Below are 55,589 nucleotides of genomic sequence, written 5' to 3' on the forward strand. Positions count from 1 at the left end.
CTCGTCGATGCAGGCCAGTACGAGCTCACGGGCCTGCAGATACGGCGCCCGGTCTACATGCTCGCGTTCGGCTATATGGTGGCGCGCTGGGGCGGACGGCAAATTCTCTTCGCACGGCGTCTCATGCTGCTGCGCGACGTGAACGCTTCGAGCGGACGGACGTCCGCGCGCGACCTGATCGAGCTCAACGTGCGGCGCATCCGCGAATTCCACGCGGCGCAGCGCTGCGTGCTCGTCCTGCGCAACGACGCGCAGCAGTCCTACGTCATCTACGCGTCGCTGAAGGATGCACAGCACGCGAGCGCGGCGCGCGAGATGAGCCGCGAGAGCGGGGAGAGGCTCCTGTGCTTCGGCGAGAACGCGAGCGTGCTCTATCGACAACAGCGCTTTCCGGCCTCCGGCCCGCGCTGCGTGTGCATCACGCCCGATGGGAAAGGCGAACGGATTTCGCCGTGTCCGCCTGCCGCGTGCGAGTTCGTCGCCGAGCTGCTGGAGGCGCGCTACTTCGCGGCCGTGCCCTACAGTCAGAGCGACGGGACCACCGGCCGACTTGTCCTGACGTCGCGGCACCGCCGCTATACCCCGGACGACGTCGGATTCCTGCGGCAGTTCAGCACTGCGGTCGCGAAGGTGGTCGAAAACCTGCAACTGGTGGACGAGCTCGTCTCGAGCGCTGCGGAGCACGAGCGCGTGCTGATTTCGCGTGACATTCACGACGCGGCCGTGCAGCCCTACATCGGTCTGCGCCTTGCGCTCGAAGCGCTGCAGCGCGAGCCCGACACCGGTGTGCGCGAGCGCAGGATTCAGGACCTCGTCGACATGGCGAATGCGACAGTCCGGGACCTGCGCGGGTATACGCGCGGTCTGCTGGCCGGAGAGATCCCGGGCGGCTCGTTGCGCGAGGGCATCCTCATGCAGGCCGACCGTCACCGCCGCTTCTACGGCCTCGAAATCTCTACCGACGTCGACGCACGAGCGGGCGATTTGAGCGGCCGTTTCGCGTCGCACGTGTTCTATATCGTCGTCGAAGCGCTCGCGAACGTCGTGAAGCACACGGCGTCGCGTCGCGCGTTCATCGAAGTGTGGTCCGCGGAAGGCGGGCTGAACGTGCGGGTCGGCAACGAGCGCGCGCCCGGGGACGAGGCGCCCACCTCGTTCGTGCCGAAGTCCATCAAATCGCGCGTGGAGGCGCTCGGCGGATCGCTGGAGCTCCAGCACACCGAATACCATACGGTCGTACATGCGACGGTGCCCGCACAATGATTCGATCGCCTGAAACGCCGGACGCGGTACGGCCGATCCGCATCTTCATCATCGACGATCATCCGACCGTCGCGTGGGGCATCGAGCGGCTCATCGAAAGCGAGGCGCCCCGCATGCTCGTTGTCGGCAAGGCGAGCCGCTGCGCCGAGGCGCTGACTCCGATCGTGGAAGCCCGGCCGGACGTCGTGCTGCTCGATCTCGATCTCGGCGACGAAAGCGGCCTCGACGTCATACCGGCGGTGCTTGCCGTGTCGTCCGCGCGCATACTCGTACTGACCGGCGTCAGGGATCCCGAGGCGCACGAAGCCGCGATACGCGCCGGCGCGCTCGGCGTCGTCGGCAAGGACATACCGACGCCGCAGCTGCTCGACGCCATCTGCAAAGTACACCGCGGGGAGCTCACGGTGGACCGGCGGGTGACCGAACGCCTGCTCGCGGCCATCGCGCCGGCGAGGCAACGCTGCGCCGAAGACGAAAAGTTCGCGAGCCTCACGGGCCGCGAGCGCGACATCGTGCGGGCGCTGGGCGCCCAGCCCGAGCTCGGGCTCAAGGCGCTTGCGGCACGCCTCGGAATCTCGGAGCGCACGCTGCGCAACCACCTGAGCTCGATATACGAAAAGCTCGACGTGTCCGGCCGACTGGAGCTTTACGTCGTCAGCAGCAAGTGGCCCGGCGTGCGCAGCTGAACGCCTGCGTCCGCCCGCGCCTGAGTCAATAGTCCCATGCCGTCAGGACACTCGTCCTATGGCTGCCGCGCATGCACGGTATCCATAATGCCGCCACTGTATCGCGCGCCTTCGAAATGTTTACGGCTGCTGCCATCGCTCCGTGCACTTCCTGCAGCACTGCTGCGGCCGACCTGCCGGGCAACCTTCCGCTGCACGTCGTGCATCCCGAAACCGCAGAGCCGCACACCTGCAACGCCTGGGGTTTGGCGGTCTGCCCGACCTGCGGCGGCGGCTGGTATCGCGGCCACGGCGGCCGCTGCACGTTGCTCGGCGTGGCGGGGCCGGCTGCGGCGGCTCGCGACGAATAGCGCAGCAGCGCGTCTCTTCAGCGCTCGCGGTTGAACGTCCAGCGCGCCGCTGCGCGCGCCAGCGTGACGCCGCGATTCACCGCCTTGCGCCGCCAGTCCGGCGCGGCCGGGCAAAGCATCTCGCGCAGCTTTTCCTTGGTCGGGTGCGCTACGCTGCCATCGCCGTAGAAATGCCAGCGGTTCTCTTCGCGCAGCGCGTGCAGTACCGCGAGGGGCGGATAGGTGCCGATCTCCTGGAGCACGAAGTCGATGCGCGAGCGCGCCAGCACGTTGGGGAGTGCTGCGCCGAGGCTGCCGCGCACGGTGTACGCGACCGACGGCTTGCGGGGATCGACGAGGGCGCGCCCGAGCGCCGAACCGAGCGCGGCCGGCGCGGTCGCGGCGACTCCGGCTTGCGCGATGACGGTGTCGGTACCGCGGCGTCCGAGCCCGGTGTGCAGGTCGAGCGCGAAGACGTACTCGGCGCAGGCGACGTGCTCGCGCAGCCACTCGCAGTAGAGCCGCGGTCCTTCCTGCAGCTCGGGGCCGCCGTAGAAGAGCCCGCGCGGAAAGTCGTACTGACCTTCCGCGATCGCCTGCTTGACCTTGTTGAACCCGTGGCCGAGGGCGAACGCCGGCGCGCGCACGCGAAAGCCGTCTCTGGCGGGGGGCGACCTTGGATTGAGCAGCGGGTCGAGGCGCCGGTAGATTTCGGGCGCACCTTCGAAGCGTCTGCCGTCGACGATGAAGTTGCGGTTCAGATCGACGTTGTTCTCGTTCGTGCGGCGCAGCCGCGCCATGCCGAACGGATTGAGGACGTGCACGAACACCGCGGCCTCCTCGGGTCCGAGCACCGGCGGCTGTTCCAGCAGGGCAAGCTGTACCGCAGAGCCCGCAAACGCTTCGACGCCGTGCATGCCGCTGCTATGCAGGAAGACGCGACGGGGACGGGCCGCGCCCAGCCACGCGATGTCGACGGCGAGCGGTTCGTCGCGCGGTCCTTTGGCGGACAGTGCGATGGCGTGGAGCGCCGCTCCCGCGGCGACCGCGGCGTCGCGAAAGCGCGAGCGCGCGGTGGTGTAGTCGGGCGAGAAGTAGCTTGCGGGATCCAGGATTTCTCGTATGAAGCGCAGGGTGCGTTAGCGATAGCGTAACGCACCGCGGGACTCTTGCGGTGCGCCTGCTCGCATCCTACGGATCACAAGAGGACCCGTTCTATTCCGCCCTGATTCGCCTTCTGCACGTACTCGGCCATCCAGTTCTCGCCGAGCAGCTTCCTCGCCATCTCGACGACGATGTAATCGGCCTGCGTGTCCGAGTCGTTGTTGTAGCGCGACAGGCCCTGGAGGCACGACGGGCACGAGGTCAGCACCTTCACTTCGCCCTGGAAGCCGTCGGCGCGCAGCGCATCGGCGCCGAGCTTCATCTGGAACTCCTTGCGGAAGCGCACCTGCGTCGCGATGTCGGGACGCGCCACGGCGAAGGTGCCGGACTCGCCGCAGCAGCGATCGTTCAGCGGCACGTTCTGGTTCATGAGCTCGTTGACGACCTTGAGCGGCTGGTACTGCTTCATCGGCGTGTGGCACGGGTCGTGATACATGTAGCGCACGCCGTTCACGCCGTCGAGCTTCACCCCTTTCTCCATCAGGTACTCGTGGATGTCGATGAGGCGGCAGCCGGGGAAGATCTTGTCGAACTCGTAGTCCTCGAGCTGGTCGAGGCACGTGCCGCACGAGACGATCACGTTCTTGATGTCGAGATACTTCAGCGTGTGCGCGACGCGATGGAAGAGCACGCGGTTGCTGGTGACGATCTCCTTGCCCTTGTGCTCCTCGCCCGCGGCGGTCTGCGGATAGCCGCAGCACAGATAGCCGGGCGGCAGCACCGTCTGCACGCCGATGTCGTAGAGCATCGCCTGGGTGGCGAGGCCGACCTGCCCGAACAGCCGCTCCGAGCCGCAGCCGGGGAAATAGAACACCGCATCGGATTCGTCCGAGACCTTCTGCGGGTTGCGGATGATCGGCACGATGCGCGGGTCTTCGATGTCGAGCAGCGCGCGCGAGCTCTTCTTCGGCAGGCCGCCGGGCATCGGCTTGTTGACGAAGTGGATCACCTGCGTGCGCACCGACGGCTTGCCCGTCGTCGACGGCGGCAGCTTGGTCTGCTTCTGCGCGATGCCGACCGCCTTCGCCGCGCGATGAGCGAGACGCTGCGCCGTGAAGCCCATGCGGATCATGCCCATGCGCATCGCGTTGATCGTCGTCGGATCGGTCGCGGTGAGGAACATCATCGACGCGGCGACGCCGATCTTCGGACGGCGCTTCTTGGTGCGGCGCAGGTAATTGCGCATGACGACCGAGACGTCGCCGAAGTCGATGTCGACCGGACACGGTTTCACGCACTTGTGGCACACCGTGCAGTGATCGGCGACGTCGCCGTATTCCTCGAAGTGCCTGAGCGAGATGCCGCGGCGCGTCTGCTCTTCGTACAGGAACGCTTCGGTCAACAGGCTCGTCGCGAGGATCTTGTTCCGCGGGCTGTAGAGCAGGTTGGCGCGCGGCACGTGGGTCGCGCACACCGGCTTGCACTTGCCGCAGCGCAGGCAGTCCTTGACCATGTCGGCGACCTTGCCGATGTCCGACTGCTCGAGCACGAGGCTCTCCGCGCCGATGAGCGAGAAGCTCGGCGTGTACGCGTTCTTCAGATCCGCGCCCGGCAGCAGCTTGCCCTTGTTGAAGCGGCCTTCGGGATCGACGCGATTCTTGTAGTCGATGAAATCCCGGATCTGTTTCGGCTCGAGATAGTCGAGCTTGGTGAGGCCGATGCCGTGCTCGCCGGACACCACGCCGTCGAGCGAGATCGCGAGCTTCATGATGCGGTCGACCGCTTCGCCCGCCTCCTGCAGCATCTCGTAATCGTCCGAGTTCACCGGTATGTTGGTGTGCACGTTGCCGTCGCCCGCGTGCATGTGCAGCGCCACGAACACGCGGCTCCTCAGCACGCGCTGGTGCGTCGCGTTGATCCCGTCGATGACCTTCTGGAACGGCCGGCCGTCGAAGGTGTCGCAGAGCGCGCCGCGCAGCTCCGCCTTCCACGATACCCGCAGCGTGTAGTCCTGGAGCAGGTGGAAGAGATTGCCTTTGCGGCCGCCGTGCACGGCATCGACGATGAGCTGCGCGTACCGCGCGGGCGCCGACGCTTCGAGACTCGCGAGCGGCGCGTCGATGTTGTCCAGCAGCCAGCGCCAGCGCGCTCTCACGTCGGAGATCATCGCGATCGCCTCCTCGACGCGGCCGCGGACGAGGTCGGGCGCGATGCCGCTCGTCTCGTCGCGATCGGAGAGCGCGAGGTCGCCGCGCAGCAGCGCTTCCAGCGCGTCGGCGAGCTTGAGCTTGTTGCGGATCGACAGCTCGATGTTGATGTGCTCGATGCCGTCGGAGTAGCCGCCGAGCCCCTCCAGCGGGATCACCACGTCCTCGTTGATCTTGAACGCGTTGGTGTGCTTGGAGATCGCCGCGGTGCGCGCGCGGTCGAGCCAGAACTTGCGCCGCGCGTCGGCGGTGACCGCGATGAAGCCTTCGGCGTGGCGGGCGTTGGCGAGTCTCACCACGTGCGAGGCCGCCGCGGCCACCGCGTCCTCCTGTTCGCCGACGATGTCGCCGATGAGGATCATCTTGGGACGTCCCGAGCGCCGCGCCTTGGTCGCGTAGCCGACCGCTTTCACGTAGCGCTCGTCGAGGTGCTCGAGGCCGGCGAGCTGCGCGCCGCCGGGCTTGGCGTCGAGGTAGCGGCGGATCTCCACGATCGAGGGCACCGCTTCGTGCACCGAGCCGAAGAACTCGAGGCAGAAGGTGCGCACCGCGGGCGGCATCCGGTGCAGGATGAAAGTCGCCGAGGTGATGATGCCGTCGCAGCCTTCCTTCTGGACGCCGGGCAGGCCGTGCAGCGCTTTGTCGGTGACATCCTTGCCCAGCCCGCGCTTGCGGAACGCGGAGCCGGGGATCTCCAGTATCTCGGGCTCGCCGTAACGCTTCCTGCCGTCGATCTCGTAGCGCGTCAGGCGGAAGCGCGCGGTCGGCTGGTCGTGGATCTTGCCGAGGTTGTGGTCGAGACGCTCGACGACCAGCCAGCGTGCGTCGGGCGTCACCATCTTCCACGACGCGAGGTTGTCCAGCGCGGTGCCCCACAGCACCGCTTTCTTGCCGCCCGCGTTCATCGCGACGTTGCCGCCGATGCACGAGGCGTCGGCCGAGGTGGGGTCGCAGGCGAAGACGAGACCCGCGCTTTCCGCCACTTCCATCACCCGGCGGGTGACGACCCCCGCGCCGCAGCGCACGACGGGCACTTCCCTATCGAGCTCCGGCAGCGCGACGCGCTCGATGGTCGAGAGCGCTTCGAGCTTTTCGGTATTGATCACCGCCGAGAGCCGCGTCAGCGGGATCGCGCCGCCGGTATAACCGGTGCCGCCGCCGCGCGGAATGATCGTGAGGCCGAGGTCGACGCACGCCTGCACGATCGGCGCCACCTCGTCTTCGGTGTCCGGGCAGATGACGACGAACGGATATTCGACGCGCCAGTCGGTCGCGTCGGTCACGTGCGAGACGCGCGCGAGCCCGTCGAACCAGACGTTGTCCTTGCGGGTCACGCCGGCGAGGCGGCCCATCACCCGCTTGCGCAGGTCGTAGGTGTCGCGGAACTGCTTTTCGAACGCGTCGACCGCGCGGCGCGCCGCTTCGAGCAGCAGCGTCACGCGCTCGTCGCTGCCGGTCTTGCGCCGTGCGTCGATCGCGGCGAGCCGCTCGCGCATCTCGTCGAGCAGTCCTTCGCGGCGCTTCTTGTCGCCGATCAGCTCGTCTTCGATGTACGGATTGCGCGAGATCACCCAGATGTCGCCGAGGATCTCGTAGAGCATCTTCGCCGAGCGGCCGGTGCGGCGCTCGCCGCGCAGCGCTTCGAGCGCCTGCCACGCTTCCTCGCCGAGCAGGCGCAGCACGATCTCGCGATCGGAGAACGACGTGTAGTTGTACGGAATCTCGCGGAGGCGGGCGTTCATGAGGGGCGGGCGGGAACGCCGGTCCGGCTGCGGCAGCGTTTCAAGACGTTATGGTAGCGTCGCAGCGTTGCGGCGTAAACCGCGAAGAACAAAAGGTTTTTACGCTTCATTCCGATAGGGGCCTTCAAAGAGGCAAGCGCGATGCCGGGCTAGACCGCGATCGCTGCCACTGCGATGTAGCGCGCGAATTTCCCAGCCGCGATGAAGGCCGTCGCCGCGACGGCGTTGATGCGCAGCCATCCCGCCGCCACGCACAGCGGGTCGCCGATGAAAGGCAGCCACGACAGGAGCAGCGCCGGCGCGCCGTAACGCTGAAGAAGAGTCAGGCCTTTCAGCGGCTTCGATCGCGGGATGAGGCGCCCTATCGCATAAGAAGTGAGCGCACCCAGCGTGTTGCCGAGCGTCGCCACACCGATCGCCGCCCACTTCGTCTCGGGATGCAGCTGGAGCACGCCGTACAGCGCGAGCTCCGAGCCTCCCGGCAGGAGCGTCGCGGCGAGGAAGCTGCTCGCGAAGACGGCCCAGAGGCCCGCGGCCGCGCTCATCCCGCGTCGCCGGGCCGGTGATAAACTCGCGCCACGTTTAGGAATTTCACTCGTGAGCCCCGCCGCACTGATCACCGAAGAGTACCGCAGGCTGCAGACCGAGCTGCACCGCAACCCGGATTACGGCGTTGCGTCGGTCGAGTACGCCCCGATCGTCGGCCAGCTGATGCAGGCGATGGGCACCCGCGAGCTGCTCGATTACGGCGCGGGCAAGGGCCGCCTCGCGCACAAGCTCGAAGAGATGTACGACGAGCCTTTCGTCATCCATCACTACGAGCCCGCCATGCCGGCGTGGTCCGCGCCGCCGGAGCCGTGCGAGCTCGTCGCGTGCATCGACGTGCTCGAGCACATCGAGCCCGACCTCATCGACAACGTGCTCGACGACCTGAAGCGCGTCACCCGGCGTGTCGGCATCTTCACGATCGATACGATGCCCGCGGGCAAGACCCTCGCCGACGGCCGCAACGCGCACCTCATCCAGCAGCCTGCTTCGTGGTGGCTGCCCAAGCTGCTCGAGCGCTTCGAGCTCAATCACTTCACCCGCGTGCCGCGCGGCTTCTGGGTGGTCGTGGAGAAGAAGAAAGCGGAATAGAAGCGCTCGCGGCGACGTTTTCGCAACCTGAGCCCGCCTCGCGCGGGCCGCTGCAATCGAGAAGGAGCAACATGAGTTACGCCATCGAATTTCCGGGCCCGGTCACGCTGCCGGTCGCCGAGAGCAACCAGGCGTTCCCGGTCGGCCGCATCTACTGTGTCGGCCGCAACTACGCCGAGCACGCGCGGGAAATGGGCCACGATCCCGACCGCGAGCCGCCGTTCTTCTTCATGAAGCCCGCCGACGCGATCGTCATGAGCGGGGCGACGATCGCCTATCCGCAGATCACCAAGGACCTGCACCACGAGATCGAGATGATCGTCGCGATCGGCAAGGGCGGCGCGGACATCCCGGTGGAGAAAGCGCTCGACCACGTCTTCGGCTACGGCGTCGGCCTCGACATGACCCGCCGCGACATCCAGGGCGAAGCCAAGAAGATGGGCCGTCCGTGGGAGATGGGCAAGGCGTTCGACAATTCGGCGCCGTGCACCCCGCTCAAGACCGTCGCCATGGTCGGTCACCCGGACAAAGGCGCGATCTGGCTGAAGGTCAACGGCAAGGTCACGCAGAAAGGCGATCTCGCCGAGATGATCTGGAACGTCCCCGAGACCATCGCGTATCTCTCCAAGCTGATCACGCTCAGGGCCGGCGACATCATCATGTCGGGCACCCCGGCGGGCGTCGGACCGGTCAAGGCGGGCGACAAGCTCGAAGGCCACGTCGACGGCGTCGGCGATCTCACGATCGGCTACAAGTAGGATCACGAACCGACGGGAGCCAGCCGACCGTGCCTGAGACGCGAACCGCAGCCGGGCCGGACGCGGAATTCCAGGCTCTCGTTCGCGCCAAGTACGCCGGCGACCCCGGAGCGATGACCGCGCTCGGGGCTCGTCTCGTCGTCGGCAACGAAGCGCCGTTCTCGCCGGTCGACGGCGCCGCGCTGATCGCCGAGGCCGCGAGCCAGGGCGACGCCGGCGCATGGAGCTACGTCGCGGTGCTCGCCGCCGCGGGCGTGGGACGCGCGCAAAGCTGGCCGGACGCATATGTCGCGCTTCAGCGCGCGGGCGAGCTGCGCGATGCGCAGGCGGTGAAGCAGCTCGGCCTGCTCGGCGAGATCGGCATCGGCAGCGCACCGGACGCGCAGCGCTGGATCGCGGGCGCCGGGCGCGAAGCGCTGCGCGACAGCCCGCGCCTGCAGGCGTGCCGGGGTTTTCTGACCTCGGCGCTGTGCACCTACGTCATCGAGCGCGCGCGGCCCAAGCTGCAACAGGCGAAAGTGTTCGACGCGAACAGCGGCACGCTCAGGGTGGACGCGATGCGCAGCAACACCGGAGCGGTGTTCTCGCTGATCGAGACCGATTTCATCATCCAGCTCGTGCGCGCCCGCATCGCGCATGCGGCGAGCGTCGCCGCGGATGCGCTCGAGCCCGCCGAGGTGCTGCACTACTCCATCGGCGAGGCCTACCGGCCCCACGTCGACTTCTTCCATCCGCAGCTGCCCAACTTTGCGGAGCAGATGCGCGTGAAAGGCCAGCGCATCAAGACCTGCCTCGTCTATCTCAACGACGATTTCGACGCCGGCGAGACCGAGTTTCCCAAGCTCGCGTTCAAGTTCCGCGGCGCGGCCGGCGACGCTCTGATCTTCGAGAACGTCAAGGCGAACGGCGCGGGCGATCTTTCGACCCTGCACGCCGGCCTGCCGCCCACGCGCGGCGAGAAGTGGCTGTTCTCGCAATGGATCAGAAGCAAAGCGCAGCCGGTGGCTTGAAAAGCAAATGAACCGCAAAGGACGCAAAGGACGCAAAGGAAGGCAGAAATGACAGAAAGCGTTCCTTGGCGTCCTTGGCGGTTAAAAAGCTCTTGAAGTTTCTCGGGAGGAAGAGTGGACAAACGAAAGCTCGGTAAGAACGGACCCGACGTGCCCGCGCTCGGGCTCGGGTGCATGGGCATGTCGATCAGCTACGGCGAGCCGAACGACGAGGAGTCGATCGCGACGATGCGGCGCGCGCTCGACCTCGGCGCGAACCTGCTCGTCACGTCGGACGCGTACGGCAACGGCGTCAACGAGGAGCTCGTCGGCAAGGCGATCAAGGGACGGCGCTCGAGCTTTCTCGTCGCCACCAAGTTCGGCAATCTCGCCCTCGCGGGACGCGGCGACGCCGGCGGCGCGCCCCCGCTCTCGGGCGGCCATCCCGACTGGGTGCCGCAGGCGTGCGAGAAGAGCCTGAAGCGCCTCGGCGTCGACTGCATCGACATCTACGGTCTGCACCGCGTCGATGCGACGGTGCCGATCGAGGACACCGTCGGCGCGATGTCGCGCCTCGTCGAGCAGGGCAAGGTGCGCTACCTCGCGCTGTCGGAAGCCGGGCCGCAGACCATAGAGCGCGCACACAAGGTGCATCCGATCACGGCGGTCGAGACCGAGTATTCGCTGTGGAGCCGCGATGTCGAGGGCGGCGTGCTGCCGAAGTGCCGCGAGCTCGGCATCGGTTTCATGGCCTACGCGCCGCTCGGCCGCGGTTTCCTGACCGCGACGATCAAGACGCTCGACGCGCTGCTGCCTAAGGACCGCCGGCGCGATCACCCGCGCTTCGATGCGTCGAACATCGGGAAGAACGCCGATCTGCTGCGGCCGCTCGAAGAGATCGCCGCCGCGAAGAAAGCGACGCCGGCGCAAGTCGCGCTCGCATGGCTGCTCGCGCAAGGGCCGGACGTCGTGCCCATCCCCGGCACCAAGCGGCGCAAGTACCTCGAAGACAACGTCGCGGCGGGGAATCTCGCGCTGACCCATGCCGAGATCGAGCGCCTCACCCAGGCTTTTCCACCGAACGTCACTGCGGGAACGCGCTACCCGGAGAAGCAGCTCAAGGCGTTGGGAATCTGAGCCGGGATCGGGCTATTCGAGGTTGAGTCCCTGCCCGTAGAGCAGCGTCACGTTGACGCGCCGGTTCTCGTAGCCGGGTTTGAACACCATGCGGTCGGTGACGTGGATGAGGCTCGAATCGAAGATGACGCAGCGGTTCGCGCGGTGCGCGACGGTGAGCGGCTGCGCCCCGTGCAGCTTGACGTAGGTGGCGAGCCGCGACGGATCGCTGTTGTAATCCGCGAACGACCAGCTCTTCGGTACCGGCAGGTCGTAGACCACCATCCCGCCGCTCGACGGATCGAGACACGCATCGTCCGGCGTCAGCCAGAAGTTCACGTTCACCTTGGCGAAGTCGGCGTGCATGTTGATGCCCGAGAGGCGCTGGTCGTACTTGTAGCCCCACGCCTGCAGCAGCGGCGCGTCGCCGATCACCCGCGGCATGGCGCGCTTCAGCTCGTCCGCGATCGCGAGCAGCACGCGCGGCGAGAAGCCGAGCGCCACGAGCGAGCCGACGTAGCCGTGGCGGTTGTAGCTCTTCCAGACCGTCGCTTCTTCGCAGTATTCGCGCAGCGCCGCCAATGCCTCCGGGGAAAGAAAGCCGTCGATCACCGCCAGCCGCTTCGAGAGATATGTGTCCTCGATCGCGGTGTAGTCGTTCGCGCCGAGCGCCTTGCCGGAGAAGGCTGGCTGCGGCACGTAGTGGTGAGCGCCGAGCGCGCGCCTCAGCGCCACGCCTTCGCCGCCGGCGGGCGCGAAAGTCGCGCTCGTATCGGCGGTCTGCCGGCCGTAGCGCTTCAGCACGCGCAGCGCATCCTGACCGGCGACGTCGAGCTTGCCGCGCCGCGCGAGCAGATCGAGCTGTTCGTAATCGTGGCGCAGTCTCGGCTCGGGTACGGGCCACGGCACCGCGTCGAGCGCGTCGCCGCGCCGGTCCGAAACGACGTAGCCTTCGCGCAGGTCGCGCTCGGCGCCGTCGACGTCGCCGCGGCTCAGGCGCGCGAGCCCTCGCCAATACAGCGATTCGGGGTCGCCGCCGAAGGTCTGCGGAAAGCGCGTCGCCAGCGCTTCGAGCTCGGCCGTGTCGCCCGCCATCGCATGGATCGCCGCGAGACTGCGAACCGCTGCAGTCAGATTCGGATCGATCGCGAGCGCCGCGTGGTGGGCCGCGATCGCCTGCTTCGTATCGTGCAGGCCGGTGTAAGCCTTCCCGAGCTCGACGTGAAACTCCGGCTGGACGTCCGCGCCCGCGAGCTTGTCGAATGCGGCGATCGCGGCGTAGTGGTCGCCGAGCTTGTTCTGGCAGCGCATGATCTGAAGGATCGCCGGCGCGGCCTCGGGGTTCAGCGACTGCGCGCGCCGCGCCTTGCCGAGCGCCTCGTGGATGTTGCCGTCCTCGAAGCTCGCGACGCTCGCCGCGATGAGCGCGCGATAGTCGTCGGGATCGAGCGCGAGCACACCGCAGGCGTAGCGATAGCTCTGGCGCCACTCCTGCTGCGCGGCCGCGATCTCGGCCATCAGCGTCAGGAGGAAGGTCTCGCCGATGGGCGGATCCTGCCAGCGCCGGTCGAGGTAACGCTGCGCTTCCTCGATCTGTCCGGTCTTCTGCAGCAGCAGCAGATAGATCGCCGCCACGTCCGGCGAATCGGGACGCACTTCGGCGGCGGTGCGCGCGAGCGTGAGGCCGCGCAGGGCGTCGCCGCCGGCGATCGCCGCCGCGAATGCCGCCGAGATCGGCCGGCCCCAGTCGGTCGTCCACCCGTAGGTCTGGGAGACGTGGATCGCGTTATCGGGCTGGCCGCAGACGAGCAGGCAGATCGCGGCTTCGAGGGCGTCCTCGTCGCCGCGCGGCGGCGCTTTGACGAGCGCGGCGATCGCGTCCTCGCAGCGGCCGATGGAACGCAGGCGCTTGATTTCGATGTAGGGGGTGGAGAGCATGATGCAGCCGGTCGATGAAGGTCCGGATTGTACGCGCTCGCGCGCACGTCACTTCACCACGGACGCCGGCCGCTCGCGGCGAGCGCCGCCATCTCCTGCTGGAACTCGGGCGGCCCGAACGCCTGGAACGCCTGCTGGTTCGTGTAGCGGCCTTTGTCGTCGACGACCTGCTCGGAGTAGAGCAGCGCGCGTTGATAGGTCTGGGCGTATTCCATCAACCACTTGAGCGATCGCGGCGGAATGCGGCGTCCGACCGGTACCGCGACGTCGACCGGCATGCCGCGCCAGCGCGTCTGGTCGAAGAGCACGACCACCTTGGCGGTGTTCGGCTTCATCCAGTCGGGCAGGGGGCTGCCGTCCATGCGCCAGCCGCAGATGAAGTGCACGCACGGGTCGACCGGCCGGTTCGCGTAGTCGTTGCAACCCTTGCCGGTGCTGTGCGGACACGGCCGGCCCGGGAAGACCGGCGTGCCGTTCACGTTGATCTGCAGCCAGCCGTCGCAGCACGCGGTGCACGGCTGACAGCTGCGGGGTGATTTGGTCTCGGCCAAGCGAAAGTCTCGGTGGATCGGCGCCGCGCGGGTGGCGCGGACGATAGCAGATTAGACGACGTCAGAGCGCGGGAATCGCGCGCGGTTCCCCCCGAGGTCGCTTTCGAGCGCGCTAAACGCCGGGCCCCAGTCGCCCTGCAGCGTCTGGCGATAGATCGAAAAGCCCGGAAACCACGGCGACGACGCGCGGTTGCGCATCCATCGCCATTCCGCGGGGGCCGGAACCAGCACGCGCGCGGTGCGGCCGGCGCACGCGGCGAGGTGCATGTTGGTGTTGCTCACGCCGATGTACTCGTCCGTGACGGCGAGGAGCGCGAGCATGTCTTCGAGGTCATCGTTCAGCGCCGACAGGTCGTGCACCGCTCGGCCGGCGGCACGCGACAGCGTCTCCATCTCGCCGGCGCGCGGGCCGCGCTGCAGCGAGAGCAGCGTGCCGTCGACGCCCGAAAGCGCCGCGCCCAGGCGTTCGATCGGGATCGACTTGAAGAGCACCCAGTTCGTCGAGCGCTGCTCTTCGGGCAGCGTGCCGGCGCGCCAGGTGACGCCGATGTAGGGCGGCGGTCCGAGCGCCGCGAGGCGTTCGCGAACGGCTGTGAGCTTCTCCGCCAACGGCTCGATGCGCAGGCTCTCGGGCACCGGCGGCAGGTGGATCGCGATGCGGCGTGCGTGCTCGCGCAGCGCGGCTCGGGCGAGCGCCGGATGGCGCAGCGGGCTCGCCGGATAGTCGTCACCGACGTGAGGAAGATCCGCCGCGAGCACGTACGCATCGGCACTCGGCAGTGGGGCGGTGTCGGGAATGACCTCCGACAGCACGCCGCTGCGCGCGAGCAGGTTTACCAGCTTCGCTCCGGCGCGATAGGTGAGGCGGGCGCCGCGGGCGGCGATCGCCGGCGCGTAACGCAGGAAGAAGATCTCGTCGCCGAGACCCTGCTCGCCGATGACGCAGATGTGCTTGCCTGCCACGTCGCCGAGCGCCGTCCGGGAGATCGGCACGTCCGGATTCCTTTCGCGGAACACGCGCGCTTCATGGCGATGCCGGTACTCGCGCCAGCCTTCGTGTATCGCGCCGTCGGCGAGCAGCGTCGCGGCGAGCAGCGGGCGCGTCGTCGGCGCATCGGGCGCAAGCGCGAGCGCCCGCGCGAACCAGCGCAGCGCTTCCTGGGTGCGCCCCACCTCCGCGAGACTGGTCGCCATCGATTCGACGGCCTTGGGCGAATCGGGATCGAGCGCGGCCGCGTGCGCGTAACACGCATGCGCCTCGAGGTGGCGGCCCTGGAAGCCGAGCGAGGCGCCGACCAGCCGCTGCGCGTCGGCCGATTGCGGCATGCGCGCGGCGAATTCGCGGGCGGCGCGCTCGCTCTCCGCGAACCGGCCCAGGTCCATCAGCACCGAGGCGAGATTGAAGTGCGCGAGCAGATGGTCGGGCTCGAGGCGTATGCACTCGCGGTACTGGGTTTCGGCTTCGGCGAAGCGCAGCTTGGCGTGCAGCGCGCTGCCGAGCGCGTTGCGCGCATCGGCCATCGCGGGATCGAGCGCTACCGCTTTCTCATAGCAGTCGATCGCTTCCTGCCGCCGCGCGCGGTCGCGCATGACGGTGCCGAGGTTGAACCAGACCGCGGCCGATTTCGGCGCGCGCTTGGCGAGCCGCTGCAGGATCGTTTCTGCGTCGACGAGCTTGCCGGCCAGCGCGAGCGCGCTCGCCGCCCCGATCTGGAAATGGATCTCGGCGGGCATGAGGCGTCCGGCTTTGCGGAAAGCGTCGTACGCCGCCTCGTAGCGGCCGAGCGCGATCCGGCATTGGGCGAGGTTCGCCAGCACGTGCGGGTTGTCGCGGACCGCCGCGGCCGCTCTCTCCAGGTGGATCACCGCCGCGTCGGCCGCGCCGGCCTGAAGCAGCGCGGTGCCGAGAAGGTTGTGGGCGTCGGGATGGTCGGGGACGAGCGCGAGGACCTGTCTATACAGGGCTTCGGCGCGCCCAAGGTCGCCCGCGCGGTGCGCCTGGAGCCCGGCCTCCAGCCGATTACGCACGTCCGGCGCCGCCGACGAGGGTCTGTAAGTCATTGAAGCGTGGAGTATTGTCCTGGGTTCAAGGAGTGTGTTGCGCGGATACAACAGGATAGCAGAAAAGCCCCGCCGAGCCGGACGGCAAATATCGCCGTTCCACTCGTACGGAGGGCCTCATGACGCCCGGTCGGGCTTTGTTGCAGGTACGCAACAAACAGGCGCGAAAGCGGGCCGAAAAATCACAAACTTGTTGAGGGCTCTTAAAGCCGCTTGGCATACTGCGCTCAACTTCCGCGTTCAGGGGGAGTAAACGCGTCGGAGCTCTCGCCGCCGCGTCGGTTGTCGAAAAACACATCACAGGAGATTGTTATGCAGAAGAAATTGCTGGCGGTAGCGCTGGCGGGCGCGTTCGGCGCACCCGCGGTCGCCCTGGCCCAGTCGAGCACGGTTCAGGTGTTCGGCACGCTGTACGTCGAATACACCGTGCGTGCCGATCAGGGCAACTCGAGCGCTGCGGGTAACCCCTCGCGTTCGAACGCGGACTTCATCCAGACCCCCGGCAGCGAGATCGGCTTCAAGGGCGAGGAAAAGCTCGGCGGCGGTCTGTCGGCGTGGTTCCAGTGCGCGAGCACGGCCGATCCCCGCGGCCAGAGCCAGAACGGCTGGTGCGGCCGTAACAGCGCGCTCGGCTTCAAGGGCGGCTTCGGTAACGTGTTCATCGGTAACTGGGACACGCCGTTCAAGCGCACGATCAGCCCGACCGTCGTCGGCGGCAACGACACCGGCATCTTCGGTACCGCGTTCCTGCTGACCGCGGATTCGACGACCGACGCCGTCGGCGCGAACCGCCTGAACTTCAAGAAGCGCCAGAACAACCTGATCACCTACGACAGCCCGACGTTCGCCGGCTTCCAGGTGATGGCGGCCTTCACGTCGTCGGGCCCGTCGACCGGCACGCTCGAAGCGGCGACGAACAACAAGCCGCGCGTCCTGTCGATCGGCGGCCAGTACTCGGCCGGCCCGCTGTACGTCTCGGCCGGTTTCGAGCAGCATCGCGACTACGCAGGCGCGGGCGGCCCGGACAGCAGCAAGGACAACGGCTGGCACGTCGGTGCGGCGTACACCTGGGGTCCGGTGCGCTTCGGCGGTCAGTACACCGAGCAGCGCTTCGACACCGTCGCGGGTGACGTCAAGGCGAAAGCCTGGCACGTCGGCGTGGACTGGAACATCGTCGGACCGCACGGTCTGCGTGCCGCGTTCACGCAAGCGCGTGACATGAGCGGTCCCGCGGGCTTCGCCGGCGTCAACGGTTCGTTCGTCGGCGGCGCGGCTTCGGGCGCGGGCTATCGTCCCGCTCCGGGCAACGACACCGGCGCGGACATGTTCCAGATCCGCTACGTGTACACGTTCAGCAAGCGCACCGAGTTCACCGCCGGTTACGTTCGCCTGAACAACGACAACAACGCCGGCTACCGCCTCGGCGGCCTCGGCGCGTCGATCCAGAACGGTCAGAACGAGGACGCCTTCGCGTTCGCGGTTCGCCACACGTTCTAATCGCTGTAGTCGGGTTGAAAACGGGCGCTTCGGCGCCCGTTTTTTTTTGCCCGCACACCAGAGCCGCTTGCGGCTCTTGTTCGTTTCTACGCCAGGATTTTCAGATACAGCGCTTCGAGCGCGCGCGTGAAGGCGGGCGAGTCGAAGAGCGGCGCCGAGTCGCGCGCTGCGGTGAGTCTCGCGCGCGTCGCCCGCATGAGATCCGCATCGCGCGCGAGGCGCAGCGCGAGCGCTTCGTACTCTTCGAGCGTGTCCGCGACGAGATCGTCGAGACCGCAGCTTTGCAGGAGGCTCGCCGACACGCGCGCGGCGAAGGTCGCCCCGCGCAACGCGACCAGCGGGCAACCTTCCCACAGCGCGTCGCTGCCCGTGGTGTGCGAGGTGTACGGAAACGTGTCGAGCGCGAGGTCGGCCGCTCGATAACGAGCGAGATGCTCGATCACCGGCACGCGCGGCGCGATGATCACGCGCTCGCGTGAGACGCCGCGGCTTTCCGCGTATGCGATCAGGTTCGCGCTCGCCCAGCGATTGTCGTCGAGCAGCCACAGCACGCTGCCGGGCAGCGCGCGCAGCAGCGACAGCCAGCGCTCGTAAATCGGCGGAGTGATCTTCACCGATTGGTTGAAGCAGCAGAGCACGAACGCGTCGTCCGGCAGTCCGTATTCCGCCCGCGTGCGCGGCTCGGGTGCGGCGCGCTTACGGTCGTTCGCCTGATAGCAATGCGGCATGCGCAGGACGCGCTCGGCGTAAAAGCGCTCGTCCGATGCCGGGACGATATTCCCGTCCGCGATCACGTAGTCGATGAACGGCGCACCCATCGGCCCGGGATAGCCGAGCCATTCGACCTGTATCGCACACGGGCGTTTCGCCATCACCGCGAGGCGATCGCCCGCGGTATAACCCTTGATGTCGATCAGGATGTCGAGATCGTCTTCGCGGATGCGCTTCTCGACCGCGTCGTTCGGATCCCAGGCGACGTCGACGAAATGCTCGAAGGCGCCGGCGAGGCGCGCGCGCATCGCGCTGCCGTCGTCCGGTCCGTAGGAGTATGCGAAGACTTCGAACCGCTCGCGATCGTGAAGCTCGAAGGTCTCGACCGCGAGGCACGGCACCGGATGCTGATGGAAATCACCAGAGAAGTAGCCGATGCGCACGCGCTCGTCCGGTGCACGGCGGCGCCGCGCCGGTCCGGCGACCGTCGGCGGATAGCTCGTCGCGACCCAGCGCTGCGTGTAATCGAGCTGCTCCGCGGGCGTGGTGTCCTCCGGAAGCAGCCACAGCGGACTGCCCAGGCGCGAGGACGTCGGCAACCGCGCTTTCATCTGTGCCCACAGCGGCGACCATTTCTCGAAGTCGCACTGACGGTGCGCGACGTGCACGAGCGTGGCGAGCGCGAGGTCGTCGCCGGTGCTCGCGTAGCCGGCTTCGAGCGAGGCGGCCGCGAGATCGAGATCGCCGCGCACGTGATGGATCTGGGCGCTGAGGATATAGGGCCCGGCGCGCTTTGCGTCGAGGGCGAGCGCGCGGCGCGCGAGATCGAGCGCGCGGTCCGTGTCGCCTTTCTGGAAGACAGCCTCGGCGAGCGCTTCGGTCGCGTCCGCGTTGGCGGGCTGAGATTCGACGACGCGCTCGAGCTCGGCCGCGGCCTGCGGGTAGCGTCCGAGCGCGAGGTACGCCGCGGCGAGCCGCTCGCGCGCTTCCATGTGTGCCGGCGCGCGCGACAGCGCGCGTTCGAACCACGCGCACGCCAGCGCAGCTTCGCCGCGCGACATGTCGACGACGCCGAGGTTGTACAGCGTGTCGGGATCTTCGGGCAGACGCCGCAGGACCGCTTCGAACGCCTGCCGCGCTTCGGCCCAGTTGCCCAGCGTGCCTTGCGCGTGGCCGAGGCGCATCAGCACCGAGGGTGGCGCGCCCGGTATCGCCGCCGCGGACGTGAGCGCCCGCACCGCCGCAGCGTGATCGCCGCGCATGAAGTGTGCGACGCCGAGCTGCTCGAGCGCCGCGCCGTGCGCCGGCGCCGCGGCGACCGCGCGCTCGAGCAGCGAAGCGGCTTCGTTGGCATCGCCCGCCATCAGGCGTGCCGCACCGAGCATCCACAGCGCATCCGGATTGCGCGGCGCGCGGCTCAGCACCTCTTCGCACAAGCGCGCCGCGGCCGGCGCGTCGCCGTTCGCGAGATGCTGATGGGCCTGACTTAACTTGCGCTGTGCGGAGGCTGACATTCGGTGAGAGGCTCGCGGCCTCGAAGGGACGCTCCTATATACGCGAAGAACCCTCGCACTTACAATACCGGGCCTTCACGGCTTTTCATAAACCCGCACCCGGGTATCGAAGGCGGTCGCGGGAAGTCGCTTCCAATGGAACAGCGGGACACTATCCATCTGCGGGAGCAGCTGCTGCAGCAGGTCACCGAGATGCTGCGCAGGCACAGGGAAGACGAGGAGCTCGCGCAGCGCGATCACCGGCCGCCGCGCGAGCGCGTCGAGAACCTCGTGCACGCGCGCGACTTGGAAACCCTGCAGCGCGAGCTCGAGCGGCTCCACCCCGCCGACGTCGCGTACATCCTCGAAGCGCTGCCGCTCGACGAACGCCTGATCGTCTGGGACCTCGTCAAGGCCGAGCGCGACGGCGAGATCCTGCTCGAAGTGTCCGACGCGGTGCGCGAGACGCTCATCGAGAGCATGGACGAGGAAGAGCTCGTCGCCGCGACCGGGCAGCTCGACACCGACGAGATCGCGGACCTCGCACCCGATCTTCCGCGCGAAGTCATACAGGACGTCTTCAAGTCGCTCGACGTCGAAGAGCGCGAGCAGCTGCGCGCCGCCATGTCGTACGCGGAGGATTCGGTGGGCGCGCTGATGGACTTCGACATGATCGAAGTGCGCCAGGACGTGACGCTCGAAGTCGTCCTGCGCTATCTGCGCCGGCTCGACGAGATGCCCGATCACACCGACCAGCTCTTCGTCGTCGACCGCGAAGGGACGCTCAAGGGGCTGCTGCCGGTCAATCGCATCCTCGTCACTCCGCCCGAGACGCTGGTCTCGGACGTGATGCTGCACGAGTTCGTCGAGTTCAACGCCGCCGAGAACGCGGAGGAGGCGGCCAAGGCGTTCGAACGATACGACCTGGTTTCGGCTCCGGTGGTCGACGACGACAGGCGCCTCGTCGGCCGCATGACGGTGAACGCGATCGTCGACTTCATCCGGGAAGCGCAGGACATCGAAAAGCTGTCGGCCGGCGGCCTGCGCGAGGACGAGGACCTCTTCGCCTCGGTCTGGAAGAGCGTGAAGAACCGCTGGACGTGGCTCGCGGTGAACCTCGTCACGGCTTTCATCGCCTCGCGCGTGATCGGCGTGTTCGAGCAGTCGATCGCGCACCTCGTCGCGCTCGCCGCGCTGATGCCCATCATCGCGGGCATCGGCGGAAACTCGGGCAACCAGACGATCACGATGATCGTGCGCGCGCTCGCGATCGGACAAATCACCCGGGACAACGCCCGCAAGCTCTTCATGAAGGAGATCGGGGTGTCGGTGCTGAACGGCCTGATCTGGGGCAGCGTCGTGGGCCTCTTCGCGTTCCTGATCTACCACAACTGGCAGCTCGGCCTGGTGATGACGGCGGCGATGCTCCTCAACCTGCTGCTCGCGGCAGTCATGGGCGTGGCCATTCCCCTGCTCATGGAAAAGCTGGGGCGCGACCCCGCGCTGGGGTCGAGCGTCATGATCACGGCCATCACCGACAGCGGCGGATTCTTCATCTTCCTGGGGCTTGCCACGATATTCCTCGTGCGTTGAGGAACTACGCTATTCCGGACTGGAATAAAGTTTTCATAAGCTCTGTTGGCTCGCGGTAAACCGGCTCAAGGAAGGCTTTTTGAACGAGTTCAGCGCACGCGTCCACGAGCTGATCCCCCGCTTGCGCCGCTACGCCCGTGCCCTGACCGGGGAGCGCAGCGCGGCCGACGACCTCGTGCAGGACACGCTCGAGCGCGCGTGGAACAAGCTCCACCTCTGGCGCGACGGCAGCGACCTGAGGGCGTGGCTTTTTACGATCATGCACAACGTACACGTGAACCAGGTCCGCTCCCGCATGGCGGCAGCCACGGTGCCCCTCGACGAGGCCGCCGAGGCGCCGGTGCGCCCGACGCAGACCGATATGCTCGAAGTGCGCGACATCGACGCGGCGCTGCAGCAGCTGTCGCTGGAGCAGCGGCAGGTTCTGCTCCTCGTCGCGGTAGAGCGCATGTCGTACGAGGAGACCGCCCGCACGCTCGGCATACCGATAGGCACCGTGATGTCGCGGCTCGCGCGCGGACGCGATCGTCTGCGCGTCGTGCTCGGCGGCGAATCGGCCGTATCGGGTCTGAAGGTCGTGAAATGAGCAGACCCAACGTCAGCGAAGCCGATCTGCACGCTTACCTCGACGGTGAGCTGCCGGCGGCCCAGCGCGCCTATGTCGAAGCCGAGGTCGCGGCCGATCCGCAGCTCGCCGAGCGCGTCGCGCGCTACAGCGCGCTCAACGAGGCCTTGAGGGCGCACTACGATCCGGTGATCGAAGAGCCGGTACCCGAGCGGTTCCGCACCAGCGCACCGCGCACGCGGTGGCACCGAAGCCTCAAGTACGCGGCGGCGTTGCTGTGGTTCGCGCTCGGCGGCGCCGCGGGCTGGCAGATACACGGCATACAGTCCCGCGAAGATCGCGCCGCTGCGCCGATATGGGCGAAGCGCGCCGCGGTCGCCCACGTCGTCTACGCACCGGAAGTCCGGCATCCCGTCGAAGTCGGCGCGGACCAGGAAGCCCACCTCGTCGCGTGGCTCTCGAAGCGCCTCGGCGCTCCGCTGCGCATTCCGAAACTCGGCGGCATCGGCTACAGCCTGGTCGGCGGCCGTCTGCTGCCCGGCGAGCAGGGACCTGCGGCGCAGTTCATGTACCAGGACGCGCAGGGCCAGCGGCTCACGCTGTACGTGCGCAGCAATCGCGAGCACAGCCGCGAGACCGCCTTCCGCTTCGCGCAGGACGGCAACGTGCGCATCTTCTACTGGATCGATCGCGGCCTCGGTCTCGCGCTATCGGGCGAGATCGAGAAGGACGAGCTCCTGCGCGTCGCGACTTCGGTCTACCAGCAGCTCAATCCCTGAGGCTTCCGGTTCCTTATATAAGGAGCCCGGCTTCTTATATAAGAGGCGCCACGGGCCGCACGCAGCGTGCCCGTTTCTTTGGGCGCGCGAACGATGCCGGCGGGAGATCTGCCGAGGTAACTGAACTGCGGGGGGCACTGCGGAGGTACTGCGGGAGGCGGGGAGGCGGGGGCCGGGGGTTACCCGGCCCCCGCTTACTGCTTACTACTTCTTCTTCGCTGCTTTTTTCTTAGCTGCTTTCTTCTTGGCTTTTTTCTTCGCTGCCATTGTAGTCTCCTTAAAAGTTAACCTAGGCATGCCTCATGTGCGTTGGTTACTCCGCACACTCCCATCACACGATCTTTCGAACGTTGTATCCGTCGTCTCTTCCATCGTTCTCCCGAAAAATTTTTCGGAAAAACCGTGCGTGGTGCGCCAATTCTATGCTAGGGCCTAAAAAAAAAGCAACACCTTTGTCAAGCCTATTTGACGATTGCATATGAAGAGTGTGTGTTGAGCGCAACACATCGACGCTTACGCGCGTGATGAAGTGATGCGGTGATGAGGTGATGAACGACGAAGAGGCGATGAAGCATCGCCTCTTCGTCGTTTCAGGAAGGCAGTCGACGCTCGAGAGCGATGAGGTCGTCGATGCCTTCGCGGCTGCGAACGACGTGGAAGACGTCACCGTCGACCATCACTTCGGCGGCGCGAGAACGCGTGTTGTAGTTCGAGGCCATGCTCATGCCGTATGCGCCGGCCGACATGACCGCGAGCAGATCGCCTTCGTGCACCGCGAGCCTTCTCGCGCGCGCGAGAAAGTCTCCGGTCTCGCAGACCGGGCCCACGATGTCGTAGACGTCGGCGGCTGCGCCGCTGTCTTCCTTCACCGGCAGCACGTCGTGCCACGCTTCGTAGAGCGCGGGCCTCACGAGGTCGTTCATCGCGGCGTCGACGATGGCGAAGCTGCGGTCTTCGCCCCGCTTGAGGTACTCCACCCGGCTGAGCAGCACCCCCGCGTTGCCGGCGAGGACCCGGCCCGGCTCGAAGAGGAGCTTGTGCCGATCGTGGCGAAAAGCCTCGAGCACCACCTTCGCGTACTCGGGGATCGCAGGCGGAGTCTCGCTCTGGTATCGGATGCCGACGCCGCCGCCGACGTCGATGTGCCGCAGCGGTATGCCGTCGCGTTCCAGGCGTGCTACGAGGTCGGCGATCTTCCCGAGCGCTTCCGCGATGGGCGCCAGATCGGTGAGCTGTGACCCGATGTGGCAGTCGACGCCTTCGATCTGAAGGTTCGGCAGAGACCGCGCGCGCGCGTACAGCGCCGGCGCATCGGCGTACGAGACGCCGAACTTGTTCTCCTTGAGCCCGGTCGCGATATAGGGATGCGTGCCCGCATCGACGTCCGGATTGACCCGCAGGCTGATCGGAGCGCGCATGCCGAGCTCGCCCGCGATGCGGTTCAGGCGCTCGAGCTCGCTTGCCGATTCGACGTTGAAGCAGAGGATGCCCGCACGCAGCGCAGCACGGATCTCGTCGGACGTCTTGCCGACGCCGGAGAACACGACCTTCGCCGGATCGCCGCCTGCGGCGATCACGCGCGCAAGCTCGCCGCCCGAAACGATGTCGAAGCCGCTGCCGAGTCGCCCGAAAACGTCGAGGACCGCGAGGTTGGAGTTCGCCTTGACCGCATAGCACACGAGGTGATCGCGCGATGCGAAGGCTTCGGCATAGGCGCGATAGGCCTCGGTCAGCGCGGCCCGCGAATAGACGTAGCAAGGGGTGCCGACACGTTCGGCGATCTCCGAGAGCGCGACGTCCTCGACGTGAAGCTCGCGTTGCTTGTACTGGTAGACGCTCACTGGGGTACCACGGGTGTTTCGGTCGGTACCGCGGGCTTCGCCGCCGGCTTTGCCGCAGGCGGCTTGGACGGAGCGGGTTTGTCCTGCGGCAGGTAGAGCGGGCCTTTGAACCCGCAGCCGGCGATCAGCGCGGCGACGACCAACGTTGAAATGAGGCGCATTCGGAGAATCGGTGGGCTCCGTCAGAGGAGCAGGTAGCGATGACCGTCGCGGCGCAGCTCCTTGCGGCGCGACGCGTAGTCGGGAACGAGCTTGCCGACGGTGCGCCAGAAGCGCTGCGAGTGGTTCATCTCGATCAGGTGCGCGACCTCGTGGGCGACCACGTAATCGAGCAGGTGCACGGGCATCTGTATGAGCCGCCAGTTGAGATGGATGCGGCCGCTCACGTGGCAGCTTCCCCACCGCGTCCGCGCGCTCGACAGGTGCACCTGTGGAGACGGCCGCACGCCGAGCAGCTTGCGGTAATGGTCGACGCGCTCGAGGAAGCAGGCCAGAGCCTGCGCATGCAGCCAGTCCTGGACGTGGCGCGCGACCGCGGGGCCGCACGCGGCAGTGCCGACGACGAGATTCTCGCCGTCGATGCGCACTGCGCTCTCCGCCGGCGCGAGCGCGAGCGTGAACGGCTTGCCGAGCAGCATCAGGGTCTCGCCGTCGGCCCATAGCCTTGCGGGGGCGCGGCGGACCTGCCATTCCTCGAGCTTGCGCAACACCCAGTCGGCGTGGCGCTTGAGCAACCGCTCGATCGAGCCGTGCGTCGCTTCCCAGGGCGCGCCGACGCGCAAGCCTTCTTCGTCGACGAGGATCGAGATCGCGCGGCGCCGCGCGCTGCGCTTGATCGTGTACGAGACGAGGCGTCCTTCGAGCGCGAGATGGGCGCGACCGACGACCTGCTGCTGGCGGTGCTGCAGCGGGAGCTCGAGCTGCCCGGGTTTAACGCGGTTCATGCTGCCTGATCCGTCGAGTCTCGGTCTCTATCCATTCCGCGACGCGGTTCATGAAGTCGGGCGCCTGCTCGCCCGCGTGCGGACGGAATGCCGGCCCGACGCTAATTGTGACCGTTCCGGCGCGCTTGAGAAAAGAATTTCGCGGCCAGCAGTCGCCGGCGTTGTGCGCCACCGGCACCACCGGCGCTCCGGTGTGCAGGGCGAGCCGCGCGCCGCCGGCCTTGTACGTGCCCGCGACGCCGGGCGCGCTGCGCGTGCCTTCAGGGAACACCACGATGGAAAATCCGGTCTTGAGACGGTCCACGCCCTGCTCGAGCATCTGCCGCAACGCCCGGCGCCGATCGGCGCGATCGATCGCGATCGGCGAGAGCATCGCGAGACCCCACCCCAGAAACGGGATCCACAGCAGCTCGCGCTTGAGCACCCAGACCTGCGGCGGAAACACGAGCTGCAGCGCCATCGTCTCCCACGCCGATTCGTGCTTCGACAGGATGATGGACGGCGTGCTCGGCACGTTCTCCGCGCCGATCACGCGGTAGCGGATGCCGCAGATCGCACGAGCAGCGAAGACCATGAAGCGCGACCACAGCGAGATCACGCGATAGCGCGCGAGCGGAGGCAGGGGGAACGTGGCGAGCGCGATGAACGAGTACGGCGCGGTCACCACGATTTGCACGAGCGCGTACGCGATCGAGCGCAGCCACGCCATCATCGGGCGATGGCGCGCGCCGCTTCGGCGAGGTCGTCGTAGATCTGCGTTCCCTGCGGCAGGCCGCCCGCCTCCTCGGTCCTGCGCCCTTTGCCGGTGCGCACCAGCATCGGCGTCGCGCCCACGGCGGCCGCCGCCTGCAGGTCCCGCAGCGCGTCTCCGACGCTCGGCACGCCTCGCAGGTCGACGTTGAAGCGGCTGGCAATCTCGTCGAACAGCCCCGAGCGCGGCTTGCGGCAGTTGCAGCCTGCGTCGTTCGAGTGCGGGCAAAAGAAGATCGCGTCGACGCGGCCGCCGATCTGGGCGAGCGCACGATGCATCTTGTCGTGTATGGCGTTCAGCGTCGAAACCTCGAACAGTCCGCGGCCGACGCCCGACTGGTTGGTCGCCAGCACCACGTGGAAACCGGCGCGATTGAGCTTCGCGATCGCTTCGAGACTGCCCGGGATGGGGCGCCACTCCGCGGGCGACTTGATGAAGCTGTCGCTGTCGTGGTTGATGACGCCGTCGCGGTCGAGGATGACGAGCTTCACACCGCGAGGCGCGAGATGTCCGCGATCCGGTTCATGGTGTCGCGCAGCTGCGCGAGGAGCGCGATGCGGTTGTCGCGCAGCTTGACGTCGTCTGCCATCACCATGACGCCGTCGAAGAACGCGTCGACGGGTTCCTTGAGCGCGGCGAGCGTCTTCAGCATGCCCGCATAGTCCTGGCGCTCGTAGTGCGCGTCGGCCCGGGCTTTGGCCTGCCCGAACTCCTGCGCGAGCGTCTTCTCGGGCGCCTCGACGAGCAGCTCGGCCCGGAAATCGGCGGGCACGCGCTCGGCTTTCTTGAGGATGTTGCCGATGCGCTTGTTCGCCGCCGCGAGGCTGGGCGCCTCGGGCAGCGTGTTGAACATCGTCACCGCGTCGAGCTGGAGGCGGATGAGGTCGACGCGATCGGGCTTCAGCGCGAGGACCGCGTCCACTTCGGTGGCGCCGTAGCCGGCGTCGACGAAATAGCCGCGCATGCGGTCGTGGAAGAACGCGAGGAGCTCGGCTTCCGCGGGTTTCACCTTGAGCTTCGGATCGAACGCGCCGAACGCGTCGCGCACGATGACCGTCAGCGACAGCGGCAGTGCGCGCTCGGACAGGATGCGGATCACGCCCAGCGCCTGGCGCCGCAGCGCATAGGGATCCTTGTCGCCCGTCGGCTGCTGGCCGATCCCGAACAGGCCGGCGAGCGCTTCGAGCTTGTCGGCCAGCGCGACCGCGCAGGCCTCGCGCGATTCGGGCAGCGAATCGCCGGCGAAGCGCGGGTGGTAATGTCCTTCGACCGCGTCGGCGACGAGCGCCGGCTCGCCGTCGTGCAGCGCGTAGTAGCGCCCCATGATGCCCTGCAGCTCGGGAAACTCGCCGACCATGCCGGTGACGAGATCGGCCTTGGCGAGCCACGCGCCACGCTCGGCGAGCGCCGCATCGGCGTCCAGCGCCCGGGCGTACTTGCCGGCGAGCAGCTGCACGCGCTCGATGCGCTCGAGCTGGCTGCCGAGGCGGTTGTGGTACACGACCGCGCCGAGCTGAGGCACGCGCTCTTCGAGCCGCACTTTGCGGTCCTGGTCGTAGAAGAACTTCGCGTCGGCGAGACGCGCGCGCAGCACGCGCTCGTTGCCGCGGACGATGTTGGCGGGATCGTCGGTTTTCAAATTCGACACGACGAGGAACCGCGGCAGCAGCTTTTGCGTGTCCTTTGCGACCAGCGGGAAGTACTTCTGATGCTGCTTCATCGACAGGATCAGGCATTCCTGCGGCACGTCGAGGAAGTCCGCGCTGAATCCGCCTTCGTACACCACCGGAAACTCGACGAGCGCTGAGACTTCGTCGAGGAGCGCTTCGTCGTCGAGGAGGGCGCCTTTGCCGCCGGCCTGCTTCTGGAGCGCTTCCCGGATCGCGGCCTTGCGCGCATCGAACGACGCGATGACGCTGCCGCGATCGCGCAGAACCGATTCGTAATCGCCGGCGTTGGCGACGATCACCGGCCCTTCGCTCAGGAAGCGGTGACCGAGCGTCGTGTTGCCGCTTTCGATGCCGAGCACCGAGCCCTGGACGACGCGATCGCCGTGCATCATCACCAGCCCGTGCACGGGCCGCACGAATTCGGCGTCGCCCGCGCCCCAGCGCATCACTTTCGGGATGGGCAGGCCCTTCAGCGCCGCCGCGACCTTGCCCGCGAGCTGCGATGCGAGGTCGCTGCCCTTCTGCTGGGCGCGATAGTAGAACGCGCGCCCTTTCGGCGTGTCGCGCTGCTGCAGCGCTTCGACCGCGACATTGTTCTTGCGCGCGAAGCCGAGCAGCGCCTGAGTCGGCTTGCCTTCGGCGTCGAGGCCGGCTTTGACCGAAGGGCCCGCGACCTCGACCTCGCGGTCCGGGGCGACGTCGAGCGTGTTCGCGATCTGAACCGCGAGCCTGCGCGGTGTCGCGTACCAGCGCGTCGTGCTGTCGGGCCCGAGGAAATCGTCGCGTTTGAGATCGGCGGCGAGCGCGTCGGCGAACGCGCGGCCGAGTCGCGCGAGCGCTTTCGGCGGCAGCTCTTCGGTGCGAATCTCGACGAGGAGGGTGGTCGAGCTCACGCCGGCTCCTTGTGTTTCACCATCGGGAAGCCCAGCGCTTCACGCGAATCGTAATAGGCCTGCGCGACGAGCCGTGCGAGCGCGCGTACGCGCGCGATGTACGCCGCGCGCTCGGTGACCGAGATCGCGCCGCGCGCGTCGAGCAGGTTGAAGGTGTGCGAGCACTTCAACACCATCTCGTAGCCCGGCAGCACCAGACCGCTTTCGATGAGCCGCTTCGCTTCGCGCTCGTAGTCGTCGAAGAGCGTCAGCAGCCACTGCACGTTCGCGGCTTCGAAGTTGTACTTCGACTGCTCGACCTCGTTCTGGTGATACACGTCGCCGTAGCTGACGCCGTCGACCCAGACCAGGTCGTACACGCTCTCCTTGCCCTGCAGGTACATCGCGAGCCGCTCGAGGCCGTAGGTGAGCTCGCCGAGCACCGGCTTGCAGTCGAGGCCGCCGACCTGCTGGAAATACGTGAACTGCGTGACTTCCATGCCGTTGAGCCACACTTCCCAGCCGAGGCCCCACGCGCCCAGCGTCGGCGATTCCCAGTCGTCCTCGACGAAGCGGATGTCGTTCACCTTCGGATCGATACCGAGCTCGCGCAAGGACCCGAGATAGAGGTCCTGCAGGTTGTCGGGCGACGGCTTCATCACCACCTGGTACTGGTAGTAATGCTGGAGCCGGTTCGGGTTGTCGCCGTAGCGTCCGTCCTTGGGACGTCGGGAAGGCTGAACGTAGGCGGCGTTCCAGGGCTCGGGACCGATCGAGCGCAGGAACGTCGCGGTGTGGAACGTGCCCGCGCCCACTTCCATGTCGTACGGCTGGAGGAGCGCACAGCCTTGGGCGTCCCAGTACTGGTTGAGCGCCAGAATGATCTGTTGAAAGGTCAGCATAAGAGACGCGCGAAACCGCGAATTTTACCGGCTTTGGGCGGGGCGCCGCGAGTAGAGCCATGCCCCGGCCAGGAGCAGCAGGGCGAGAAGAAGAACGGGCCGGTTGCCGGCGCGCACGTAAGGCGTCGCCCCCGAGTAGCCCTGGACGCGTGCGGTCACGGCCGCCGTCGTGAACTCGGGGGCTGCGTCGACCACCTTGCCGCGGGTGTCGATCACCGCAGTCATGCCGGTGTTGGTCGCGCGCATCATGTAACGCCCGGTTTCGATCGCCCGCGCCTGCGAGATCTGGAGGTGCTGGTAGGGCGCGATCGAGCGGCCGAACCACGCGACGTTGCTCACGTTCACCAGCATCGTCGCCTGCGGCAGCTGGCGGATGATCTCCTCGCCGAACGCGTCCTCGTAGCAGATGTTGAGCGCGACGCGCTGGCCGGCGACCGCGAGCGGCTGCTGATCGACGCCGCCTCGCGAGAAATCCTGGAGCGGGATCGCGAGCACGCCGACGATCCAGCCGAGCACCGGCCGCAAGGGAATGAACTCGCCGAACGGCACGAGGTGCGACTTGCGATACGCCTGTATCTTCGACGTGCCGATCGAGATCACGCTGTTGTAGTAATCGCCCGAGGGAAGCTGCTCGGGAACGCCGATCAGCGCATCGCCACCGTTGTGGCGCGCGTGGTCCGCGATGTCGGAGAGATAGTCGGCGGGGATGTCGCGCAGGAACATCGGGATCGCGGTCTCGGGAAACACGATGAGCTTGGCCTTGCTCTCATACGCGAGATCGCGATAGGTGATCAGCGTCTTGCGCAGGCCCTCCATGGTCCACTTGATCTCCTGCGGGATGTTGCCCTGGAGAAGTGTGACTTCGACCGGCTCGCCGGCGGGCGCGGTCCAGGTCGTCTGCGACAGGCCGTAGCCTGCGCCCCACACCACGGCAAGCGCCACGATCGGTGCGGCGAGCGCGGAGGCCGATGGTTTGGCGTGCGCACGCCGCGATCGCATCAAGGCATCGGCGAGCAGCGCGAGCAGCCCTGCGCTCATGAGCGTGGCGAGCGACACGCCGAAGATACCGGTGACCGGCGCGTAACCGGCGAGCGCACTGCCGGGAATCTGCGAATAGCCGACCGCGAGCCAAGGAAAGCCGGTGAAGATCCAGCCCCTCACCCATTCGGTCAGCATCCACGCGGACGGCGCAACGAGCGCGAACGCGAGCCACGGGTTGACGCGGATCGCGGCGACGCAGTAACCCGCGGCCGCGGGGAACAGCGCGAGAAACGCGCAGAAGAGGAGGGTGAAGAACGCGGCGAGCGGCGCCGGCATCGCGCCGAAGGTGTTGAGGCTCACGTACACCCACGACACGCCGGCGAGGAAGAAGCCCACGCCGAACCACCAGCCGATCGCCGCGGCGCGCCGCGGCGTGCTCGCCCCGAGCCACAGCAGGAACAGCGCTGCGAGCGCCAGTATCGGCAGCGGGTAGAGATAGAGCGGCGCGAAACCGAGTACCGAGAGGGGGCCGAGGAGGAAAGCGCCGATCGTGAGCCGGTCGAGCGCGAGCCGTTCTACGAGACGTCTCGATCGGGCGCGCGGCTCGCCGTGCTCTGCCGTTCCGGTATCTCGCGGCATCCGTCAGGCTTGAACGGTGCTCTGGGGCGCCACCTCGAGCAGATGCACCCGGCGGCTGTCGGCGCGCAGCACGGTCACCGTGAGCCCTTCCATGTCGACCTGTTCGCCGCGCTTGGGGACGCGTCCGAAGCGCTTGAGCACCAGGCCGCCGATGGTGTCGAACTCCTCGTCCGAGAATTCGGTGCCGAACTTCTCGTTGAAGTCCTCGATCTCGGTCATCGCCTTCACGCGATACAGGCCGCTCTTGTCCTGGATGATGTTGTCTTCGTCTTCGTCGAAATCGTATTCGTCCTCGATGTCGCCGACGATCTGCTCGAGCACGTCCTCGATCGTGACCAGCCCGGCCACGCCGCCGTACTCGTCGACGACGATGGCGATGTGGTTGCGATTCTTGCGGAACTCCTTGAGCAGGACGTTGAGCGGCTTGGACTCGGGGATGAACACCGCGGGGCGCAGCATCTCGCGCACGTTGAACTCTTCCTCGCCCGCGTAGTAACGCAGCAGGTCTTTCGCGAGCAGGACGCCGATGATGTCGTCCCGGTTGCCGCTCGTGACCGGAAAGCGCGAGTGCGCGGTCTGGATGACGAGCGGCACGAACTTGTCCGGCGACTCGTTGATGTCGATGACGTCCATCTGCGAGCGCGGCACCATGATGTCCCGCGCCTGCAGCTCCGACACCTGGAGCACGCCTTCGATCATCGCCAGCGCGTCGGCGTCGAGGAGGTTGCGCTCGTGTGAGTTGTGAAGAAGCTCGATGAGCTGCTCGCGGTCTTCGGGCTCGCGCATGATGAAAGCCGAGAGCCGCTCGAGCAGCGTGGGTTTAGGGTGTGGGTCCATGGTCTTGGGTCAAGGCGTAGGGATCCGGATAGCCCAGCCGTTTCAGTATGCGCTTTTCCAGCTTTTCCATCTCTTCCGCGTCGATCGCGCGCTCGTGATCGTAGCCCTGCAGGTGCAGCATGCCATGCACCGTCAGGTGCGCGTAGTGAGCGGTCACGTCCTTCTGCTGCGTACGCGCTTCCTTCGTCACCACCGGCGCGCACAATGCCAGATCGCCTTCATAGGGCGCCGCGCCGTTCATCACGAACGTCAGCACGTTGGTCGCGTAGTCCTTGCCGCGGTATGTGCGGTTGAGCTCGCGGCCTTCGACGGTATCGACGATGCGCACCGTCACCTCGGCATCACCCGAGAGGGCGGCGCGCGCCCAGCGCTCGAAATCCTTTTCGCCGGGAACGTTGCGCGCGCGAGTCGCATATTGCACGGCGAGGCGCAGCTCAGGCCTGCGTGCCCGCTTTGCGGGCGCGCCCTTCGCGCTCTTCGCGGTTTTCATAGGCGTTGACGATGCGCTGTACGAGCGGGTGGCGAACGACGTCCTCGGTGCCGAAGCGCGTGAACGCGATGCCGCGCGTCTTCTTCAGCACTTCCTGCGCGTCGACCAGGCCGCTCTTCTGCCCGCGCGCGAGGTCGACCTGCGTCACGTCGCCGGTGACGACGCACTTGCTGCCGAAGCCCATGCGCGTGAGGAACATCTTCATCTGCTCGGGCGTCGTGTTCTGCGCTTCGTCGAGGATGGTGAACGAGTGATTGAGCGTGCGTCCGCGCATGAAGGCGAGCGGCGCGATCTCGATGGCGCCGCGCTCGAACATCTTCGCGACCTTGTCGTAACCCATGAGATCGTAGAGCGCATCGTAGAGCGGCCGCAGGTAAGGGTCCACTTTCTGCGCCATGTCGCCGGGCAGAAAGCCGAGCCGCTCGCCCGCTTCCACGGCAGGCCGCACCAGCACGATGCGCTTCACGCTGTCGCGCTCGAGCGCGTCGACCGCGCACGCGACCGCGAGATAGGTCTTGCCGGTGCCGGCGGGTCCGATCGCGAACGTGATGTCGTGCGTCTGGATGTTTTCGAGGTACTGGACCTGGTGCGGCGTGCGGCCATGCAGGTCCGGACGGCGCGTCAGCAGTTGCGCCGAGACGACCGCCTTCGCCACCGCGTCGCCGTCGTTGCCACTAGCGCCGGCTTCGATCAGCCCGAGCTGCACGTCCTCGAGCGACAGATGATCGTTCGCTTCGCTATAGAAACGCTGCAGCAGCTTGGCGGCGGTGCGCGCCTGCGGCGCCTTGCCTTCGATCGTGAAGCGCTCGCCGCGGCGCGCGATGTTGACGTCGAGCGCCGTCTCGATCTGGCGCAGGTTCTCGTCGAGCGCGCCGCACAAATTGGCGAGGCGCTGGTTGTCGACGGGGTCGAAGCTGATCTCTACTGGTTTCAAAGCGTGACTGCGGTGACTGCGGTGACTGCGATCTCTCCGCGCAGGGAGTGGGGAAGGGCCGCGGTGATCCGCACGTCGACGAATTTACCGACAAGCGCGCCGACGAGCGAAGCCGGGGCTGCAAAGTTCACCATGCGATGGTTGTCGGTGCGGCCGGCGAGCTCGGCTTCGTCGCGGCGCGCGTGGCCTTCGACGAGGATGCGCTGGGTGGTGCCGACCATGCGCCGGCTGATCATCTGTGCGTTCGCCTCGATCTTTGCCTGCAACGTCTGGAGGCGCTGCAGTTTCAGTTCCTGCGGCGTATCGTCCGCGAGCTCCGCGGCCGGCGTGCCGGGGCGCGGGCTGTAGACGAAGCTGAAGCTCGAATCGAAGCCGACGTCGTCGATCAGCTTGAGCGTGGCTTCGAAGTCGCGCTCGGTCTCGCCGGGGAAGCCGACGATGAAATCGGTCGATATGGAAATATCGGGCCTGACCGCGCGCAGGCGGCGCACGATCGACTTGTACTCGATGGCGGTGTAACCGCGCTTCATCGCCGCGAGCACGCGGTCCGAGCCCGATTGCACCGGCAGGTGCACGTGGCTCACGAGCTGGGGCAGCCTGGCGTAGGCGTCGACGAGGCGCTGGGTGAACTCGCGCGGATGCGAGGTGGTGTAGCGCAGGCGCTCGATGCCCGGAATCTCGGCGGCATATTCGAGGAGCATCGCGAAGTCCGCGGTATCGCCTTGTTCCGTTGCGCCGCGGTACGCGTTGACGTTCTGGCCGAGCAGCGTCAGCTCCTTGACGCCCTGGCTGCCGAGCTCGGCGATCTCGGTGAGCACGTCCTCGAAGCGGCGCGATACTTCCTCGCCGCGGGTGTACGGCACGACGCAGAACGTGCAGTACTTGCTGCAGCCTTCCATGATCGAGACGAATGCGGTCGGACCTTCGACGCGCGCCGGCGGCATGCGGTCGAACTTCTCGACTTCCGGGAACGAGATGTCGACCTGCGACTTGCCGCTGTCGCGGCGCGCTTCGATCATCTCGGGCAGGCGATGCAGGGTCTGCGGGCCGAACACGACGTCGACGTACGGCGCGCGCTTCACGATCGCCGCGCCTTCCTGGCTCGCGACGCAGCCGCCGACGCCGATGATCACGCCCGGCCGCTCGCGCTTGAGGTGCTTCACGCGGCCGAGATCGTGGAAGACCTTCTCCTGCGCTTTCTCGCGGACCGAGCAGGTGTTGAACAGGATCACGTCGGCTTCGGCCGGATCCTGCGTCGGTTCCAGTCCATGCGATTCGCGCAGCACGTCGGCCATCTTGTCCGAGTCGTACTCGTTCATCTGGCAGCCGAACGTCTTGATGTAAACCTTCGAAGGCATTGATTAACGGCCGAGCAGGCCGCCGGGAGGCGCGGGCGTGGGCGGCGTGGTGGGCTTGGTCGGCGGGGTGGTCTTGAAGCGCGCTTTCTCGTCCGCCGTTAGGATGTAGACGCGCATCACGTTGCCGAAGCCGTCGCCGGTAAAGAAGATGTCCGCGCCGACGGGAAGCTGCGAGTGCGTCAGCCGCCGGTTGTTCTGGTCGTAGATGATGGCGCCCGGGGCGAGCGTGAGCACCGTCTTGTTGATCACGATGCCCGGCAGCGGCAGGCGATCGCCGGTCGTGCCGAGGAAGCCCGACGCCGGCAGCGTCCTGAAGGGCTGCGCATGGGCCGCCGCGAAAATCAGGGATAAAACAAGCAGGAGCAGGGACTTACGCATCCGGGCCACGATAGCACACGATGGCCGTAAGTCTCTGCCGCTCAGGACCATATGTACTATGGCGGCGATAACGCAAATGAGTGAATTCGGTTGGTGGCGAGTCAGGGATTTGAACCCCGGACCAACGGATTATGATTCCGCTGCTCTAACCACTGAGCTAACTCGCCACGGGGAGCGGCGCAGTCTAAAGACCGCGTTGCCCCGTGTCAAGCAAAGCATCCCAGGTGCCTGATTCCGCGCGGGAAATGGCGTAGACTCACGGGCCTTTCCAAACGCTTCTTCTCACATGCACAGTTTCGACGCGATCGTCGTGGGCGCCGGCATCGTCGGTGCGGCGCTGGCGCTCGCGCTGCGCGACGCCGACCTGACGGTCGCGGTGATCGAGCCGGCGCCCCCCCGGGTGCCGGACCACGCCGGCGGCTGGGACAGCCGCGTTTATACCGTAAGCCCCGGCAACGTGTCCTGGCTCGAAGGCCTGGGCGTCTGGGGCACGCTCAGCTCCGAGCGCCTGACCCGCGTCGAGGCGATGGAGGTCTTCGGCGACCGCGGCGGCAGCCGGCTCGACTTCAGCGCCTACGAGGCCGGGATGCGCGAGCTGGCATGGGTCGCGGAGTCGCGCGAGCTGCAGTCTGCGCTGTGGCAGGCGCTCGAAGCAGCGCCGCACGTGACGCTGTACTGCGGCGCGCGCTGCACGGACATCGCGTGGGAGCGTGATGCCGCGCGGCTGCATCTCGACGACGGCGGCGAGCTTGCCGGACGCCTCGTGGTCGGTGCCGATGGCAGCGACTCCTGGGTGCGGGAGCGCGCCGGCATCGCGGTGAAGACCCACCAGTACCGCCAGCTCGGCGTCGTCGCGAACTTCGAAGCCGAGCGGCCGCACCGCGGGGTCGCGTACCAATGGTTCACGGGCGACAGCGTGCTCGCGCTCCTGCCGCTGCCGGATCGGCTGGTCTCCATGGTGTGGTCCGCACCTGAGGCGCGTGCGCGCGAGCTTCTCGCAATGCCGGCCGAGGCACTGACCGCCGAGGTCGAGCGCGCCAGCGCGGACGCAATTGGACGCCTGAAGGTGATCACCCCCTCCGCCGCATTCCCGCTGAAGCGCCAGCACGTGGCGCGGCTCGTCGAGCCGCGCGTCGCGCTCATCGGCGATGCGGCCCACAACATCCATCCGCTCGCGGGACAGGGCGTGAACCTGGGCTTGCGCGACGCACGCGAGTTCGGCCGGGTGCTCGCCGGCCGCGGCCCGCGGCGCGACTGCGGGGACCATACCTTGCTGCGTCGCTACGAGCGGGCGCGGCGCGAAGACATCGCGGCGCTCGAGCTCACCACCGACGGGCTGGAGAAACTTTTCAACGGCCCGGCGGTCTGGTTGGCGGGGCTGCGCAACCTCGGCCTGACCTTGGTGGACGCGCAGAGCCCCCTCAAGACGGCGCTCGCGCGTCGCGCTGCCGCATGACGAATAGAGAGGTCAGCATGTTGAAGAAATTATGGGTATCGGCGCTCGCCGTCGCGCTCTTCGCGGCCGGTGTCGCGGGCGCGGACGAGAACGCCGTGCGGCAGGCGTTCCAGAGCAAGTTCCCGAAGATGACCGTCGAGAGCGTCTCGCGCATGCCGTTCGCGAACATGTACGAAGTGATCATCGACGGGCAGGTGTTCTACACCGACGACAAGGGCTCGTATCTGTTCAGCGGCAACCTCCTCGACCTGCGCGGCGGACAGCCTCGGAACCTCACGCAGGAGGCGACGAGCAAGCTCGCGGCGACCGTGCTCGCGAAGTCCACCGAGAACGCGGTGAAGCGCGTGAAAGGCAACGGCAAGCGCGTCATCTACACTTTCGAGGATCCGAACTGCGGCTACTGCAAGGAGCTGCAGAAGGAGCTGACGAAGGTGAATGACGTCACCGTCTACACGTTCCTGTGGGCGATCCTCTCGCCGGACTCGGTCGAGAAAGCCAAGGCGATCTGGTGCTCCAAGGACCGCGCCCGGGCCTGGGAAGACGTCATGCTCAAAGGCGCGCCGGCGACCGGCAGGCGCGATTGCGACACACCGCTCGAGCGCAACGCCCAGCTCGCGCAGCGCTTCGGGCTGCGGGGCACGCCCGGCGTGTATCTCGCCAACGGCGAACAGATCGGTGGCTACGTGCCCGCCGAAAAGATCGAGGCCGCCCTCCGCGGCAGGTAGTCAACAGGCATGCAGCGCGGGCGTTAGGAGGACATGACGACCCGCGCCCTGGCCACGCGGCTTGCGCTTTCCGCGAGATCGCGACTGCTCGCGGCGCTGTGCATCTCCGTCCTGCTGCACCTCTCGACGCCGCTCTTTCTGAACGGCGGTGCGTCGCGTCCGGCATCGACGTATCACGCGCCGTCGCTGAGTGTTCGCGTCGTCGCGGAACCCGTAGCCTCTCCGGAAGCAGCTCCCGGGCTTGCGCGCATGCCGGAGAGCACCCGGGCGGCTAAACCTCGCGTCCTTCCTGTCGAGCGCATCCAAGCCCCGGAAGCGGCAGTCGCCGCGCCTCAGCCCGAGGCCGCCGGCGGCCTGCCGCAGGCGCCCGACCTGACCTACTACGGCACGCGGCAACTGGATGTGTTTCCGCGGCTCCTCGCGCCGCTCGACCTCACGTATCGCGGCAAAGCCGCCGACGATAAGGTGACCGGCCGCGTACGCCTGCTGGTGATGATCGACGAGGCCGGCACGGTGCGCGACGTCAGCGTCGTCGAAGCCGAGCCGGCGAGTTACTTCGAGGACGAAGCCTCGCGCGCGCTCATGACAGCACGCTTCTCCCCCGCGTATCGCAACGGCCGCGCGGTGAGGAGCCGCATGCAGATCGAGCTGAACTACGGGGTGGAGCGCGGCTCGCCGTAAGCGGTAGGCAACAAGAGCCACATCTTCAGCCGTTGCTTCATGCGCCCGGCCTCGCGCGCCGCGGCTTCGCCGTAACCCCAGAAGAAATCGGCGCGCACCGCCCCGCGTATCGCGCTGCCGGTGTCCTGTGCGAGCATGAGGCGATTCATCGGCTTCGCGCTGTTCGGCCACGTCGTGGCGATGTACACCGGCGCGCCGGCCGGCACGTATCGCGTATCGACCGCGACGCTGCGACGGGGCGTGAGCGGCACGCCGAGCGAGCCCGGCGGCCCGTTGCCGGCGCCGGGCAGCTCGCGAAAGAACACGTAGCTCGGGTTGGTGTTGAGCAGCGCGGTGAGCTCCGCGGCATGCTCGCGCGCCCACGCCTTGATTCCCTGCATCGACGCCTGCTCGAGCGTGAGCTCGCCGCGCTCGATGAGAGTGCGGCCGATCGATTTGTAAGGATAACCGTTCTGATCCGCGTAGCCGACGCGCACCGTCTCCCCGCTATCGAGCGCAATGCGCCCGGACCCCTGCACGTGGAGGAAGAACAAATCGATGGGATCGTCGACCCACAGCAGCTCCTTGCCCTTGAGCGGCGCCGCGCCGCTTTCGATCTGCGCGCGATCGTAGTAGGGCACGATGCGCCGGCCTTCGAGGCGCCCGCGCAGTCTCAGGCCTTTGACGTCGGGCTGCGCTTCGGCGAGGTCGACGTTGATGAGATCGTCGGGGACGGTGTACAGCGGATAGCGATACCGCGCACCGGGCTTGCGGCTTCCGCGCAGCAGCGGCTCGTAATAGCCCGTGATCAGACCGTCCTGTGCGCCTTCCGCGCTCGCGACCTGCCATACCCTGAAGTGCCGCTCGAAAAAGCGGCGAACGCTGTCGGCGTTTGCGGGCGATGTGCGCGAAGCGGCCGTGCACACCTCGCGCCAGCCTTCGCGATTGACGAGCGCGCCGCAGCTCGCGACGAACGCCGGCCATGCCTCGAGCGCCGCGTCGTCGCGCCAGCCGGGAAGCTCCGCGAAAGTCGCTGCCTTGTAAGTCGCACCGGAGACGGGCGGTGTCGGCGCCGGCGGCGACTTGAGGCCTGGTTCAGCGGCGCGAGGTGCTTGCGGCGTCACGACGGGAGGCGGCGCTGGTTCTGAGGGCTTCTGCTGAGGCGGCGCCTGCGTCACCGGCTTTTCGGTGACCGCGGTGGGCGGCGAGGTGCAGGCGAATACGGCAAGGACGACTGCGAGCGCCGCGACGACGCGTGCGCGCGATTGGATTTCGGGGCGTGCTTCCTTCATGATGGCGGCGAGTATACCGATCACCACCGCCATGGCTCTCCTCCTTCTCCTGCTCGAAGCCGCCGTCGCGCTCGCGCTCCTCCTCGGCATCGTCTGGTGGACGTGGCCGCGCAAGCGCAAGAAGCCGCCCTCCCGGCCGCCCGAATAACAGCGAGCGGTTACAATTCAGCGTTTCCGCGGTTTGTTTCACCCTCTGTCATGACTTTTCGAATTGCGCCGAGCATTCTCTCCGCCGATTTCGCGCGCCTGGGCGCGGAAGTCGAGGCCGTGCAGCGCGCGGGCGCCGACCTCGTGCACTTCGACGTGATGGACAACCATTACGTGCCGAACCTGACCATCGGTCCGCTCGTGTGCAAGGCGATCAAGCCGCATTGCACCGCGCCGATCGACGTGCACCTCATGGTGAAACCGGTCGATCGCATCGTTCCCGATTTCGTCGAGGCCGGCGCCCGCATCATCTCGTTCCATCCCGAAGCGAGCGAGCACGTCGACCGTACGCTGCAGCTCATCCGCGACGCGGGCTGCAAGGCGGGCCTGGTGTTCAATCCGGCCACCCCTCTCGCCTATCTCGATCACGTGATGGACAAGGTCGACCTGGTGCTCATCATGTCGGTGAACCCCGGCTTCGGCGGCCAGGCTTTCATTCCGCAGGCGCTGGAAAAGATCCGGGCGGTGAGGAAACGCATCGACGCGTCGGGCCGCGACATCTGGCTCGAAGTCGACGGCGGCATCAAGATCGACAACATCGCCGAAGTCGCGAAAGCGGGCGCGGACACGTTCGTCGCCGGCTCCGCCATCTTCGGCACCAAAGATTACGCAGCGACCATAGGCGCCATGCGAAAAGAACTCGAAAAGGCGCGAGGAATCGCATGTTGAATGCGCCCCTCGCCATCAAAGGCGTGACGATCGATCTCGACGGCACGCTGCTCGACACCATCCCCGACCTCGCCGCGGCGGCGAACGCCATGCTCGCAGAGCTCGGGCGCCCGCCCCTGCCGCTCGAAACCATCCGCACCTTCGTCGGCAAAGGCATACAGAACCTCGTCGAGCGCACGCTCGCGGGCCACATCGACGGTGGAGCGGACGCCGAGAGCGTCGCGCGCGCGATGCCGATCTACGAGCGCCACTACGTCGCCGTGAACGGCCGGCACACGACGATCTACCCCGGCGTCAAGGAAGGTCTCGAGAAGCTCAAGTCGATGGGGCTGCCGCTGGCAGTGGTCACCAACAAATCCGGACGCTTCACGCTGCCGCTCCTCGAAGAAGTCGGCTTCTCACCGTACTTTCGGACCGTGGTGTCGGGCGACACGCTCGCGCGCAAGAAGCCGCATCCCGACCCCCTGCTGCACGCGTGCAAAACCCTCGAGATCGCGCCCCGCGACATGCTGATGATCGGCGATTCGCTCAACGACACGCAGGCCGCGCGCGCCGCGGGCTGCCCGGTTTTCTGCGTGACCTACGGCTACAACGAAGGCCACGACGTGCGCGATCTCGACAGCGATGCGATCGTCGATACGCTCGTGGAGGCAGCCGCGCTCGTGCGGAAAGCATGAACGAGACCGAGTTCAAGGCGCTCGCGGCCGCGGGCTTCAATCGCGTCCCGGTCATCCTCGAGACCTTCGCCGATCTCGATACGCCGCTCTCGATCTACGTCAAGCTCGCCCACGAGCCGTACACCTATCTCCTCGAATCGGTGGTGGGCGGCGAGCGCTTCGGACGCTATTCGTTCATCGGGCTCGCCGCGTCGAGCCGCCTCGAAGTGCGCGGCTACGACTGTGTCGAGATCGAAAACGGCCGACAGACGCAGCGCACGCACGCCGAAGACCCGCTCGCGTTCGTGCAGTCGTACCTCGACCGCTACCGCACGGCGAAGGACGAGCGGCTGCCGCGGTTCTGCGGCGGACTCGTCGGCTATTTCGGCTATGAGACGGTGCAGTATATCGAGAAGCGCGTCGGCCGCGTCCCCAAGGCCGACCCGCTGGGCGTGCCCGACATCGTTCTGCTCGTATCCGAGGAGATCGCGATCGTCGACAATCTCTCGGGCAAGCTCTCGCTGGTCGTGTATGCCAATCCCGAAGAGGAGGGCGCCTACGGTCGCGCGCGCGCGCGGCTCGCCGAGCTCCTCCAGAAGCTGCGCGACCCGGTGACGATCCCGGCCGACACGCGCGGCAAGTCGGTGCCCGCGGTGTCGGGCTTCGGGCAGCAGGCCTATCACCAGGCGGTGGCGAAGGCGAAGCGCTACATCTACGACGGCGACATCATGCAGGTCGTCCCTTCGCAGCGGATGTCCAAGCCGTTCGGCGCGACGCCGCTCGCGCTCTACCGGGCGCTGCGCACGCTCAATCCGTCGCCCTACATGTACTACTTCGATCTGGCGGACTTCCACATCGTCGGCGCTTCGCCCGAGATCCTGGTGCGCCTCGAAGGGGACAACGTGACGGTGCGCCCGATCGCGGGCACGCGGCGCCGCGGCGCCACGCCCGAAGAGGACGCGGCGCTCGCGGAGGAGCTCCTGTCCGACGCCAAGGAGCGCGCCGAGCACATCATGCTGGTGGATCTTGGCCGTAACGACGCCGGCCGTGTCACCCGGACCGGCACGGTCAAGGTGACCGAACAGATGGTCATCGAGCGCTATTCGCACGTGATGCACATCGTGTCCAACGTCGAGGGCAAGCTCGAGCCGGGGCTCAAGGCGATCGACGTGCTGAAAGCCACGTTCCCCGCGGGCACGGTGTCGGGCGCGCCCAAGGTGCGCGCCATGGAGATCATCGACGAGCTCGAGCCGGTGAAGCGCGGCGTCTACGCCGGCGCAGTCGGCTATCTCGGCTTCCACGGCAACATGGACGTCGCCATCGCCCTGCGCACAGCGGTGATCAAGGACGGCACGCTCCACGTCCAGGCGGGTGGCGGCGTCGTCGCCGACTCCGATCCCGAAGCCGAGTGGCAGGAAACTCAGAACAAGGCCAAGGCGCTCCTGCGCGCCGCCGAGATGGCGGAGTCGGGGCTCGATACTCGCTGGGATTGAGCGCTGTGCGCTCAACCCATTCCAGTGACGCCAAGGAGGGAACCGTACGGTTCCCTCCTTGAACCTCCCTCCCTTAAAAGCTCCACTGGTCCCTGATCGCGTAAGGCGAATTCGGGCCCGACGCTTGCTCCGGCGGGGTCCATGCGAAAAGAGTTCACCGACTACGACGTCTGGTCGTTCCACAAGCCCGACACCGACTCCTGGAACTGGCGCAGGACTTCGCCGGACGGTGAAGTCCTGATCGAAGGCCGCACGGCGTTCGGCAACCTCGACGAATGCGTCGAGGACGCGCGCCGCCACGGCTATACCGGTTCGATGTCGATCACGGCCTGACGCCCTTCACTCGAGGCTCCGCCGCGCCTCTCGCACTGTCGGCGGGCTTTACAGTCTGCTTGCGCCGGTTGCGGGCGCGATGGTTAAGCCATTGAAGCAACGCATTGTTCGCTTGTGGTATGCAACGTGCTTAAAGCACGTGCGACACGACCAAGGGAACAACAATGCGGCGCACGGCGAGCAAAAAAACCAGAGGGATCTTCGGCAAGCTGCTGCTTGCGTCGGCACTGGCCGGATCACTGCACGCGTCGGTTGCGCAAGCGGACTTCATCGCGCTGGACTCGACGCGCGGCATCGGCAACCAAGCCTGGACCGGTCCGCTCGGGATGGATTTCAACGTGGTGACCACGATCAAGGTGACCCAAGTCGGCGCTTTCGATAGCGGTCAGGACGGCTTCGTCAACGCGATCACCGTCGGCATCTTCAACCGCGACACTCAGACGCTCGTCCCCCTCAGCAGCTACACGCTGACGAGCGCAGACACGCTGCTCGGGCAGAGCCGCTACGGCGATATCAACGACGTCATCCTGAACGTCGGCCGTTACTCCATCGTCGCTCAGGGATTCGGCAGCGCCGACCTCAACGGGAACACCGGCGGCGGTTCGGGCGGTCCCACGATCGACACGGGTGGCGGCGCGATCAGCTTCGTCGGCGGCGCACGCTACTCCGGCGTTGGCGCGTTTACCTATCCGACGATCATCGACGGCGGTCCCTCGAACCGCTACGACGCGGGCACCTTCCAGTTCAGCGTGGTGCCTGAACCGACTTCGGCCGCGCTCGTGGGTATCGCGCTGGGCGTACTCGGCATGAGCCGCAGGCGCCGGAAGTCGTAAGGCGCGCATCGCGAGCTTCGCGGCGGCTTAGGCCGCCGTTTTTATTTGGACCTGTGGCGCCGCAAGCAGCCGCAGAAAAGCGGCGCGTTATACTAGCGGCCTGCCCAGAAGCCCCGCCGAATGCGTGCGAGACGGTGCGTTCCGCCCCCGCCCTGCCGCGCGTTTCACAGTTAGACTTCGTTACCGAACAGCGGCTTACGCATATCATGCTCCTGATGATCGACAACTACGACTCCTTCACCTACAACCTCGTCCAGTATTTGGGCGAGCTCGGCGAAGAGGTCGTCGTGCGCCGCAACGACGAGATTACCGTCGACGATGTCGCTTTGATGCAACCCGAGCGCATCGTCGTCTCACCCGGCCCGTGCACGCCCAACGAAGCGGGCATCTCGGTGCCGCTCATCGAGCGCCTCGCCGGCAAGACGCCGATCCTCGGCGTGTGCCTCGGCCATCAGAGCATCGGCCAGGCTTTCGGCGGCAGGATCGTGCATGCCAAGGAGCTGATGCACGGTAAGACCTCGAAGATCTTCCACAAGGACGTCGGCGTGTTTCGCGGCCTGCCGAATCCGTTCACCGCGACGCGCTACCACTCGCTGGTGATCGAGCGAGAGAGCCTGCCCGACTGCCTCGAGATCACCGCCTGGACCGAGGACGGCGAGATCATGGGGGTGCGCCACAAGACGCTGCCGGTCGAAGGCGTGCAGTTCCACCCCGAATCGATACTCACCGAGCACGGGCACGACCTGTTGCAGCACTTCCTCGAAGGGGACCCGCGATGACTCCGCAAGCCGCGCTCATCCGCGTCATCGAGCACCGCGAGATCTTCCGCGAGGAGATGCTCGCGTTGATGCGCGGCATCATGACCGGCGAAGTGTCGCCGACGCTGATCGGCGCGATCCTGATCGGCCTGCGCGTGAAGAAGGAAACGATCGGCGAGATCGCCGCTGCGGCCGAGGTGATGCGCGAGTTCGCGACGCGCGTGCCGGTGGAAGACACGCCCAACCTGATCGACACCTGCGGCACGGGCGGGGACTCGGCGCATTCGTTCAACATCTCGACCGCGGCGATGTTCGTGGCGGCGGCAGGCGGTGCGAGGATCGCCAAGCATGGCGGGCGCTCGGTCTCCAGCAAATCGGGCAGCGCGGACGTGCTCGAAGCGCTGGGCGTCCACATCAACCTCACGCCGGCGCAGGTCGCGCAGACGATCGAGAAGTGCGGGATCGGGTTCATGTTCGCGCCCAACCATCACAGCGCGATGAAGTACGCCGCTCCGGTGCGCCGCGAGCTCGGTGTCAAGACGATGTTCAACATCCTGGGGCCGCTCACCAACCCGGCGGGCGCGCGGCAGCAGGTGCTGGGCGTCTTCCATCCTGACCTGGTCGGCATACAGGCGCGCGTGCTGCAGCGCCTCGGCAGCCGCCGCGTGCTGGTCGTCCACGGCCTCGACGGCCTCGACGAGATCGCGCTGTCGGGCGAGACGATGGTGGCCGAGCTCAAGGACGGCGATATCCGCGAATACACCGTCGCGCCTTCGGACTTCGGCCTGAAAGCGGCTGACCCTTCGGCCATCCGCGTCGCCGACGTCGACGAATCGAAAGCGATGCTGCTCGGCGCGCTGGAGAACAAGCAAGGCGCGGCGCGCGACATCGTCGCGCTCAACGCCGGAGCGAGCCTTTACGTCGCCGGGCTTGCTCCGACCCTGAAAGCCGGCGTCGAGCTCGCGTCCGAGACCATCGCGAGCGGCGCAGCACGCCGCAAGATCGACGACTTCGTCGCAGCGACGAAAGTGTTTGCGGCATGAGCGACATCCTGAAGCGCATCCTCGGCGTCAAACGGGAGGAGGTGCAGGCGGCGAAGGCCGCCAAACCTCAGGCGGAGGTCGTCGCGGCGGCGCGAGACGCCGCGGCAGCGCGCGACTTCGTCGGGGCGATGCGCGCCAGGATCGCCGGCGGCCGCGCCGCCGTGATCGCGGAGATCAAGAAAGCGAGCCCGAGCAAAGGCGTGATCCGCGAGGACTTCGATCCCGCCGCGATCGCGGCGAGCTACGAGCGCCACGGCGCGGCGTGTCTCTCGGTGCTGACGGACCAGCAGTTCTTCGAGGGACGCCTCGCGGATCTGCAGGCGGCGCGTGCCGCGTGCGGATTGCCGGCGCTGCGCAAGGACTTCATGGTCGATCCTTACCAGGTGTACGAGGCGCGCGCAGCCGGCGCGGACTGCATCCTGCTGATCGTCGCGGCGCTGGACGACGCAAAGATGCGCGAGCTCGAAGACGTCGCGCGCGAGCTCGGGCTGGCGGTGCTGGTCGAAGTGCACGACGGGGCGGAGCTCGATCGTGCGCTGAAGTTGAAGACGCCGCTCATCGGCGTCAACAACCGTGATCTGCGCACGTTCGAAACCAGGCTCGACACGACGCTGCGGCTGCTCGAGCGCATCCCCGCGGATCGCATCGTCATCACCGAGAGCGGCATCCTCGAACCCGAGGACGTCACCCGCATGCGCTCGCGCGACGTGAGCGCTTTTCTGGTCGGCGAAGCGTTCATGCGCGCGCCGGATCCGGGCGTCGAACTGGAGAGACTGTTTGCGTAAAGATCTACGCCGCTCCTTCGCTTCGCTTCGGGCGCAACCGCCCGCTCATGCGGCTGCCGCCGCGACGCGCATATGAATATCGATCGCCTGATCGTCAGTTTCGACCGCGGCCTGCGCACGCTCTTCGGTCCGCCGGTGTCTTCGCGCGAAGTGCCGGGCGCCGAGCTACCCGAGGCGCCGCTGTCGGACCCCGAGCGGCGGCACGCCGCGGCGCTGATGCGCATCAATCACACCGGCGAAGTGTGTGCGCAGGCGCTGTACCAGGGGCAGGCGCTGACCGCGCGCAGCCCGGTCGCGCGCGCGGCGCTCGAGCGCGCCGCGGTCGAGGAGACCGAGCACCTCGCGTGGACGAGCCGGCGCATCGAAGAGCTCGGCGGCCGCAAGAGCGTCCTCAATCCGCTGTTCTACGCGGGCTCGTTCGCGATGGGCGCGGCGAGCGGGCTGTTGGGCGATCGCTTCAATCTCGGCTTCCTCGCCGAGACCGAACGCCAGGTGGTGGAACACCTCGACGGACATCTCCAAACGCTGCCGCGGGACGATGCGAAGAGCCGCACCGTCGTCGAAGAGATGCGTCTCGACGAAGCGCGCCACGCGACGACCGCTTACCAGCACGGCGCGGCCGATCTGCCGGCGCCGGTGCGCGGGCTGATGCGCATCGCGTCGAAGGTGATGACGAAAACGACCTATTGGATTTGATGCACTAGCCGTCATCCCCGCGAACGCGGGGATCCATTTTGACGTGGTCTGAAAATGGATTCCCGATCACTCCCGCTGGCGCGGGTCGGGAATGACGATCACTCGGCGTCTCGAATTTCGAAGTCGTGGGTGATCTGCGCGGTCTTGGCGAGCATGATCGAGGCCGAGCAGTACTTTTCCGCCGACAGGTGAACCGCTCGCTCGACCTGCTGCGGCTTCAACGCCTTGCCGGTCACCACGAAGTGGAAGTGGATGCGCGTAAAGACTTTTGGGTCTTCAGGCGCGCGATCCGCCTCGATCTGCACGACACAGTCGGTCACCGCGGCGCGCGATTTCCTGAGGATGTGAACGACGTCGTACGCGGTGCAACCACCGGTGCCGATGAGCACCGTCTCCATGGGACGCGGACCCAGGTTGCGCCCGCCGCCTTCGGGCGCGCCGTCCATCACCAGCGCGTGACCGCTCTCGGACTCGCCGACGAAAGCGACGTCCTCGAGCCATTTGATGCGTACTTTCATGAGATCTCCGTGCGCTGCGCGTCAGCGCTCGCGGGCGAATTTTAGGCGGTACCACGCGATGCCGGCGACCTCGTGGAAGAAAAACCAGCTGTCGCGCAGACCTTCGGCCGTCGGCACGAAATCGAGGACGCCCAGATGCCGCGGATCCTGCCGGAACGCGGTCGGCGCGGGGATGACGCGCAGCCCGGCGTTCTGGAAGGCCATCTTGGCGCGAGGCATGTGCCACGCGTGGGTGACGAGGAAAATGCTGTCGATGCCCGCGTGCTTCAGGATCTTTCGGCTGAGCTTCGCGTTCTCGTAGGTGTTCGCAGAGGCGCTTTCGGTCCACTTCACGGTGGCGCCCAGCTCCTTCAGCGCGACCTTCATCTGCGCGGCTTCCGAGGTCTGATAGCCTGCGGGGTCGCCACCGGTCACGAGGATGGGCTTGCCGGTGCGCCGCTGCAGATGCGCGGCGTAGCGAACGCGTTCGAGGGTCAGCGCGGCGACCGATGCAGAGCCGTATTCGGCTGCCGCGGGGTACATGCCGCCGCCGAGCACGACGATCGCATCCGCGTTCGCCCTGGCCGGGTCGCTGTAAGGGTCTTCGAGCGTCTTCAGCAGGTTGCGCGACACGATCGGCGTCGACAGCACGAGCAGCGCGACGAGCGCGAAGGACGCCACGCCCAACCCCGCCTTGAGGTGCGAGCGCACGAGCGCGAGGCCGACGAGGCCGAGCAGGATGAGGCCGCCCGGCGGCAATAAAAGCCTCGCCGTGACGTTGGTCAACTCCCAGGCGGACATGACTTAAGTGACTGTTCCTGAAGCGAATGCGCGCGCCGCGGCGAGCGCCGTTACGAGGGGCTTCAGGTTTGACACAGAAGCCTGATTTCCAATAGAATTCGCGGTTTCCTGAAATTCACAGACCGCGGGATCAAGAATGAAGACGTTTTCTGCCAAGTCGCACGAAGTTCAGCGCGACTGGTACATCGTAGACGCAACGGGCAAAGTTCTTGGCCGCGTCGCAACCGAAGTCGCTCGCCGTCTGCGCGGCAAGCACAAGCCGGAATTTACCCCGCACGTGGACACGGGCGATTATATCGTCGTCGTCAATGCGGACAAATTGCGCGTGACCGGCAACAAGACCAAGGACAAGCTCTACCATCGCCATACCGGCTATCCCGGCGGTATCTACTCGACGAGCTTCGAGAAGCTGCAGCAGAAGCACCCCGAGCGCGTCCTCCAGCTCGCAGTCAAAGGGATGCTGCCCAAGGGTCCCCTAGGCTACGCGATGATCAAGAAGATGAAGGTGTACGCCGGCGGCGAGCACCCCCATACCGCGCAACAGCCGAAACCCCTCGAGATCTAAGGCCCACACAATGGCAGCTCAGCAAAACTACGGAACCGGCCGTCGCAAGAGCGCGGTCGCGCGTGTCTACATCAAGCCCGGCAAGGGCGACATCATCGTCAACGGCAAGCCCGTCGACGTGTTCTTCTCGCGCGAGACCGGCCGTATGATCGTGCGCCAGCCGCTCGAGCTCACCGACAACCTCAATCGTTTCGACATCCAGGTGAACGTCGACGGCGGCGGTGAGTCGGGCCAGGCCGGTGCGGTGCGCCACGGCATCACCCGCGCGCTCATCGACTACGATGCGACGCTGAAGGGCGCGCTGAAGAAAGCCGGCCTCGTCACGCGCGACGCCCGGGAAGTCGAGCGCAAGAAAGTCGGTCTGCACAAGGCCCGACGCCGCAAGCAGTTCTCCAAGCGCTAACCCCGCTTGTAGCCCGCTGCAAGCAAAGCCGCCTGCGGGCGGCTTTGTTGTTTTCGGGCCCCGAAAACTCGAGCAAGCCCTGGCATACACTTCCGCTCTAGAGGCACCCAGCATGGCCAAGGAAACCGTCAAAGTCGGCATCGTCGGCGGCACCGGATACACCGGTGTCGAGCTCCTGCGCCTGCTCGCGCAGCACCCGCGCGCCGAGCTCAAGGTGATCACGTCGCGCAAGGAGGCCGGCATGCCGGTCGCCGAGATGTTCTCCAACCTGCGCGGCCACGTCGATCTCAAATTCACCGAGCCCGACCGCGAGGCGCTCTCGACGTGCGACGTGGTCTTCTTCGCGACGCCCAACGGCGTGGCGATGAACGAGACCCGCGCGCTGTACGACGCCGGCGTTCGCGTGATCGACGTCGCCGCGGACTTCCGCATCAAGGACGTGGCGCTCTGGGAGCAGTGGTACAAGATGCAGCATGCCTGTCCGGACCTCGTCGCCGAGGCGGTGTACGGGCTGCCGGAGGTGAACCGCGCCAGGATTCGCGAGGCGCGCATCGTCGCGAATCCGGGCTGCTATCCGACTTCGGTCCAGCTCGGTTTCCTGCCGCTCGTCGAGAGCGGCAAGGCCGACCTCGAGCACCTCATCGCGGATGCCAAATCGGGCGTATCGGGCGCGGGCCGTAAAGCCGAAGTGCACACGCTGCTCGCGGAAGCGAGCGACAACTTCAAGGCCTACGGCGTGGCCGGCCATCGGCACCTGCCGGAGATCAGCCAGGGGCTCGCGCAGATGGCGGGCAAGCCGGTGCGGCTCGTCTTCACGCCGCACCTCACGCCGATGATCCGCGGCATCCATGCGACGCTCTACGTCGGGCTGTCGGGCGAGGTCGACCTCCAGGCGCTCTACGAGCAGCGTTACGCGAACGAGCCCTTCGTCGACGTCCTGCCCGCCGGAAGTTATCCGGAGACGCGCTCGGTCCGCGGCGCGAACGTGTGCCGCATCGCGGTCCACCGCCCGCAGGGCGGCGACATCGCGGTCGTGCTGTCGGTGATCGACAACCTCGTCAAGGGGGCTTCGGGACAGGCGGTGCAGAACATGAACATCATGTTCGGCTTTCCGGAAACGATGGGTCTCACGCAGGTCGCGCTCCTCCCGTAAGGGCGATGCGAATCTTTCGCTTGCCGCGAAGGACCGCCGCGATCGCGTCGCGGCCCATGGCCGTCAGGCTTGCGGTGCCGTGGTACTGGCGCACGCTCTCCGTGCTGGCGGCCGCCGCGTTGGCGAGCGTGATCGCATGGGCGGTTTTCAACGCGTCGGTGCGCCGCGATGCCGACGCCATCGCCGAAGTGGAGCGGCTCAATGCCAAGGTCGAAGCGCAGGAGCGCGAGCTCGGCGAGCTGCGGCCCCGCCTCGCCCAGGCCGAGCGCCAGACCCAGATCGACAGCGCCGCCGCGGGGGACCTCGCCAAGCAGGTCAAGGCGCTCGCGTTCGAGAATGCCGCGCTCAAGGAAGACCTCGCATTTTTCCAGTCGCTGAACGCCACACCCGGCGTCGTCGAGGGCACGCTCAGCGTGAACCGCTTCCGCGTCCGCCCCGAGGTCGTCGCCGGCGAATACCGCTACCAGATGCTGCTGGTGCAGGGCGGGCAGCGTCCGCGCGAGTTCCAGGGCAGCCTCCAGTTCGTCCTCGACGTGCAGCAGGACGGCCGCAAGGTGGTGCTCACGCTGCCGCCCGAGCCGGGTGACGCCGGGCGCGAATACCAGCTCAGCTTCAAGTTCTTCCAGCGCGTCGAGGGCACTTTCAAGCTCGCGCCGGGCAGCGTCCTCAAGGGCATGCAGGTGCGGGTCTTTGAAAACGGCACCCGCGCGCCTAAACTTACGCAGACATTGAACGTTTCCTGACGGGGGTGTCATGTTCGGAGGCAATGGCGGCAAGCCCGCCAGCAAGCCGCAGAGCCGCATCGACTGCCTGATCGGCGCGGGCACCAGCATCGAGGGCAATGTGACCTTCACCGGCGGCCTGCGGGTCGACGGCCAGGTCAAGGGCAACATCATCGCCGAGGAGGGTAAGCCCGGCACGCTGGTGATCTCCGAGCAGGCGAGGGTTGAAGGCGAGATCCGCGTCCCCCATATCGTCATCAACGGCGCGGTCGTCGGTCCTGTGCAGTCCACGGAGTACGTTGAACTGCAGGCCAAGGCCAATGTCACAGGGGATGTCCGTTACAACACCCTGGAAATGCAGCTCGGTGCGGTCGTCGAAGGCCGCCTCGTCCACGAAGCTGCGGGGAAATCCGACAAAGTCGTGCAGCTCAAGCCCGCGTCGGCGGATTGAAGCTTTTTGGAGCCATGAGAATGAACGCAGTCACCGAACAGATGCCGGATCCGCTGGTCTTCACCGACAGCGCGGCGAACAAAGTGAAGCAGCTCATCGAAGAGGAGGGCAACCCCGACCTCAAGCTGCGTGTTTTCGTGACCGGCGGCGGCTGCTCGGGCTTCCAGTACGGCTTCACGTTCGACGAAGCCACCAACGACGACGACACGACGCTGCAGAAAGCCGGCGTGACGCTGCTCATCGATCCGATGAGCCTGCAGTACCTGATGGGCGCGGAGATCGACTACCAGGAAGGCATCGAAGGCGCGCAGTTCGTGATCAAGAATCCCAACGCCACCTCGACCTGCGGCTGCGGATCGTCGTTCTCGGCGTAGTTTGTAGCGCAGGCGCCCTCGCCTGCAGCCCAAAGAAAAAGGGAGCCGAGGCTCCCTTTTTTGTTACCTGGCACGTGAGCCAGCGCTCACATTCTGATCCTCAGTCCAGCCGCGCCAGGTTCGTGTTGCGCAGCAGGCCGAGGCGCATCGCGAGCGGCTTGGCGATGGCGTCGAACGCCGCGCGACGGTCCGGGGTGATGGGCGGTGCGTCGGGCATCGCCACGGTCAGCGGATTCATGTGGACGTCGTTGATGCGGAATTCATAGTGCAGGTGCGGACCGGTCGCGAGGCCGGTCGATCCCACATAGCCGATGATCTCGCCCTGCGAAACCTTGACGCCGGTGCGGATGCCGTGGCCGAAGCGCGACAGGTGGCCGTAGAGCGTCGTGTACTTCTGCTGATGGCGCAGGATGACCACGTTGCCGTAGCCGCCCTTCACGCCCGCGAAATCGACCACGCCGTCGGCAGTCGCCTTCACGCCGGTGCCGGTGGCCGCACCGTAATCAACGCCTTGGTGGGCGCGCCAGCGCTGCAGGATCGGATGGAAGCGGCCGGTCGTGAATCCGGACGTGACGCGGGAGAATTCGAGGGGGGAACGCAGGAAGCCTTTCTTGATGTTCTTGCCTTCAGGCGTGTAGTAAGCGCCCTGGCCGTCGCCCTGCTGGAACCACACCGCCTGATACGACTTGCCCGCGTTGATGAACTCGGCCGCCAGTACCTTGCCGGATTTCACCGGCTCGCCGGCGTCGTAGAACATCTCGTACACCACGGTGAATTTGTCGCCGCGGCGCAGATCCCTGTGAAAGTCGATGTCGGTGGAGAAGATGTCGGCGATCTGATCGGCGACACCGTCGGTGAGTCGTGCCGCGTCGGTGGCGGCATACAGCGAGCTTCTGATCTCGCCCGACTTCATCATCGTGCGGCGCTCGAGCGGTGCAGCCTGCTCGGTCACGCGGAAGGTATCGCCGTCGGCTTTGACGACGATCAACTGTCCGATGTTGGCGTAGCGCAGATCGATGAGACGGCCGTCTTCGGTCGTGCGGGCACGAACGATGCGACCGGGAATGAGGCCGCGCAGCGCGCGCGCTTCCACACTGCCGCGCAGGAAACGCAGAGCCGATTGATCTTCGATGCGCAGGCGCGCAGCGATGCTGGCGATCGTGTCGCCGCGCTGCACGCGCTCTTCACGCGTATACGCTTCGTCGGAGCTGTCCGCGGCCGGTGCGACCGGCAGCGCGACCTGCTCGACGACGTTCTGCACCGTCACTTTTTCGGTGACCGTGTCGGGAGCGATACCGAAAGCCGCGACGACGCCAACAAAAGGCAATATTGCCGCCAGCACGGCACGACGAACGGCCGTGCTGCGGACAAGGCGCAGCAGCTTTTCAGGTACAATGGGATTCGCTTGATCCATGATTTTCCTGCGTATTCTGCGTTCTCAGGACAACAGCGCCGGAAGCTTAGCAGATGTACTGTCGCCGGCAAACAACAATATAGGCCGGAAAGCCTGCCTATTCCAGATCGCGCATCCGAGCTCCATATAATGCAAATCGAGGCACAACTACCGGTTCTTAAACGCGGCGCCGAAGAGCTCCTGATCGAAGCCGAGCTGATCGAACGCCTGAAGACCGGCGTGCCGCTGCGCGTGAAAGCCGGGTTCGACCCCACGGCCCCCGACCTCCATCTCGGCCACACCGTGCTGCTGAACAAGCTGCGGCAATTCCAGCAGCTCGGCCATCACGTGCTTTTCCTGATCGGCGACTTCACCGGCATGATCGGCGACCCGACCGGGAAGAACGCGACCCGGCCGCCGCTCTCGCGCGAGGCGATCGTCCGTAACGCGAGTACCTATAGCGACCAGGTTTTCAAAATCCTTGAGCGGGAAAAGACCGAGGTCGTGTTCAATTCCACGTGGATGGACAAACTGTCGGCGGCCGACATGATCCGGCTGGCCGCCACCCACACCGTCGCCCGCATGCTCGAGCGGGACGATTTCTCCAAGCGGTATCGCGGCAATCAGCCGATCGCGATCCACGAGTTCCTCTACCCCCTGGTGCAGGGCTACGATTCGGTCGCGCTCAAAGCCGACGTCGAGCTCGGCGGCACCGACCAGAAGTTCAACCTGCTGATGGGCCGGGAGCTGCAGAAGCACTTCGGGCAGAAGCCCCAGGTCATCCTGACCATGCCGCTGCTGGAGGGGACCGACGGCGAGAAGAAGATGTCGAAGTCTCTCGGCAACTACATCGGGATCAACGAGCCGCCAAACGAGATCTTCGGCAAGCTCATGTCGATCGACGACGACCTCATGTGGCGCTACATCGAGCTCTTGTCGTTCCAGCCGCTCGAGACCATCCGCGGATGGCGCACCGAGGTCCTCGAGCAGGGCCGAAATCCCCGCGACATCAAGGTGACGTTCGCGCAGGAGATCGTCGAGCGCTTGCACAGCCGCGCGGCCGCCGAGGCGGCTCTGGCCGATTTCGAAGCGCGCTTCAAGGGCGGCGGCATGCCGGACGAGATGCCCGAAGTGAGCGTCGAGGCCGGCGACGGCGCGGCGGCGATCGCGCACGTGCTCAAGACGGCGAAGCTCACCTCGAGCACGTCGGAAGCGCTGCGCATGATCGACCAGGGCGGGGTGAAGCTCAACGGCGAGAAAGTCACCGACCGGTCGCTCAAGCTGCCCAAAGGCGAGCAGGTCGTATTGCAGGTCGGAAAGCGTAAATTCGCGCGCATTACGATCGTGTGAAAGGTCCACGCCGCTGCTTCGGCGCAGCTGCGCCGCGCAAAGGCGTGCTTAAGCGCCTGGCGGCGCTACATACTATCGGCCGCCGATGGCGGATAATCCATCTCTGTCACGTACCAAGGAACCGCCATGCGCCGCGTCACCCTCACCCAATACCTGATCGAGCAGCAGCGCGCCTACGGCACGGTCTCGCCGGAGCTGCGGCTGCTGATCGAAGTCGTGGCGCGCGCGTGCAAGGCGATCAGCCACGCCGTCAGCAAAGGCCCGCTCGCCGGCATCGGCGACAGCATGGGCTTGCAGAACGTGCAGGGCGAAGCGCAGAAGAAGCTCGACATCATCGCCAACGAAGTGCTGATGGAAGCGAACGAGTGGGGCGGCCAGCTCGCGGCGATGGCGTCCGAAGAGATGGCCGAGCCCTACCAGATTCCCAACCGCTATCCCAAGGGCGAGTTCCTGCTGCTCTACGATCCCCTCGACGGCTCGTCCAACCTCGACGTCAACATCTCGGTCGGGACGATCTTCTCGGTGCTGAAGTGTCCCAGCAACTGCGCCCAGGCCGACGTGAAGTCGTTTCTCCAGCCCGGCACGCAGCAGGTCGCCGCGGGCTTCGCGGTCTACGGCGCGGCGACGGTGCTCGTGCTCACCGTCGGCAACGGCGTCGTCGGCTTCACCCTGGACAAGGAGCTCGGCTCGTTCGTGCTTACGGACGAACGCATCGTCATCCCGGAGGAGACGGCGGAGTTCGCGATCAACGCCTCGAACATGAAGAACTGGCACCCGCCGGTGAAGAAGTACATCGACGAGTGCCTCGCCGGCAAGAACGGTCCGCGCGGCAAGGACTTCAACATGCGCTGGGTGGCTTCGATGGTGGCGGACGTCTATCGCATCCTGTGCCGCGGCGGGATCTTCATGTATCCGACCGACGCCAAGCACAAGGAAGGGCGGTTGCGCCTCATGTACGAAGCCAACCCGATGTCGTTCATCGTGGAACAGGCGGGCGGCGCCGCGACCACCGGCTACCAGCGCATCCTCGAGGTCCAGCCTACCGCGCTGCACCAGCGCATCGGCGTCGTGCTCGGCTCCAGGGCCGAGGTCGATACCGTCACGCGCTATCACCTCGAGGCGCAGGAAAAGCAGAAGCAGCCCGCGTAGCGCAGGCGC

Annotated in this window: 55 protein-coding genes and 1 tRNA gene (1 of these 56 only partly in view); 31 read left to right on the forward strand and 25 right to left on the reverse strand. The window is 66.7% G+C overall.

Annotated features, from left to right (window positions below; translation table 11 throughout):
- The 3 genes from VHP37_09600 to VHP37_09610 form a co-directional block, all read left to right on the forward strand.
- Nucleotides 1-1,263 carry the 3' portion of a histidine kinase gene (locus VHP37_09600; GenBank protein ID HEX2826587.1) on the forward strand. It extends 468 nt beyond the left edge of the window, so the window shows 1,263 of its 1,731 coding nt (coding positions 469-1,731); its start codon lies beyond the left edge, outside the window; it ends in the stop codon at nucleotides 1,261-1,263.
- Nucleotides 1,260-1,949: a response regulator transcription factor gene (locus tag VHP37_09605; protein HEX2826588.1), complete on the forward strand. Its 690-nt coding sequence runs from the start codon at nucleotides 1,260-1,262 to the stop codon at nucleotides 1,947-1,949. Before VHP37_09600 ends, VHP37_09605 begins: the two co-directional genes overlap by 4 nt.
- A 116-nt stretch (nucleotides 1,950-2,065) precedes the next feature.
- Nucleotides 2,066-2,299 (forward strand): hypothetical protein, encoded by a 234-nt coding sequence (locus VHP37_09610; protein ID HEX2826589.1) that lies wholly within the window; start codon nucleotides 2,066-2,068, stop codon nucleotides 2,297-2,299.
- A 17-nt stretch (nucleotides 2,300-2,316) separates the two neighbouring features.
- Here the strand turns inward: VHP37_09610 and VHP37_09615 are convergent, their stop codons facing one another.
- The 3 genes from VHP37_09615 to VHP37_09625 all read right to left on the reverse strand — a co-directional run bounded on the left by VHP37_09615 (nucleotide 2,317) and on the right by VHP37_09625 (nucleotide 7,876).
- Complete coding sequence (locus VHP37_09615) at nucleotides 2,317-3,411, reverse strand: DUF2817 domain-containing protein (GenBank protein HEX2826590.1); 1,095 nt, start codon at nucleotides 3,409-3,411, stop codon at nucleotides 2,317-2,319.
- Nucleotides 3,412-3,476: 65 nt separating this feature from the next.
- Nucleotides 3,477-7,331, reverse strand: coding sequence for a DUF3683 domain-containing protein (locus VHP37_09620; protein HEX2826591.1), 3,855 nt, complete (start codon nucleotides 7,329-7,331; stop codon nucleotides 3,477-3,479).
- Nucleotides 7,332-7,480: 149 nt separating this feature from the next.
- A complete protein-coding gene (locus VHP37_09625) occupies nucleotides 7,481-7,876 on the reverse strand; it encodes a YqaA family protein (GenBank protein HEX2826592.1) in 396 nt (131 codons plus the stop codon).
- Between the two features lie 52 nt (nucleotides 7,877-7,928).
- On the opposite strand from VHP37_09625, the gene VHP37_09630 reads away from it, so the two are divergent.
- From VHP37_09630 to VHP37_09645, 4 genes are all read left to right on the forward strand, one after another.
- Nucleotides 7,929-8,468 carry a hypothetical protein gene (locus VHP37_09630; protein ID HEX2826593.1) on the forward strand — a complete coding sequence of 180 codons (540 nt, stop codon included), beginning with the start codon at nucleotides 7,929-7,931 and terminating at the stop codon, nucleotides 8,466-8,468.
- A 71-nt stretch (nucleotides 8,469-8,539) separates the two neighbouring features.
- Nucleotides 8,540-9,226 carry a fumarylacetoacetate hydrolase family protein gene (locus VHP37_09635; protein HEX2826594.1) on the forward strand — a complete coding sequence of 229 codons (687 nt, stop codon included), beginning with the start codon at nucleotides 8,540-8,542 and terminating at the stop codon, nucleotides 9,224-9,226.
- Between the two features lie 29 nt (nucleotides 9,227-9,255).
- Nucleotides 9,256-10,236 carry a 2OG-Fe(II) oxygenase gene (locus VHP37_09640; protein ID HEX2826595.1) on the forward strand — a complete coding sequence of 327 codons (981 nt, stop codon included), beginning with the start codon at nucleotides 9,256-9,258 and terminating at the stop codon, nucleotides 10,234-10,236.
- Between the two features lie 114 nt (nucleotides 10,237-10,350).
- The gene (locus VHP37_09645) at nucleotides 10,351-11,352 is read left to right on the forward strand and encodes an aldo/keto reductase (GenBank protein HEX2826596.1); all 1,002 of its coding nucleotides are present in this window, start codon (nucleotides 10,351-10,353) and stop codon (nucleotides 11,350-11,352) included.
- Between the two features lie 12 nt (nucleotides 11,353-11,364).
- Here the strand turns inward: VHP37_09645 and VHP37_09650 are convergent, their stop codons facing one another.
- From VHP37_09650 to VHP37_09660, 3 genes are read right to left on the reverse strand one after another with little or no spacing between them, the layout of a single operon-like run.
- A complete protein-coding gene (locus VHP37_09650; protein HEX2826597.1) occupies nucleotides 11,365-13,269 on the reverse strand; it encodes a hypothetical protein in 1,905 nt (634 codons plus the stop codon).
- A 53-nt stretch (nucleotides 13,270-13,322) separates the two neighbouring features.
- Nucleotides 13,323-13,820, reverse strand: coding sequence for a hypothetical protein (locus tag VHP37_09655; protein HEX2826598.1), 498 nt, complete (start codon nucleotides 13,818-13,820; stop codon nucleotides 13,323-13,325).
- Nucleotides 13,821-13,871: 51 nt separating this feature from the next.
- On the reverse strand, nucleotides 13,872-15,881 hold the full coding sequence (locus VHP37_09660; GenBank protein HEX2826599.1) for a tetratricopeptide repeat protein: 2,010 nt from the start codon (nucleotides 15,879-15,881) through the stop codon (nucleotides 13,872-13,874).
- Nucleotides 15,882-16,193: 312 nt separating this feature from the next.
- On the opposite strand from VHP37_09660, the gene VHP37_09665 reads away from it, so the two are divergent.
- Nucleotides 16,194-17,378, forward strand: a complete 1,185-nt coding sequence (locus tag VHP37_09665; protein HEX2826600.1) for a porin — start codon at nucleotides 16,194-16,196, stop codon at nucleotides 17,376-17,378.
- A gap of 86 nt (nucleotides 17,379-17,464) precedes the next feature.
- Here the strand turns inward: VHP37_09665 and VHP37_09670 are convergent, their stop codons facing one another.
- Nucleotides 17,465-19,603, reverse strand: a complete 2,139-nt coding sequence (locus VHP37_09670) for a tetratricopeptide repeat protein (GenBank protein ID HEX2826601.1) — start codon at nucleotides 19,601-19,603, stop codon at nucleotides 17,465-17,467.
- A 135-nt stretch (nucleotides 19,604-19,738) separates the two neighbouring features.
- On the opposite strand from VHP37_09670, the gene mgtE reads away from it, so the two are divergent.
- From mgtE to VHP37_09685, 3 genes are all read left to right on the forward strand, one after another.
- Complete coding sequence (mgtE, locus tag VHP37_09675) at nucleotides 19,739-21,175, forward strand: magnesium transporter (protein HEX2826602.1); 1,437 nt, start codon at nucleotides 19,739-19,741, stop codon at nucleotides 21,173-21,175.
- A 79-nt stretch (nucleotides 21,176-21,254) separates the two neighbouring features.
- Nucleotides 21,255-21,761: an RNA polymerase sigma factor gene (locus tag VHP37_09680; GenBank protein HEX2826603.1), complete on the forward strand. Its 507-nt coding sequence runs from the start codon at nucleotides 21,255-21,257 to the stop codon at nucleotides 21,759-21,761.
- Complete coding sequence (locus VHP37_09685; protein HEX2826604.1) at nucleotides 21,758-22,519, forward strand: anti-sigma factor; 762 nt, start codon at nucleotides 21,758-21,760, stop codon at nucleotides 22,517-22,519. Before VHP37_09680 ends, VHP37_09685 begins: the two co-directional genes overlap by 4 nt.
- Nucleotides 22,520-23,109: 590 nt before the next feature.
- Here the strand turns inward: VHP37_09685 and lysA are convergent.
- From lysA to VHP37_09755, 14 genes are all read right to left on the reverse strand, one after another.
- Entirely contained in the window at nucleotides 23,110-24,360 is a 1,251-nt protein-coding gene (gene lysA / locus VHP37_09690) for a diaminopimelate decarboxylase (protein ID HEX2826605.1), read from the reverse strand.
- Nucleotides 24,357-24,521: a lipoprotein gene (locus tag VHP37_09695; protein ID HEX2826606.1), complete on the reverse strand. Its 165-nt coding sequence runs from the start codon at nucleotides 24,519-24,521 to the stop codon at nucleotides 24,357-24,359. The genes lysA and VHP37_09695 overlap by 4 nt, the downstream gene beginning before the upstream one ends.
- 21 nt (nucleotides 24,522-24,542) lie before the next feature.
- Nucleotides 24,543-25,304, reverse strand: coding sequence for a SprT family zinc-dependent metalloprotease (locus VHP37_09700; GenBank protein HEX2826607.1), 762 nt, complete (start codon nucleotides 25,302-25,304; stop codon nucleotides 24,543-24,545).
- A complete protein-coding gene (locus tag VHP37_09705; protein ID HEX2826608.1) occupies nucleotides 25,291-26,016 on the reverse strand; it encodes a lysophospholipid acyltransferase family protein in 726 nt (241 codons plus the stop codon). Before VHP37_09705 ends, VHP37_09700 begins: the two co-directional genes overlap by 14 nt.
- On the reverse strand, nucleotides 26,013-26,546 hold the full coding sequence (gene gmhB / locus VHP37_09710; protein ID HEX2826609.1) for a D-glycero-beta-D-manno-heptose 1,7-bisphosphate 7-phosphatase: 534 nt from the start codon (nucleotides 26,544-26,546) through the stop codon (nucleotides 26,013-26,015). The genes VHP37_09705 and gmhB overlap by 4 nt, the downstream gene beginning before the upstream one ends.
- Nucleotides 26,543-28,618: a glycine--tRNA ligase subunit beta gene (gene glyS, locus VHP37_09715; GenBank protein HEX2826610.1), complete on the reverse strand. Its 2,076-nt coding sequence runs from the start codon at nucleotides 28,616-28,618 to the stop codon at nucleotides 26,543-26,545. Before glyS ends, gmhB begins: the two co-directional genes overlap by 4 nt.
- Nucleotides 28,615-29,499 (reverse strand): glycine--tRNA ligase subunit alpha, encoded by an 885-nt coding sequence (glyQ, locus tag VHP37_09720; GenBank protein ID HEX2826611.1) that lies wholly within the window; start codon nucleotides 29,497-29,499, stop codon nucleotides 28,615-28,617. Before glyQ ends, glyS begins: the two co-directional genes overlap by 4 nt.
- Nucleotides 29,500-29,523: 24 nt before the next feature.
- Nucleotides 29,524-31,119: an apolipoprotein N-acyltransferase gene (gene lnt / locus VHP37_09725; GenBank protein ID HEX2826612.1), complete on the reverse strand. Its 1,596-nt coding sequence runs from the start codon at nucleotides 31,117-31,119 to the stop codon at nucleotides 29,524-29,526.
- A gap of 3 nt (nucleotides 31,120-31,122) precedes the next feature.
- Entirely contained in the window at nucleotides 31,123-31,956 is an 834-nt protein-coding gene (locus VHP37_09730) for a transporter associated domain-containing protein (protein ID HEX2826613.1), read from the reverse strand.
- On the reverse strand, nucleotides 31,940-32,377 hold the full coding sequence (gene ybeY / locus VHP37_09735; protein ID HEX2826614.1) for an rRNA maturation RNase YbeY: 438 nt from the start codon (nucleotides 32,375-32,377) through the stop codon (nucleotides 31,940-31,942). Before ybeY ends, VHP37_09730 begins: the two co-directional genes overlap by 17 nt.
- Nucleotides 32,378-32,390: 13 nt before the next feature.
- Nucleotides 32,391-33,380 carry a PhoH family protein gene (locus VHP37_09740; GenBank protein HEX2826615.1) on the reverse strand — a complete coding sequence of 330 codons (990 nt, stop codon included), beginning with the start codon at nucleotides 33,378-33,380 and terminating at the stop codon, nucleotides 32,391-32,393.
- Complete coding sequence (gene miaB / locus VHP37_09745) at nucleotides 33,377-34,738, reverse strand: tRNA (N6-isopentenyl adenosine(37)-C2)-methylthiotransferase MiaB (GenBank protein ID HEX2826616.1); 1,362 nt, start codon at nucleotides 34,736-34,738, stop codon at nucleotides 33,377-33,379. Before miaB ends, VHP37_09740 begins: the two co-directional genes overlap by 4 nt.
- A 3-nt stretch (nucleotides 34,739-34,741) precedes the next feature.
- Complete coding sequence (locus VHP37_09750) at nucleotides 34,742-35,116, reverse strand: hypothetical protein (protein HEX2826617.1); 375 nt, start codon at nucleotides 35,114-35,116, stop codon at nucleotides 34,742-34,744.
- A gap of 91 nt (nucleotides 35,117-35,207) precedes the next feature.
- Nucleotides 35,208-35,283 (reverse strand) — tRNA-Met (locus VHP37_09755).
- 119 nt (nucleotides 35,284-35,402) lie between these two features.
- On the opposite strand from VHP37_09755, the gene VHP37_09760 reads away from it, so the two are divergent.
- Genes VHP37_09760 through VHP37_09770 form a run of 3 tightly spaced genes read left to right on the forward strand, consistent with a single transcriptional unit; the run spans nucleotide 35,403 to nucleotide 37,978 of the window.
- Complete coding sequence (locus tag VHP37_09760) at nucleotides 35,403-36,572, forward strand: UbiH/UbiF family hydroxylase (GenBank protein HEX2826618.1); 1,170 nt, start codon at nucleotides 35,403-35,405, stop codon at nucleotides 36,570-36,572.
- Between the two features lie 17 nt (nucleotides 36,573-36,589).
- On the forward strand, nucleotides 36,590-37,297 hold the full coding sequence (locus tag VHP37_09765; protein HEX2826619.1) for a DsbC family protein: 708 nt from the start codon (nucleotides 36,590-36,592) through the stop codon (nucleotides 37,295-37,297).
- A 33-nt stretch (nucleotides 37,298-37,330) separates the two neighbouring features.
- Nucleotides 37,331-37,978, forward strand: coding sequence for a TonB family protein (locus VHP37_09770; GenBank protein ID HEX2826620.1), 648 nt, complete (start codon nucleotides 37,331-37,333; stop codon nucleotides 37,976-37,978).
- Here VHP37_09770 and VHP37_09775 read toward each other — a convergent pair.
- Nucleotides 37,951-39,282: an MltA domain-containing protein gene (locus VHP37_09775; protein HEX2826621.1), complete on the reverse strand. Its 1,332-nt coding sequence runs from the start codon at nucleotides 39,280-39,282 to the stop codon at nucleotides 37,951-37,953. The two genes, VHP37_09770 and VHP37_09775, sit on opposite strands and share 28 nt — an antisense overlap.
- A 165-nt stretch (nucleotides 39,283-39,447) precedes the next feature.
- Here VHP37_09775 and rpe point away from each other — a divergent pair, with 165 nt between their 5' ends.
- The 9 genes from rpe to coq7 all read left to right on the forward strand — a co-directional run bounded on the left by rpe (nucleotide 39,448) and on the right by coq7 (nucleotide 46,722).
- Nucleotides 39,448-40,125, forward strand: coding sequence for a ribulose-phosphate 3-epimerase (gene rpe, locus VHP37_09780; GenBank protein HEX2826622.1), 678 nt, complete (start codon nucleotides 39,448-39,450; stop codon nucleotides 40,123-40,125).
- Entirely contained in the window at nucleotides 40,119-40,802 is a 684-nt protein-coding gene (locus tag VHP37_09785) for a phosphoglycolate phosphatase (GenBank protein HEX2826623.1), read from the forward strand. Before rpe ends, VHP37_09785 begins: the two co-directional genes overlap by 7 nt.
- Nucleotides 40,799-42,274 carry an anthranilate synthase component I gene (trpE, locus tag VHP37_09790; GenBank protein HEX2826624.1) on the forward strand — a complete coding sequence of 492 codons (1,476 nt, stop codon included), beginning with the start codon at nucleotides 40,799-40,801 and terminating at the stop codon, nucleotides 42,272-42,274. The genes VHP37_09785 and trpE overlap by 4 nt, the downstream gene beginning before the upstream one ends.
- A gap of 141 nt (nucleotides 42,275-42,415) precedes the next feature.
- Entirely contained in the window at nucleotides 42,416-42,607 is a 192-nt protein-coding gene (locus VHP37_09795; GenBank protein ID HEX2826625.1) for a hypothetical protein, read from the forward strand.
- Between the two features lie 164 nt (nucleotides 42,608-42,771).
- Entirely contained in the window at nucleotides 42,772-43,440 is a 669-nt protein-coding gene (locus VHP37_09800; protein ID HEX2826626.1) for a PEP-CTERM sorting domain-containing protein, read from the forward strand.
- Between the two features lie 206 nt (nucleotides 43,441-43,646).
- On the forward strand, nucleotides 43,647-44,219 hold the full coding sequence (locus tag VHP37_09805) for an aminodeoxychorismate/anthranilate synthase component II (GenBank protein HEX2826627.1): 573 nt from the start codon (nucleotides 43,647-43,649) through the stop codon (nucleotides 44,217-44,219).
- The gene (trpD, locus tag VHP37_09810; protein ID HEX2826628.1) at nucleotides 44,216-45,241 is read left to right on the forward strand and encodes an anthranilate phosphoribosyltransferase; all 1,026 of its coding nucleotides are present in this window, start codon (nucleotides 44,216-44,218) and stop codon (nucleotides 45,239-45,241) included. Before VHP37_09805 ends, trpD begins: the two co-directional genes overlap by 4 nt.
- Nucleotides 45,238-46,026, forward strand: a complete 789-nt coding sequence (gene trpC / locus VHP37_09815) for an indole-3-glycerol phosphate synthase TrpC (GenBank protein HEX2826629.1) — start codon at nucleotides 45,238-45,240, stop codon at nucleotides 46,024-46,026. The genes trpD and trpC overlap by 4 nt, the downstream gene beginning before the upstream one ends.
- Nucleotides 46,027-46,098: 72 nt before the next feature.
- Nucleotides 46,099-46,722 carry a 2-polyprenyl-3-methyl-6-methoxy-1,4-benzoquinone monooxygenase gene (gene coq7 / locus VHP37_09820; GenBank protein ID HEX2826630.1) on the forward strand — a complete coding sequence of 208 codons (624 nt, stop codon included), beginning with the start codon at nucleotides 46,099-46,101 and terminating at the stop codon, nucleotides 46,720-46,722.
- A gap of 98 nt (nucleotides 46,723-46,820) precedes the next feature.
- On the opposite strand, the gene VHP37_09825 is transcribed toward coq7, so the two are convergent.
- Both VHP37_09825 and VHP37_09830 read right to left on the reverse strand, forming a co-directional pair.
- The gene (locus VHP37_09825) at nucleotides 46,821-47,240 is read right to left on the reverse strand and encodes an OsmC family protein (protein ID HEX2826631.1); all 420 of its coding nucleotides are present in this window, start codon (nucleotides 47,238-47,240) and stop codon (nucleotides 46,821-46,823) included.
- Nucleotides 47,241-47,261: 21 nt separating this feature from the next.
- Nucleotides 47,262-48,020, reverse strand: coding sequence for a YdcF family protein (locus VHP37_09830; GenBank protein ID HEX2826632.1), 759 nt, complete (start codon nucleotides 48,018-48,020; stop codon nucleotides 47,262-47,264).
- A gap of 136 nt (nucleotides 48,021-48,156) precedes the next feature.
- On the opposite strand from VHP37_09830, the gene rplM reads away from it, so the two are divergent.
- The 6 genes from rplM (at nucleotide 48,157) to erpA (ending at nucleotide 51,688) form a co-directional block, all read left to right on the forward strand.
- Nucleotides 48,157-48,585, forward strand: coding sequence for a 50S ribosomal protein L13 (gene rplM, locus VHP37_09835; protein ID HEX2826633.1), 429 nt, complete (start codon nucleotides 48,157-48,159; stop codon nucleotides 48,583-48,585).
- A 10-nt stretch (nucleotides 48,586-48,595) separates the two neighbouring features.
- Complete coding sequence (gene rpsI, locus VHP37_09840) at nucleotides 48,596-48,988, forward strand: 30S ribosomal protein S9 (GenBank protein HEX2826634.1); 393 nt, start codon at nucleotides 48,596-48,598, stop codon at nucleotides 48,986-48,988.
- A 112-nt stretch (nucleotides 48,989-49,100) separates the two neighbouring features.
- Nucleotides 49,101-50,141, forward strand: coding sequence for an N-acetyl-gamma-glutamyl-phosphate reductase (gene argC / locus VHP37_09845; protein ID HEX2826635.1), 1,041 nt, complete (start codon nucleotides 49,101-49,103; stop codon nucleotides 50,139-50,141).
- Nucleotides 50,142-50,197: 56 nt separating this feature from the next.
- On the forward strand, nucleotides 50,198-50,884 hold the full coding sequence (locus tag VHP37_09850) for a DUF6776 family protein (protein ID HEX2826636.1): 687 nt from the start codon (nucleotides 50,198-50,200) through the stop codon (nucleotides 50,882-50,884).
- Between the two features lie 10 nt (nucleotides 50,885-50,894).
- Nucleotides 50,895-51,314, forward strand: coding sequence for a polymer-forming cytoskeletal protein (locus VHP37_09855; protein HEX2826637.1), 420 nt, complete (start codon nucleotides 50,895-50,897; stop codon nucleotides 51,312-51,314).
- 20 nt (nucleotides 51,315-51,334) lie between these two features.
- Entirely contained in the window at nucleotides 51,335-51,688 is a 354-nt protein-coding gene (gene erpA / locus VHP37_09860; GenBank protein HEX2826638.1) for an iron-sulfur cluster insertion protein ErpA, read from the forward strand.
- Nucleotides 51,689-51,788: 100 nt separating this feature from the next.
- On the opposite strand, the gene VHP37_09865 is transcribed toward erpA, so the two are convergent.
- Entirely contained in the window at nucleotides 51,789-53,015 is a 1,227-nt protein-coding gene (locus VHP37_09865; GenBank protein ID HEX2826639.1) for a peptidoglycan DD-metalloendopeptidase family protein, read from the reverse strand.
- Nucleotides 53,016-53,231: 216 nt separating this feature from the next.
- Here VHP37_09865 and tyrS point away from each other — a divergent pair, with 216 nt between their 5' ends.
- Nucleotides 53,232-54,431: a tyrosine--tRNA ligase gene (gene tyrS, locus VHP37_09870; protein HEX2826640.1), complete on the forward strand. Its 1,200-nt coding sequence runs from the start codon at nucleotides 53,232-53,234 to the stop codon at nucleotides 54,429-54,431.
- 126 nt (nucleotides 54,432-54,557) lie between these two features.
- Nucleotides 54,558-55,580, forward strand: coding sequence for a class 1 fructose-bisphosphatase (locus VHP37_09875; protein ID HEX2826641.1), 1,023 nt, complete (start codon nucleotides 54,558-54,560; stop codon nucleotides 55,578-55,580).
- Nucleotides 55,581-55,589: the final 9 nt, after the last annotated feature.

This window comes from Burkholderiales bacterium (genome assembly GCA_036262035.1).
Taxonomy (GTDB): domain Bacteria; phylum Pseudomonadota; class Gammaproteobacteria; order Burkholderiales; family SG8-41; genus JAQGMV01.

What these genes read in the sequence shown, in the direction of transcription:
- VHP37_09605 (HEX2826588.1), top strand. Translation starts at nt 1,260, where the DNA reads ATGATTCGATCGCCTGAAACGCCGGACGCGGTACGGCCGATCCGCATC.
- VHP37_09610 (HEX2826589.1), top strand. Translation starts at nt 2,066, where the DNA reads ATGTTTACGGCTGCTGCCATCGCTCCGTGCACTTCCTGCAGCACTGCT.
- VHP37_09620 (HEX2826591.1), bottom strand. Translation starts at nt 7,331, where the DNA reads ATGAACGCCCGCCTCCGCGAGATTCCGTACAACTACACGTCGTTCTCC.
- VHP37_09625 (HEX2826592.1), bottom strand. Translation starts at nt 7,876, where the DNA reads ATGAGCGCGGCCGCGGGCCTCTGGGCCGTCTTCGCGAGCAGCTTCCTC.
- VHP37_09635 (HEX2826594.1), top strand. Translation starts at nt 8,540, where the DNA reads ATGAGTTACGCCATCGAATTTCCGGGCCCGGTCACGCTGCCGGTCGCC.
- VHP37_09650 (HEX2826597.1), bottom strand. Translation starts at nt 13,269, where the DNA reads ATGCTCTCCACCCCCTACATCGAAATCAAGCGCCTGCGTTCCATCGGC.
- VHP37_09660 (HEX2826599.1), bottom strand. Translation starts at nt 15,881, where the DNA reads ATGACTTACAGACCCTCGTCGGCGGCGCCGGACGTGCGTAATCGGCTG.
- VHP37_09665 (HEX2826600.1), top strand. Translation starts at nt 16,194, where the DNA reads ATGCAGAAGAAATTGCTGGCGGTAGCGCTGGCGGGCGCGTTCGGCGCA.
- VHP37_09670 (HEX2826601.1), bottom strand. Translation starts at nt 19,603, where the DNA reads ATGTCAGCCTCCGCACAGCGCAAGTTAAGTCAGGCCCATCAGCATCTC.
- mgtE (HEX2826602.1), top strand. Translation starts at nt 19,739, where the DNA reads ATGGAACAGCGGGACACTATCCATCTGCGGGAGCAGCTGCTGCAGCAG.
- VHP37_09685 (HEX2826604.1), top strand. Translation starts at nt 21,758, where the DNA reads ATGAGCAGACCCAACGTCAGCGAAGCCGATCTGCACGCTTACCTCGAC.
- VHP37_09695 (HEX2826606.1), bottom strand. Translation starts at nt 24,521, where the DNA reads ATGCGCCTCATTTCAACGTTGGTCGTCGCCGCGCTGATCGCCGGCTGC.
- VHP37_09700 (HEX2826607.1), bottom strand. Translation starts at nt 25,304, where the DNA reads ATGAACCGCGTTAAACCCGGGCAGCTCGAGCTCCCGCTGCAGCACCGC.
- VHP37_09705 (HEX2826608.1), bottom strand. Translation starts at nt 26,016, where the DNA reads ATGATGGCGTGGCTGCGCTCGATCGCGTACGCGCTCGTGCAAATCGTG.
- glyQ (HEX2826611.1), bottom strand. Translation starts at nt 29,499, where the DNA reads ATGCTGACCTTTCAACAGATCATTCTGGCGCTCAACCAGTACTGGGAC.
- lnt (HEX2826612.1), bottom strand. Translation starts at nt 31,119, where the DNA reads ATGCCGCGAGATACCGGAACGGCAGAGCACGGCGAGCCGCGCGCCCGA.
- VHP37_09730 (HEX2826613.1), bottom strand. Translation starts at nt 31,956, where the DNA reads ATGGACCCACACCCTAAACCCACGCTGCTCGAGCGGCTCTCGGCTTTC.
- miaB (HEX2826616.1), bottom strand. Translation starts at nt 34,738, where the DNA reads ATGCCTTCGAAGGTTTACATCAAGACGTTCGGCTGCCAGATGAACGAG.
- VHP37_09750 (HEX2826617.1), bottom strand. Translation starts at nt 35,116, where the DNA reads ATGCGTAAGTCCCTGCTCCTGCTTGTTTTATCCCTGATTTTCGCGGCG.
- VHP37_09760 (HEX2826618.1), top strand. Translation starts at nt 35,403, where the DNA reads ATGCACAGTTTCGACGCGATCGTCGTGGGCGCCGGCATCGTCGGTGCG.
- VHP37_09765 (HEX2826619.1), top strand. Translation starts at nt 36,590, where the DNA reads ATGTTGAAGAAATTATGGGTATCGGCGCTCGCCGTCGCGCTCTTCGCG.
- VHP37_09770 (HEX2826620.1), top strand. Translation starts at nt 37,331, where the DNA reads ATGACGACCCGCGCCCTGGCCACGCGGCTTGCGCTTTCCGCGAGATCG.
- VHP37_09775 (HEX2826621.1), bottom strand. Translation starts at nt 39,282, where the DNA reads ATGGCGGTGGTGATCGGTATACTCGCCGCCATCATGAAGGAAGCACGC.
- rpe (HEX2826622.1), top strand. Translation starts at nt 39,448, where the DNA reads ATGACTTTTCGAATTGCGCCGAGCATTCTCTCCGCCGATTTCGCGCGC.
- VHP37_09785 (HEX2826623.1), top strand. Translation starts at nt 40,119, where the DNA reads ATGTTGAATGCGCCCCTCGCCATCAAAGGCGTGACGATCGATCTCGAC.
- trpE (HEX2826624.1), top strand. Translation starts at nt 40,799, where the DNA reads ATGAACGAGACCGAGTTCAAGGCGCTCGCGGCCGCGGGCTTCAATCGC.
- VHP37_09795 (HEX2826625.1), top strand. Translation starts at nt 42,416, where the DNA reads ATGCGAAAAGAGTTCACCGACTACGACGTCTGGTCGTTCCACAAGCCC.
- VHP37_09800 (HEX2826626.1), top strand. Translation starts at nt 42,772, where the DNA reads ATGCGGCGCACGGCGAGCAAAAAAACCAGAGGGATCTTCGGCAAGCTG.
- VHP37_09805 (HEX2826627.1), top strand. Translation starts at nt 43,647, where the DNA reads ATGCTCCTGATGATCGACAACTACGACTCCTTCACCTACAACCTCGTC.
- trpD (HEX2826628.1), top strand. Translation starts at nt 44,216, where the DNA reads ATGACTCCGCAAGCCGCGCTCATCCGCGTCATCGAGCACCGCGAGATC.
- trpC (HEX2826629.1), top strand. Translation starts at nt 45,238, where the DNA reads ATGAGCGACATCCTGAAGCGCATCCTCGGCGTCAAACGGGAGGAGGTG.
- coq7 (HEX2826630.1), top strand. Translation starts at nt 46,099, where the DNA reads ATGAATATCGATCGCCTGATCGTCAGTTTCGACCGCGGCCTGCGCACG.
- VHP37_09825 (HEX2826631.1), bottom strand. Translation starts at nt 47,240, where the DNA reads ATGAAAGTACGCATCAAATGGCTCGAGGACGTCGCTTTCGTCGGCGAG.
- VHP37_09830 (HEX2826632.1), bottom strand. Translation starts at nt 48,020, where the DNA reads ATGTCCGCCTGGGAGTTGACCAACGTCACGGCGAGGCTTTTATTGCCG.
- rplM (HEX2826633.1), top strand. Translation starts at nt 48,157, where the DNA reads ATGAAGACGTTTTCTGCCAAGTCGCACGAAGTTCAGCGCGACTGGTAC.
- rpsI (HEX2826634.1), top strand. Translation starts at nt 48,596, where the DNA reads ATGGCAGCTCAGCAAAACTACGGAACCGGCCGTCGCAAGAGCGCGGTC.
- argC (HEX2826635.1), top strand. Translation starts at nt 49,101, where the DNA reads ATGGCCAAGGAAACCGTCAAAGTCGGCATCGTCGGCGGCACCGGATAC.
- VHP37_09850 (HEX2826636.1), top strand. Translation starts at nt 50,198, where the DNA reads ATGGCCGTCAGGCTTGCGGTGCCGTGGTACTGGCGCACGCTCTCCGTG.
- VHP37_09855 (HEX2826637.1), top strand. Translation starts at nt 50,895, where the DNA reads ATGTTCGGAGGCAATGGCGGCAAGCCCGCCAGCAAGCCGCAGAGCCGC.
- erpA (HEX2826638.1), top strand. Translation starts at nt 51,335, where the DNA reads ATGAACGCAGTCACCGAACAGATGCCGGATCCGCTGGTCTTCACCGAC.
- tyrS (HEX2826640.1), top strand. Translation starts at nt 53,232, where the DNA reads ATGCAAATCGAGGCACAACTACCGGTTCTTAAACGCGGCGCCGAAGAG.
- VHP37_09875 (HEX2826641.1), top strand. Translation starts at nt 54,558, where the DNA reads ATGCGCCGCGTCACCCTCACCCAATACCTGATCGAGCAGCAGCGCGCC.